We start from the raw sequence: 57,001 nt of genomic DNA, 5'->3' as shown, positions 1-57,001 counted from the left end.
TGCCGACAGTGCGGCCGTCCCAGGGCGAGGTGACATCGAGCGTGCTGTCGCCGGTGGCCTCGCGGCCGGCGAGCCAGAACGCGTGAGGGGAAGTCGCTGTCGTCACTGCGGATCGCCCTTCCGGTTGGCTGGAAACGCTGAGAAAGCGCTGGAGGTACGGGGTCCTACCGGCTCCACCGTAGGGCGTAGCGGCCCTCACACCTCTTGTCCGACGCGGCGCACTCGTCCACGGAGACGCTACGGATTGGCCCTTTGCGCCGGGCGCCGGAAGCGGCTGGGAGCCCTCCGGGATTGACTCATTGCTCCCTTGACCCGCCCATGTCACGACCCGACGATGACGACGCACCAGCTGCACAAGCTCACAAACCCCTACCCGTCGCACTGGACACCCCAGGAGACGCGATGAGTTCACACACCCCCTTACGCTCCCGCCGCCGGCGCAGAACCCTGGCAGCGGCGGCGGCGTGCTGCGCCCTCGCGCTGGCCGTACCGCTGACCGCACAGGCCACGGCGGCGCCCGACCCGACCGCGGACGCGGCGTCCTCCGGGGACGCGGCGTCCGCGCCGTCCGCGGACAAGGCCGCCGAGCGCAGCTACCAGGTCGACGGCGTCGACACCCGGCGCGAGCGCAGCGCCCTCGCGGCCACCGGCGTCTCGCTGGACGCCGTGCGCGCGCACTCCGTCGTCATCACCGCCGACGCCGCGGGCCTGCGCGAGGTCAAGGCGCTCGGCCACGACGTCACCGCCCTGCCCGCGCCCCCGAAGCGCACCGGCGAGGACGGCGCGCCGCGCCCCAAGGACTTCCCGCCGTCCGACTCGAACTACCACAACTACGCCGAGGCGACGAAGGCCGTGAACGACTACGTCGCCAAGTACCCCTCGATCATGAAGAAGCAGGTCATCGGCAAGAGCTACCAGGGCCGCGACATCGTCGCCGTCAAGATCAGCGACAACGCGGGCCAGGACGAGGCCGAGCCCGAGGTCCTCTTCACCCACCACCAGCACGCCCGCGAGCACCTCACCGTCGAGATGGCGCTCTACACGATCGGCGAGCTGGGCGCGAAGTACGGCTCCGACAGCCGCGTCACCAAGATGGTGAACGAGCGCGAGCTGTGGGTCATCCCCGACGTCAACCCGGACGGCGGCGAGTACGACATCGCCACCGGCAGCTACCGGAGCTGGCGCAAGAACCGCCAGCCCAACTCCGGTTCGTCCCAGGTCGGCACCGACCTGAACCGCAACTGGGCGTACAAGTGGGGCTGCTGCGGCGGCTCCAGCGGCAGCCCCGGCAGCGAGACCTACCGCGGCCCCTCCGCCGAGTCCTCGCCCGAGGTCCGCGTGGTGCGCGACTTCACCAACAGCCGCGTGGTCGGCGGCAAGCAGCAGATCACCGCGCACATCGACTTCCACACCTACTCGGAGCTGGTGCTCTGGCCGTACGGCTACACGTACAACGACACCGCCGAGGGCCTGACCAAGGACGACCGCGACGCCTTCGCGGCCGTCGGCACCGGCATGGCCCGCACCAACGGCTACAAGCCCGAGCAGTCCAGCGACCTCTACATCACGGACGGCAGCGTCAACGACTGGATGTGGGGGAAGCACAAGATCTTCTCCTACACCTTCGAGATGTACCCCGGCTCGGCGGGCGGCGGCGGCTTCTACCCGCCCGACGAGGTCATCCCGCGGGAGACGTCCCGCAACAGGGAAGCGGTGCTGATGCTGCTGGAGAACGCCGACTGCATGTACCGCTCGATCGGCAAGGAGGAGCAGTACTGCAAGAAGGCGTGACGACGGTCGGCTCGCTCTCGCTCTGCTCGCGCCGCCTGGTCAGCTCGTGGCCTTGAGCGCGAGCCAGAGCTCCATCCGTACGTCCGGGTCGTCCAGCGACCGCCCGAGGATCTCCTCGACGCGCCGCATGCGGTAGCGGAGCGTGTGCCGGTGGACTCCCAGCTCGGCGGCGGCCGCGTCCCACTGGCCGTGCCGCGAGAGCCAGGCGCGCAGGGAGGCGACCAGATCGCCCCGCCCGTTCGCGTCGTGCTCGCGCAGCGCGCGCAGCAGGCCGTCGGCGAACGCGCGCACCGCGTCGTCGGCGAGCAGGGGCAGCACGGACCCGGCGGCCACGTCCTCGTGCTCGACGAGGGGGACGCCGCGCCGCCGGGCCACGGACAGGGCCTGGTCGGCCTGCTTGAAGGCGACGGAGACGGCCGGGAGCCCGGCGGGCGCCGAGACGCCCACCGCCAGCACCTGGTCGCCTCCGTGCGCTCCCTGCCCGGCGGGGCCGGGCCCGGACCCGGACCGGCCGGACGGGCCGGGGCGCTGCGCGGCCACGGCCGCCTGCGCCGCGGCCTGCGCGGACGCGGCGGCGAACTCGGCGCAGGCCGCCACCGCCGCGCCCCCGTCGGCGGCGAGCACGAGCAGCCGCCCGCCGTCGGGGACGACGAGCACGGCCTCCCCGTTGCGCGCGGCGGCGGTCTCCACCGCGTCGGCCAGCTCTTCCAGGGGCCAGGGGATGGTGCCGGGACCGCCCGCCGCGTCCGCCGGGTCGGGCTGCGGCCCGCTCCCGGAGCCGACGACGATGCCGGAGGCCGCCTCGTCACCGGCCGGGAAGCCGTCGAGCACGGTGCCGGAGGAGGAGGGCGACGGGGAGGAGACCTTCGAGGAGACCTTCGCGGAGGCGGTGACGGTCACGACGGGTGAGTCGGTACGCGCCCCGGCCGCCACCCGGCTCGCTCCCGAGGCCGCCTGGGGCACTGCACCGGCACCGGCACCCGCACCGGGCCGGACCCCGGACCTCGCGCCCGGCCCGGTCCCCGCGCCCGGCCCGGACCGCGCGCCGGTGCTCGCGCCGCTCCTGGCCAGCCTCGCGGCCGTACCGGAGGCGGGCTCGGCGGCGATCACGCGCATCGGGACGTCCAGCAGGCCGCCGTAGAGCCGGCCCGCCACCGCGCGGGCGTGGTCCGCCTCGCCCGCGAGCAGCATCCGCAGCACCGCGGCGCCGAGCCGCTGCTCGGCCTCCTGGAGGGCGCGGGAACGCTCCATCGTCAGGGTCAGCAGCGCGATCGCCGAGTGCACCGCGTACCGCTCGGCGGTGCCCAGGGGTGCGGCGGTGCCGACGGCGAGCACGGCCTTCGCGCGGCGCCCGCTGCCCACCGACTGCAGCTCGACGCGGTCGTCGCCCCCGTCCGACTCGCTCACCACGGCGCTCGCGGGCGCGGGCCGGTCCCGCAGCCGCTCGGCGTCGCCGATGAAACGGGCGGCGCGGCGCACGGCCCAGGCGGGCGCGGTGGCGACGACGGCGCCCGAGACGTCGTAGAGCGCCGCCCAGCCGTCGATCTGGGAGGCGAGGCGGGCCAGCAGGGCCGCGGGGCCCTCGCGGGAGAGCGCGGCGCGCGTCATCTCGCGCTGCGCCTCGAAGCCGGCGGTCACCGCGCGGTACTGCTCCGCGGCGATGTCGGCCGACACCGCCTTGCTGACCGCGATGAAGGGGGTGCGCCGGGGCACCTCCAGCAACGGCATGTCCGCGCCCTCGCACGCTTCGACGAGCGCCTCGGGCACGCCCTCGTAATTGACCCCGGCGGCGAAACCGAGGCCCACCACGCCCTTTTCGGCGAGACGGCTCACGTAGGAGCGCATGGCCTCGGGGTCCTGCGCGTCGAGCTTGAGCCCGGTGAAGAGGATGAGCTCGCCACCGTCCATGTACGGCGTCGGGTCGGCCAGCTCGCTGGCGTGTGCCCAGCGCACAGGCGTGTCCAGCCGGTCATGCCCCGCGAGCACGGCGAGCCGGAGTGCGGAGTGCTGAACGAGCGTGGCAAGAGTCGGTGGCATAACGCACCTCACCGTACAGGCGTGCGCCCAAATTCGGTCATTCGGTCATTCGGCCGTACCTTCTCGATGGTTCCCCCTGGTCACTCCCCCAGCTTGGTCAGGATCGGCGGCGTGCGCTCGCCGCGCACGGTCGTGAAGGAGAGCACGGCGTGCTCCGGCCGCAGCTCGTTCGCCAGGTCGGAGGCGGACCAGCGCTCCCGCTGCTCGCTGCGCACGGTCACGGACTCGGCGGTCACGTACTTGCCGGTGGCCAGCCGCCGCACGGCGTGCAGCACGCGCGTGACGGGCTCGTCGGAGACCAGCTGGCGGTTGGTGACCGTACGCGTCTCGACCCACTCGGTGCCCCACACCTCGGTGAACCGCTCGGCGTCCCACGGGGTGACCCCCGCGCACACCATCCGGCAGCCCACCGCGCCCAGCAGCGGGCCGCGCAGCGGCTCGGGCACGTCGTCCAGCGCGCGGAGGGTGAGCAGGACGCCCGCGTGGGCCGAGCGGAGGCGCTGGAGGCCGCGCAGCGCCTGCGGGGTGACGGTCTGCGTGGCGTCGTCGAGGACGAGGCAGGCGAAGAGCGACTGGTCGGCGCGCGCGGCGGCGCACTCGGTGAACTGCGCCAGCAGCAGCCGCGCCAGCACCCGGGACGCCTCCGCGTGCGCGTGCTCGGGCAGGTCGACGCGGACGCGCAGCGGGTGCTCCATGGCCCGCGGCGAGAACGGCCGCCGCGCCCCTTCCCCCGATCCCTCCGACTTCTCCGGCGCCATCCCCTCGGGCCGGAAGAACCCGGCGAACGCGGGCCGGTCGAGCAGCGCTATCCGGTCCGCGAGCAGCGCGGGCACCTCCCCCGTACGCCCCGACTGCCGCTCGTACGCGTCCAGCTCGCGCAGCTGGGCCGTCTGGCCCGCCTCGTGCAGAGCCCCGCGCAGCGCGTCGAAGGCGGGCGCCCCGTCCAGCAGCTCCCGCAGCTCGGGAACGGCGGGGAACCGGCCGTGCACCGCCGCGAACGGCCCGATGAGCTGCGCCAGACACGTCGCCGCACGCCTGCTGTCGCCGCCCGGCAGGCTGCTCACCAGGTCGCCCACCAGGGCCTCGGCGAGCATTCCGGCGGCCTCGTCGGGGTCGGTGGTCCCGCCGTACAGATCGAGGTCGTACTCCGAGCCGGGGCGGCCGAGCCGGATCACCACGTCGAAGCACTCGTCCGGCGCGAGCTGTCGGCCGCCCGCGCTGACGGCCAGCACGGCCGCCTGCCCGGCGAGCGCCTGGAGGCAGAGGGACTCGACGACGGGCCGGGCGAGCCTGCTGGTCTTGCCGGTGCCGGGCGGCCCCACGGCCAGCGCCGAGGTGCCGAGCACGGACGGGTCGAGGGCGACGCCCACGCCCCGGTACTCGTGCGGATTGCGCTCCTCGTCGGACGCGGTGCCGATACGGACCTGCCGCAGCGACAGATCGTGCCGCGCGGCCCGCGAGGGCAGGTCGCGCTCGCCGGAGGGGTGCAGACAGGCGGCGCCGCCCTTCGCGAGCACGTTGTCCGTGAACGCCGTGAGCCGGTTCGGCCGTGCCCGCACCGACTGCCAGGCCCGCTGGATCCGCGCGTGATCGACGTCCGTCATCCGCCCGCCCCGCAACTCCGCGGACAGCCGCTCGGCGGCCTCCCCCGCACCCCCACCCCGCAGCTCGGGCCACTCGACGGGGTCGGCGTGGGACGGCGGCTCCGGAACGGGCTGCTCCGCCGCCTCGTACAGCGGGGCCTTCTTCGCGGAGGCGCCCTTGCGCAGCACCCGGCCCTTCAGTCTCCGGAACAGCTCGTCCCAGTGGCCGACCCGGGCGAAGATCCCGGCGATGATGCCGAGGACCACCGCGTAGTAGACGTAACTGAGCACGGCGAAGCCCATCGTGCCGCCCCACGAGTCGGGCGTGAACAGATCGAGCGGCCAGAGCCAGTAGCTCCCCAGATAGCCGTTCCACAGCAGGCTCCACACGAGCCAGGCGATCAGGAACGAGACGATCGCACCGCTGATCAGCTGCCGGGCGGGCGTCCGCTCCGGGTCCTGCGGCGGTCGCGGCCGGTACCCGCAGCGCCAGATCCCGGGCCCCGCCTCCGGGCGCGGCATCCGCAGCCAGTCGGCGAGCGGCGGTCGGGACGAGGGGACCGTGCCGGGCATGGGCGGCGCCGACTCCAGCGGCGCCCCGCGGGGTGGTGGCGGGGTGGCCGGACGCGGGGGCACGGGTTGCGGCGCGGCATCGCGAGACCGCTGGTGCTGGTCGCCGGGGGCCGCGGGGCCCTCGTGCCAGGTGCCGCCGGAGTCGTGCGCGCCGCCCGTTCCCTGCTTCCTGTGGGGAAGCCCCATGTCCATGTGCCGCCTCTGCTCCCTGACGCCCCGAAGCGCCGGCCGACCCGTACCGCCAGCGCTCTCCTGTGCCCAATCTAGCTGCTGACCACGACACTTGAACCCTGGTCTCGGCCCGGAACCGGGGCACGGGCGGCCATGGCGGTGCGCACCCCGCTCCCCTGCCTGTATCCGCTGCCTATATCCGCGACGGCCAACACGCGCGTCACACTTCTCCGCCGCGGTGCATGTGTCGCCACCCCGGCTGCCCCTAGCCTGCGAAGAGCGAGACGACCCCCCTTTCTCCCGAGGAGTGCGCTATGACCGCAATGACTGATCTGACCGGAGGTCCCGCTCTTCCCCAGGAGCGCCGCGTCGTCACCGCGATCCCCGGGCCCAAGTCGCAGGAGCTGATGGCCCGCAAGCAGGCCGCCGTGGCGAACGGGATCGGCACCGTGATGCCCGTCTTCGCACGTCGCGCGGGCGGCGGAGTGCTGGAGGACGTGGACGGCAACTCGTTCATCGACTTCGGCTCCGGCATCGCCGTCACCTCCGTCGGGAACAGCGCCGAGGCCGTGGTCCGCCGCGCCACGCAGCAGCTCCAGGACTACACGCACACCTGTGTGATGGTGACGCCGTACGAGCCGTACGTACAGGTCTGTGAGGAGCTGGCCAGGGTCACCCCCGGTGACCACGAGAAGAAGAGCGCGCTCTTCAACTCCGGCGCCGAGGCCGTCGAGAACGCCGTCAAGATCGCCCGCACCCACACCGGCCGCCAGGCCGTCGTGGTCTTCGACCACGGCTACCACGGGCGCACGAACCTGACGATGGCGCTCACCTCCAAGAGCATGCCGTACAAGCACGGCTTCGGCCCGTTCGCCCCCGAGGTCTACCGCGTCCCGGTCGCCTACCCCTACCGCTGGCTCACCGGCCCCGAGAACTGCGCCGAGGAGGCCGCCGCCCAGGCCATCGACCAGATCAGCAAGCAGGTCGGCGCGGAGAACGTCGCGGCGATCGTGATCGAACCGGTCCTCGGCGAGGGCGGGTTCATCGTCCCGGCCCGCGGCTTCCTGCCGCGCATCGCGCAGTTCGCCAAGGACAACGGCATCGTCTTCGTCGCGGACGAGATCCAGTCCGGCTTCTGCCGCACCGGCCAGTGGTTCGCCTGCGAGGACGAGGACATCGTCCCCGACCTCATCACCACCGCCAAGGGCATCGCGGGCGGCATGCCGCTCGCCGCCGTCACGGGCCGCGCCGAGATCATGGACTCCGCCCACAGCGGCGGCCTGGGCGGCACCTACGGCGGCAACCCCGTCGCCTGCGCCGCGGCCCTCGGCTCGATCGAAACGATGCGCGAGCAGGACCTTCCCGCGAAGGCCCGCCACATCGAGGAGGTCATGAAGCCGCGGCTGGAGAAGCTCGCCGGTCAGTTCGACGTCATCGGCGACGTCCGCGGGCGGGGCGCGATGCTCGCGATCGAGCTCGTGCGCCCCGGCGGCAAGGAGCCCAACCCGGAGGCGACCGCGGCTCTCGCCAAGCAGTGCCACCAGAACGGCCTGCTCGTCCTCACCACCGGCACCTACGGGAACGTCATGCGCTTCCTGCCCCCGCTGGTCATCGGCGAGGACCTGCTGAACGAGGGCCTGGACATCCTCGAAGAGGCGCTCGGCCAGCTCTGACGGACCGGACGCGGGCAGGAGCGGGTGGGAGCGGTCCCCGTGAAGAATCTGTGCGGGGCCAATGTCCGGAACGTGATCCGCCTGCCCCGGCCCGCCCTCCTGCCGTACGGTTTCTGCAATTGCCAGGTGATGTGGGGAAACTCCCCCGCATCACCGGCCCGGGCCGGTCTCTCCCCAAGACAGGCCCGGTCGTGCCCTTGCGCACGCTCCTCACCGATCGGATGAACCGCTTGTCCCAAACCCCCCGGGGCCCGCGGGACTCCGATCGCCTCGGCCGCCCCGGAACTCTCCCCCCTGTTCCTGGGCGGCCGACCTCATGGCCGCTCCGCCCGCTCGCCGCCACGCTCCTCCTGCTCGCCGTTCTCTCCGTCCTGACCTGGCAGGTCCTCACGGACGGCCCGCTCCGCGCGGCCGACGAACGCCTCGGCGACACCCTGCGCGGCGACGCCCCGCCCACCTGGGCGGCCGAACTCCTCGCCGACCTCGGCAACATGACCGTGGCCCCTCCCCTCCTCCTCGCCGCGATGGCCTACGCGGTCCTCCGCACCCGACGCTGGTGGCCCTCCCTCTGCTACGCCCTGGCGCTGGCCCTGGTCCCCGCGCTGGTCTCCGCCCTCAAGGCCTGGACGGACCGCCCCGGCCCCCTCGGCGGCACCGGCTACTTCCCCTCCGGTCACGCGGCCACGGCCGCCGTCGCCCTCGGCGCCGCCGCCCTGCTCGTCGCAGGCACCCGCACCCGGGCCCCGGACGGGAAGGGGAAGGGGAATGCCTGGCTGCCGGCCGCGGCCGTACTCACCCTGGCCAACGGGCTGGGCCTGGTGTGGCGCGGCTACCACTGGCCCCTCGACGTGCTGGCGAGCTGGTGCCTCAGCGCACTGCTGCTGATGTGGGCAGCCCGTGCAGCAGCCGCCCGTCCCGGACCTCCGCGATCCGGTCGGCGGAGGCCAGTTGCGCGTGATCGTGAGTGACCAGCAGCGTCGCCGTCCTCCGCTGCCGGGTCAGCTCGGTCAGCAGCGAGACGACGGCGGCCCCCCTCTCGTGGTCCAGCGCGCTGGTGGGCTCGTCCACCAGCAGCACCGTCGGCTCGTTCATCAGCGCCCGCGCGATGTTGACCCGCTGGCGCTGGCCTCCCGAGAGCTGATGCGGCCTCCGCTCCGCCTCGGCTGACAGCCCCACCGCGTCGAGCAGTTCGTCCGCCCGGCCGCGTGCCGCCCGTACGCCGCGCCCGGCGAGGTGTGCCATCGCCTGCAGCTGCTCGCGGGCAGTCAGCGACGGCAGCAGATTCGGCTGCTGGAAGACCATGCCGATCGCGCGACGGCGCAGTGCCGTCAGCTCGCGGCGGCTCGCCCCCGCCGTGTCCGTACCGTCCACGACGACCCGGCCGCTGTCGGGCGTGATCAACGTCGCCGCCACGGCCAGCAGGCTCGACTTCCCCGAGCCCGAGGGCCCCACCAGCGCGGTCACCGTCCCCCGCCCGGCCTCCAGGCTCACCCCGTCGAGCGCCGTCACGCGCCCGTCGCCGTCGGGGTAGGTGAGGGTCACCTCGGAGAGGGACAGCGGACTGGCCGGGTCGGTCGGACGGGTCGGGTAGGTCGGACGGGTCATCGTGCGCTCCCCAGGGCGGTCAGCGGGTCGACGGCGGTGATGCGGCGGATGGCGAGCGCGGCTCCGGCCACGCCCAGGACGATCAGCACGGCGGCGGGTACCAGCACGGTCGCGGCGTCGAGCACGAACGGCACGGTGCCCGAGACGGCGGCTCCGACGCCCGCCGCGATGCCCGTTCCCGCCGCCGTGCCCAGCGCGAGCAGCACCACGGCCTGGCCGAGGGCGTCCCGCAGCAGATACGGCGTGGACGCGCCCAGCGCCTTCAGCACGGCGACGTCGGCGCTCCGCTGGATCGTCCACACGGTGAAGAAGGCGCCGATCACCAGCGCGGAGATGGCGAACAGGAACCCCCGCATGAGCTGCAGCGAGCCGTTCTCCGAGGTGTACGAGCCGATGGCCGACAGCGCGTCGTCGCGGGAGACCGTGTCGGTGCCCAGCCGGGCGTCGGTCGCGGCGATCCGCTCCCCTCCGCCCCCGGTACGCAGCGCCACCACGGTGGCGTGGTCCCCCTTCGGGGCGCCCCGCGCGCCCGCCACGTCGCCGAGGCGCTGCCAGTCCGCGAGGTTCGTCCAGACCACCGGCGTGTGGCTGAACGAGGCGTCCCCTCGCACCGCGGCCACCGTGAGGCGCTGGCCCGCGACGGTGACCCGGGCGCCCGGCCCGTCCGCGCCCAGCTCCTCGGCCGCCGCCTCGGAGAGGACGACACGGCCCCTCGTCAGCGCGCCGCTCTCCGGGCCGATCCCGGAGTCCGCGCGGACTCCGAAGGCGGACACGGCGGTGCTGCGGTCGCCGGACTCGGCGCGCGTGGTCGTGATGCCTATCGGCTCGGCACTCTCCACCCCGGGCGCCTCCGCCCACCCGCGCCACTGCCGCTCCGTGACCGTCGAGTCCGAGAAGGAGCGGTCCTGGCCGTCCGCCGGAGCGGCGAAGGCCATCCGGTCGGCGGAGAGGCCCGTGATCGCCGAGACGTTCTCCCTGCCGAGGCCCGCGGTGAGGCCGGACAGCAGCCCGACGAGCGTCGTGATCAGCACGATCACGACCCCCATCAGGGCGAACCGCCCCTTCGCGAAGCGCAGGTCTCTCCAGGCGACGAACATCGTGTGCCGGTGCCTTTCTTCAGAAGCTCGGATCTTCAGGTGCTCGGTTCTTCGGAACGTGCTCGGATCTTCGGAACGTGCCCGGGCGGCCGCTCGCACACGGCGCTCCGGTCCGGTTCCGTGACTCCACGATCCGCCGCGGCCGGGCGCCCGCGCATCGCGCCGGGGATGGCCTTCCTGGATCCGAAGGGCGGTGCCGCCGGTCAACCTTTTGATTGATGCCGGGCCCCGGCCCCCGCCCTACGCTGGAAGGACCGTGAACCACCTGTCGCTCGCCCCCGTCCTCCGCGTCCTCACGTGGTGCCTGCACCTGCTCGTGGCAGGGCTGCTGGCCCTCGCCGCCGGTCGCGCCGTCGTGGACGGCGGGCCCCGCCCCTCCGCCGTGCTCGCGGCGTCCGTGGTCATGGCCGTCGTCTACGCCGTCGGGCCGACAGTCCGCGCCGTCGGGCGCGCGCTGCCCGCGACCGTCGCCTGGCTGGCCTGTCTCGGCGCCGCGTGGCTGGCGCTGCTCGCGCTGACGCCCGACGGCGTATGGCTGGCGTTCCCGCTCTACTTCCTGGTGCTGCATCTGCTGCCGCGCCGCGCGGGGCTCGTCGCCCTCGTCGTCACGGCGCTGGCCGCGGTGTGCGGGTACGCCTGGCACCAGCACGGGTTCACGCTCGCGGCCCTCATCGGCCCGCTGCTCGGCGCCGCCGTGGCCGTGGCGACCGTACGGGGGTTCCAGGCGCTGCATCAGGAGAGCGAGGAGCGGCGGCAGCTCATCCAGCAACTCACCGCGGCCCGCGCCGATCTGGAGGTGGCGGGGCGGACGGCGGGGATGATGGCCGAGCGCGAGCGGCTGGCCCGGGAGATCCACGACACCCTCGCGCAGGGGTTCTCCAGCATCCAGCTGCTCCTCACGGCGGCCGAACGCGCACTCGATGCCGAGCCCGACGCCACCGCCGCGCGTTACGTGGCCCAGGCCCGCCGTGCCGCGCAGGACAATCTGGCGGAGGCGCGGCGCTTCGTGCACGCGCTCGTGCCGCCCGGCCTCGAAGGCGAGGGCGCCTCCCTGCACGCGGCGGTCGAGCGGCTGTGCGACACCACGACCGTGCGGCACGGGCTGCCGGTCCGCTTCCACCTGTCGGGCACGCCCGGCCCGCTCCCCTCGCCCTACGAGGTGGCGATCCTGCGGATCGCGCAGTCCGCGCTGGCCAACGCCGTGGCGCACTCCGAGGCCGGGGCCGTCGAGGTGACGCTCAGCTACATGGACGAGCAGCTCGCCCTCGACGTCGTCGACGACGGCGTCGGCTTCCTGCCCGACGCGCTCCCCTCCCCCGAGCCGGGCCGGGGCGGTTTCGGCCTCGCCGCCATGCGGGCCCGCGCCCGCGCGCTGGGCGGCACGCTCAGCGTCGAGTCCGCGCCGGGGCACGGCACGGCCGTCGCCGTCCAGCTCCCCGCCTCGTACGTCGCGGGCGGAGAGTTCCCCGCGGCCCGGGCCCCGGGACACCGCCCATGACCGAACCCGTCCGGCTGCTCCTCGCCGACGACCACCCGGTCGTACGGGCGGGGCTGCGCGCCGTGCTGGAGGGCGAGCCCGACTTCCGTATCGCCGCCGAGGCGCCGACCGCCGAGCGCGCGGTCGAGCTCGCGGCGCGGGGCGGGATCGACGTGGTGCTGATGGACCTCCAGTTCGGTTCGGGGATGAACGGCTCGCAGGCCACCGCCGCCATCACCGCGCTGCCGGATCCGCCTCGCGTCCTGGTGGTGACGACGTACGGGTCGGACGCGGACACCCTCCCCGCCATCGAGGCGGGCGCCACGGGCTATCTCCTCAAGGACGCGCCTCCGGAGGAGCTGGCGGCGGCGGTGCGGGCGGCGGCGGCCGGGCGTTCGACGCTGGCCCCGGCCGTCGCCGACCGGCTCATGGACCGCATGCGCGCGCCCTCGGCCTCCCTCAGCCGTCGCGAGACGGAGGTGCTGGGGCTGGTCGCGGACGGGCTGACCAATGGGGAGATCAGCCGCCGCCTGCACCTCAGCCAGGCGACGGTGAAGTCCCACCTGGTGCACATCTACGCCAAGCTGGAGGTCGATTCCCGTACGGCGGCCGTCGCCGTCGCCACCGACCGGGGCCTGATCCGCCGCTGACCTGCCCCTGCCCCTGCCCGGCCCCGTGCCGCTCAGCCTCCTCCCGGTCCCGAGTCCGCGATACGGGCTGCCGCCTCGTGCATCGCGAGTTCCAGGACCACCGGATCGTTGAGCGTGCCCCGGCCGTCCGGAGGAACGATCCAGCGCGTGCCGCCGGTGACCCGTCCCGGGTACGGCACGACGATCCATGTGCCGTGGCCCGCGCACCGGATGCCCGTGCCGAGCCAGCGGCTCGCCGTGCCCGGGGGGACGAAGAACCCGAGCCGCGCGTCCCCGAAGTCCGCGAGCACCGGACCCGGCCTGTCGAGGCAGCAGGTGAGGACGTCCAGTGCCGGATGCCCCAGCTCGGCGCTGACGATCAGGACGTCCCAGAGCCGCCCCGCCGGAAGCAGCGTCACCCCCAGCGGGTTGCGTTCCCACTCCCATCGGCAGGATTCCGGGTCCGGGGCCGCGGAAGCGAGCCACTCGACCGCTCCTTTGGCCTCCGCTGTGCCGCTCATGCGTTCTGCCTTCCTGTCTTCCTGCGTGGCACGTCGTGCGCCACCTGGTGAGACAGGGGTCCGGCAGAATCCTTACAGCACTTCTCGCGACTTTTTTTCGGCCCGTTCCGACCCGGGCCGGAACGGGCCGGCCCGGCCTAGCTGTCGAAGCCCATCCCGGCCCGGTCCATCGCCCGGAGCCAGAGGTTCCGCTCACCGCCCCGCGCGTCCGAACGCGCCAGCGCCCACTGCGTGATCCCGATCCCGGCCCAGCGCACGGGCTCGGGCGGGAACGGCAGCGGCTTCTTGCGCACCATCTCCAGCGCCGTGCGCTCCGTGCGCGCGCCGTCGAGCAGGTCGAGCATCACCTCGGCGCCGAAGCGCGTGGCGCCGACGCCGAGTCCGGTGTAACCGGCCGCGTAGCCGACGCGTCCGCCCATCGCCGTGCCGAAGAACGGCGAGAAGCGCGAGCACGTGTCGATGACGCCGCCCCAGCGGTGGGTGAAGCGGACCCCTTCGAGCTGCGGGAAGCAGCGGAAGAAATGCCGGGCCAGCTTCCCGAACGTCTCCGGGCGCTGCTCGTACTCGCGCGCGATCCGGCTTCCGTAGTGGTACAGCACGTCGTAACCGCCCCACAGGACGCGGTTGTCGGCCGTGATGCGGAAGTAGTGGAAGTGGTTGGCGCTGTCGCTGAGGCCCTGCCGGTTCTTCCAGCCGACCGCAGCGAGCTGCTCCTCGCTGAGGGGTTCGGTCATCAGCGCGTAGTCGTAGACGGGCACGATGTACGGCCGTACGCGCCGTACCAGCGAGGGGAACGCGTTGGTGCCCAGCGCGATGTGACGGGCGCGGACCCTGCCGTACGGGGTACGGACCGCGACCTCGGCGCCCCGCGCGCCCAGCCGGGTGGCGGGGGTGTGCTCGTAGATCCGTACGCCCGCCTCCTCGCAGGCGCGCTTCAGGCCCCAGGCCAGCCGTGCCGGGTTGACCATGGCGACGCCCCGGCGGTCCCAGAGACCGGCGAGGAAGGTCGGGGAGTCGGCCTCGGCGCGTACGGCGTCGCGGTCCAGGAACGTCAGGCCCTCGTCGAGTCCGAGGGCGTGGGCCTCCTCGGCCATCTCCTCCAGCTCGCCGACCTGGTGGGGCTCGGTGGCGACGGCGATCTCACCCGTACGTGCGAAGTCGCAGTCGATCCCGTAGCGTCCGACGGCCTCCTCGATGGCGTCGAGGTTGCGCAGGCCCAGCTCCTCCAGGGCGGTGATCTCCTCCGGCCAGCGGGTGAGCCCGTTGCCGAAGCCGTGGGTGAGGGAGGCGGCGCAGAATCCGCCGTTCCGGCCGGAGGCCGCCCAGCCGACCTCCTCGCCCTCGACGAGCACCACGTCGCGCCCGGGGTCGCGCTCCTTGGCGAGCAGCGCGGTCCACAGGCCGCTGTAGCCGCCGCCGACGACGAGCAGGTCGCACTGTTCGCCGCCGACGAGCGCGGAGTGCGGCCGGGGCCTGCGGTCCGGCTCGTCCAGCCAGAAGACGGCGGGCTCGGCGTCGGCGAGCGCGCGCAGCGCCCCCGCCTCGGACACGGCGGATCCGGAATCGTCCCTGTGCACGGCATCGCCCATGGCTATCGGCTCCTCTTCCGGCGGTTCGCGGTGATCTGGCCACCCAGCACGATCGCGACGGCGATCACGAACATGGCCGTACCGATCACGTTCACCTGTACGGGGACGCCCCGCTGCGCGGCGCCCCAGACGAACATCGGGAAGGTGACCGTCGACGGCCCGGCGTTGAACTGGGTGATGATGAAGTCGTCGAAGGACAGCGCGAAGCTCAGCATCGCACCCGCCGCGATGCCGGGGGCGGCGAGCGGGAGCGTGACGCGCCAGAAGGTCTGCACGGGTCCGGCGTAGAGGTCACGCGCTGCCTCCTCCAACCGGGGGTCCATGCTCATGACCCGCGCCTTGACCGCGACCACGACAAAGCTCAGGCAGAACATGACATGGGCGATCAGAATCGTGGTGAATCCGAAGTCGACGCGCATGTTGAGGAACAGCGTGCCGAGCGACGCGGCCATGACGACCTCGGGCATGGCCATCGGCAGGAAGATCAGCCCGTTGGCCGTGCCGCGCAGCCGGAAGCGGTAGCGGGCGAGCGCGAAGGCGGCGAAGGTGCCGAAGGCCGTGGCGATCAGCGTCGCCAGTACGGCGATGCGCAGGCTCAGCCCGAGCGAGCCGCACATGTCGGCGACGCCGCAGGGGTCGGTCCAGGCGTCCGTGGAGAAAGCGCGCCACTGGTAGTTGAAGCGTCCCGACGGCTGGTTGAACGAGAAGAGCATCACGACGAGGTTCGGCAGCAGCAGATACGCCAGCGCCGCGCAGCCCGCGAGGACGACGGCGTTGCGGCGCAGCCACCGCAGAGGGCTGAGTGTCATCAGACCAGCTCCTCCGTTCCCGCCCGGCGCATGTAGACGCTGACGACGATCAGGATGAGGGCCATCAGGAGGAAGGACATGGCCGCCGCCGTGGGGTAGTCGAGGACGTTCAGGAACTGCTTCTGGATCGCGTTGCCGATCATCTGCTCGTTGGGCGAGCCCAGCAGCTGCGCATTGATGTAGTCGCCGGAGGCGGGGATGAAGGTGAGCAGCGTGCCCGCCACCACGCCCGGGAGGGAGAGCGGGAACGTCACCTTCCGGAACGTCGTCGCGGGCGTGGCGTACAGGTCGCGGGACGCCTCGTGCAGCGAGGTGTCGATGCGCTCCAGCGAGCTGTAGAGCGGAAGGATCATGAACGGCAGGAAGTTGTAGGTCAGTCCGCACACCACCGCGAGCGGCGTGGCCAGCACCCGTTCGCCGCTGGTGAGGCCGAGCAGGCTCGTCACGTCGAGCACGTGCAGCGCGTCGAGGGCGCCGACGACGGGGCCGCCGTCGGACAGGATCGTCTTCCAGGCAAGGGTGCGGATGAGGAAGCTGGTGAAGAAGGGCGCGATGACCATGACCAGCAGCACGTTCCGCCAGCGCCCGGCGCGGAAGGCGATCATGTACGCCAGCGGATAGCCGATCAGCAGGCACAGGACGGTGGCGGTGGCCGCGTAGAGGAACGAGCGGACGAAGTGTTCGCCGTACGTGCCGAGCGCGTCCGTGTAGTTCGAGAACTGCCAGGTGACGCGGAAGCCCTCCTCCAGCGAGCCGCTCTGCACCGAGGTGGAAGCCTGGTAGAAGAGCGGGGCCACGAAGAAGACGGCGAGCCAGAGACCGGCGGGCAGCAGCAGCCAGTACGGGGTCGGCTTGCGGCGCGGACGGCGCGGCTCCCCGGCGGGGGCGTCGGACGTATCCGGCCCGGGGCCCGGCACTCCGGAACCGGGCGCCAAGGGGGCGACCCCGGTCATACGGCCTCCTCCCCCGCCGCCGCGTCCTGCGACGCGTCCAGCGCGAAGCTGTGCGACGGCTGCCAGTGCAGGACGACCTCGGCGCCGGGCGCGAGGCGGGTGTCGCGCTCCACGTTCTGCTCGTAGACGGTGAGTTCGGGGCAGGCCGGGGTGTCGATCACGTACTGGAGGGAGACGCCGAGGTAGCTGGCGTCACGTATGCGGCCCGTGAGGCGGTTGCGGCCCTCGGGGACTCCGGCCGCGTCCTCCTTGTGGGTGAGGGAGATCTTCTCGGGGCGCACGCCCATCAGCACCCGGTCGCCCGTCCCGGCGCCCTCGGCGGCGCAGCGGGCGGCGGGGAGCCGGAGGGTGCCGTCGGCGCCGGGCGTCTTGACCTGCAGCTCGTCGGCGTCGGCGGTGGTGATCTCGGCCTCGATGAGGTTGGAGGTGCCGAGGAAGTTGGCGACGAAGGTGGAGCGCGGGTTCTCGTACAGCTCCGCGGGCGCGCCGAGCTGCTCGACCCGTCCGCCGTACATGACGGCGACCTGGTCGGCCATGGTCATGGCCTCCTCCTGGTCGTGCGTGACGTGCACGAAGGTGATGCCGACCTCGGTCTGGATGCGCTTGAGTTCGAGCTGCATCTGGCGGCGCAGCTTGAGGTCGAGCGCGCCCAGCGGCTCGTCGAGGAGCAGCACGCGCGGCCGGTTGATCAGCGCGCGGGCGAGGGCCACGCGCTGCTGCTGGCCGCCGGAGAGCTGGGCGGGCTTGCGGCGGGCGAGCTCGCCGAGCTGGACGAGGTCCAGCGTCTCCGCGACCTGCTTCTTCACGGACTTGATGCCGCGGCGGCGCAGTCCGAAGGCGACGTTCTCCTGGACGTCCAGGTGCGGGAAGAGCGCGTAGTTCTGGAAGACGGTGTTGACGGGGCGGCGGTGGGGCGGGAGGCGGGTGATGTCCTCCTCGCCGAGCAGGATCCGCCCCGCCGTGGGGTCCTCCAGGCCCGCGACCATGCGCAGGGTGGTGGTCTTGCCGCAGCCGGAGGCGCCGAGGAGCGCGAAGAACGAGCCCTCGGGGATGGTGAGGTCGAGCGGGTGCACGGCGGTGAAGTCGCCGAAGGTCTTGCTGAGGCCGGACAGCGTGAGGGTCATGGCCGTTCCTTCCGGGCGTCCCAGGCCGTGTCAGGCCCCGATGAGCTTGGCGAACTTGTCCTCGTACGCGGCCTCTTCCTTGGCGTTCATCGGCCGGAAGTTCCTGCCCTTCTTGATCATCCGCTCGTCGGGGAAGAGCAGCGGATCGGCGGCCAGGTCGGCGTCGATCTTCTTCATCTCGTCCTGGGCGCCGACGACCGGACAGATGTAGTTGACCCAGGCGGCCAGCTCGGCGGCGACCTTCGGCCGGTAGTAGTAGTCGATGAGCGCCTCGGCGTTGTCCTGGTGGCGGGCCTCGGCGGGGACGAGGAGGTCGTCGGTGCCGAAGAGGTAGCCGCGCTCGGGGACGGCGAACTCCACGTCCTCGTTGTCGAGCTTGAGCTGCACGATGTCTCCGGCCCAGGCCAGACAGGCGGCGATGTCGCCGGAGTTGAGCTCGTCCATGTAGTCGTTGCCGCTGAAGCGGCGGAGCTGCTTGCGCTCGACGGCCTTGCGGATACGGGCGATGGCCGCGTCGAAGTCGTCGTCCTCGAACTTCATCGAGTCGATGCGCATGTCGAGCATCGTCAGCCCGATGGTGTCGGTCATCTCGGTGAGCATCGAGATGCGGCCCTTGAGGGACTCGTCCTCCAGGAGCTGCGTGACGCTGGTGACCTTCTTCCCCTTGGTCGCCTTCTTGTTGTACGCGACGACGCAGGCGGTGCCCGCCCACGGGTAGCTGTACTGGCGGCCCGGATCGTGCGCGGCGGCGCGGAAACGGTCCTCCAGATTGGTGACCGCGTGCGGCAGGTTCGCGGGGTCCAGGCGCTGGGCCCAGCCCTGCCGGATCATGCGGCCCGCCATCCAGTCGGAGAGACAGACCAGGTCACGCCCGGTCTCCTGGCCCGCGGCGAGCTGCGGCTTGATCTTGCCGTAGAACTCGTTGTTGTCGTTGACGTCCTCGACGTACTTGACCTTGATGCCGCTGCGCCGCTGGAAGCCGTCGAGCGTGGGGCGCTTCTTCTTGTCCTTCTCGTCGACGTCGATGTAGAGCGGCCAGTTGGCGAAGTTGAGGGTCCTCTCCTTCCGGGAGTCGTCGGGGGTGTCGTCCTCGGCCTCGCCCCCTTTGCTGCCCTCGGCGGGCGGGATGCCGCAGGCGGCCAGCGCGGCGCCGCCCGCCGCGAGCGAGGCGGTACGCAGCAGCCTGCGCCGGGACATCGCGGCCCGGCCGGTCGTCAGGCTCCGTTCCCACGCCTTGCGGACGGGATCCGGCATGCCTTCGTAGAGATCCATGGGACTGCCTTCCTGGGGAGGGGACAGGGAAGGAGTGGGGGGTGGCAGCGGGACCTGGGACGCCCGGGAAGGGCGCGGCGTGCGCGCGGGGCGCCAGGGGAGGGCGCGCGTACGGACGCACGCGCGCCCCGACGCTTCCGTCAGCCCGTCAGCCGAAGACCGTGCGGTGCCAGGGCTTGCGCGCGGCGCCCGTCGTGTCCGACATGACGTGCTTGATCTGGGTGTACTCCTCGAAGGAGTAGGCCGACATGTCCTTGCCGTGTCCGGACGCCTTGTAGCCGCCGTGCGGCATCTCGCTGATGATCGGGATGTGGTCGTTGATCCATACGCAGCCCGCCTGGATCTCGCGCGCGGCCCGGCCCGTGCGGAAGACGTCCCGGCTCCAGGCGGAGGCGGCCAGTCCGTACGGGGTGTCGTTGGCGAGCGCGATGCCCTCGTCGTCGGAGTCGAACGGCAGCACGGCCAGCACGGGCCCGAAGACCTCGTGCTGGACGATCTCGCTGTCCTGCGGCGCGTCGGCGATCAGCGTCGGCAGGTAGTACGCGCCCTTGGCCAGGTCGCCGCCGGGAGCCGCGCCGCCCGTGACGACGGTGGCGTACGCGCGGGCCCGGTCGACGAAGCCCGCGACCCGGTCGCGCTGGGCGTGCGAGATGAGCGGCCCCAGGTCCGTACCGTCCGCGAACGGGTCGCCGACGCGGACCCCGCCCATCAGGTCGGCGACGGCGGCGACGAACGCCTCGTACAGGGGGCGCTGGACGTACGCGCGAGTCGCCGCGGTGCAGTCCTGGCCCGAGTTGATCAGCGCGCCCGCGACGGCCCCGTGCGCGGCGGCCTCCAGGTCGGCGTCGTCGAAGACGACGAACGGGGCCTTGCCGCCGAGTTCGAGGTGAAGCCGCTTGACCGTGCCCGTGGCGATCTCCGCGACGCGCTTGCCGACGGCGGTCGAGCCGGTGAACGAGGTCATGGCGACGCCGGGGTGGCCGACGAGGGCCTCGCCCGCCTCCCGCCCCGCGCCGGTCACGATGTTGACGACGCCGTCGGGGATCCCGGCCTCGCGCGCCGCCTCGGCGAACATCAGCGACGTGAACGGCGTCAGCTCCGAGGGCTTCAGCACGATGGTGTTGCCTGCGGCGACGGCCGGGAGGATCTTCCACGCGGCCATCTGGAGCGGGTAGTTCCAGGGCGCGACGGAGCCGATGACGCCCAGCGGCTCGCGCCGTACGTACGAGGTGTGCTCGCCGCTGTACTCGGCGGCGGCCACGCCGGGGAGCTGACGCGCGGCGCCCGCGAAGAAGGCCACGTTGTCGAACGAGCCGGGGACGTCGAACTCGGCGGACAGCTTGAGCGGCTTGCCGCACTGCAGCGACTCCGCGTAGACGAACTCGCCGGTCAGCTCGCGCAGCCGCGCGGCCCAGCGGTGCATCGCGTCGGAGCGGTCGGCCGGGGTCGAGCCCGCCCACGCGGGGAACGCCTCGCGCGCGGCCCCCACGGCGCGGTCGACGTCGGCGGCGCCCGCCAGCTCGAACGGGTGGACGCGCTCGCCCGTGGCCGGGTCGACGACCGCGTGGGAACTCCCCGAACTGCCCGGTGCGAGTCTGCCCGCGACGTACTGGGCACCGGCCGCGAACCGGTCGGACACATCGAAGCGCTGAACCATCGAGGACTCCTGCCTGTCACGTGCCCGGGGCGCGGGCATACGTGGCGCGGATCGCTGTTGGCGAACGATCCTGGCAGGAGGTTCCCGTTCCAACAAGGGATTCCGTCGTTGTCTTTTGATTGCGCCACGGAATCAACACTCGACCGGGGGTGCGTTCACCGGTCCAGCACTCGCGTGGCCACCACGCCCGCCGCGCCCGCCGCACCCCGCGCGTCGTAGGAGTCCGGGTCCGATCCGCCGCCCGGCCCGGGACTGTCGGGGTCGTCCGAGGCGCTCACCAGGGCGATGACCAGCAGGGTGCTGACGATCACGGACAGGCACAGGCCGACGATCCCCATCACGAAGCCCGACGACGCCTGGCCCGCCCCGCCCAGCTCGCCGCGGCGCACCCGGCGCCGCGCGCCGACACCGAGACAGAGCGCGACCACCGAGGTGATCACCCCGAGCGGGGCACCCCAGCAGCTGACGGCCAGCACCAGCGAGATGATGCCGAGCACCATCGCCGCCGTGGACATCCCGGTCGGCGGGGGCGGGCCCTGCCATCCGTAGCCGTGACCGGATCCGTACCCGTGACCCGGTCCGTAGCCGCCCGCGCCGGGCCCGTATCCCGCACCGGGAGCCGCGCCGTACCCCGCGCCCGGCCCGTACCCCGCACCCGGTCCCGCGCCGTACGCCCCGTGCCCGTAGGGTCCCTGGGCCGCGCCGTGGCCGTACGCCCCCGCCGCGCCCGCTCCGTCCGGCGCGGGCGGTATGGGCGGCGGTATGTCGTCGGCGGGCTGCCGCGACCCTGCGCCGTCTCGCATCGCGTCCCCTCTCGTCCCCCTCCGCTCACTCCGCCACCATGCTATTCGCCTGCTCAGACAGCGGGCCTACGATGATCCGGTCCCTACCGAGCCGGAGGCACCCTTGTCCGATCTCACGGCCTTTATCGCCGGACTGCCCAAGGCCGAGCTGCATGTGCACCACGTCGGCTCCGCCTCGCCGCGCATCGTCGCCGAACTCGCCGCCAGACACCCGGGGTCCAAGGTCCCCGCCGACCCCGAGGCGCTGGCCGACTACTTCACTTTCACCGACTTCGCCCACTTCGTCCAGGTGTACCTGTCGGTGGTCGACATGATCCGTGACGCGGAGGACGTGCGCCTCCTCACGTACGGCGTCGCGGAGGACATGGCGCGGCAGAACATCCGCTACGCGGAGCTGACCGTCACCCCCTACAGCTCGACCTCGCGCGGCATCCCGGACGGCGCGTTCCTGGAGGCCATCGAGGACGCGCGGACCGCGGCCGAGCGCGACCTGGGCGTCGTGCTGCGCTGGACGTTCGACATCCCCGGCGAGGCGGGGCTGGCGGCGGCCGAGGAGACCGCGCGGATCGCCACCGAGATGGGCCCCGACGGGCTGGTCTCCTTCGGGCTGGGCGGACCCGAGATCGGTGTGCCGCGCCCGCAGTTCAAGCCGTACTTCGACCGCGCCATCGCGGCCGGGCTGCACAGCGTGCCGCACGCGGGCGAGACCACGGGCCCCGGCACGGTCTGGGACGCGCTCACCTCGCTGCGCGCCGAGCGCATCGGCCACGGCACCAGTTCGGCGCAGGATCCGCGGCTGCTGGAGCACCTGGCGGAGCAGGGGATTCCGCTGGAGGTGTGCCCGACGTCCAACATCGCCACGCGCGCCGTCGAGCACCTCGACAGCCACCCGATAGGGGACATGGTGAAGGCGGGCGTGCTCGTCACCGTCAACAGTGACGACCCGCCCATGTTCGGCACCGACCTCAACCGCGAGTACGGCATCGCCGCGCGCCTGCTGGGCCTGGACGCCCCCGGGGTCGCGGCCCTCGCGAAGAACGCCGTACGGGTCTCGTTCCTGGACACGGCGGGCAAGGCGCGGCTGGACGAGGAGATCGACGCCTACCTCGCCGACTGGCAGCGGCGGGAGCCGTGACGGGCGCAGTGACGGGCACCGGAGGGCGGCGGACGGTCACGGCCGTCGCGCACCGCGGCGCGCCGTACGTGGCGCGGGAGAACACCCTCGACTCGTTCCGCGCGGCCGTCGCGGCGGGCGCGGACGCGGTGGAGCTGGACGTGCGGCTGACCCGGGACCGCGTCCCCGTGGTGCTGCACGACCGCACGCTGACGCGGCTGTGGGGGCACGACGTGGCGGTCGCCGACGTGACCGCCGAGCGCCTCGCCACGCTCACCGCCGACGTGCCGGCCCTCGCCGCCGCGCTGGAGGTCCTGGCCCCGGTCCGCACGATGATCGACCTCCCGGACCCGACGGCGGCGGCCCCCACGGTCGCGGCCGTACGGGAGGCGGGCGCGGGCGACCGGGTCTACTACTGCGGCGATCCCGGAGCGCTGCGCCTCGTACGGGACGCCGATCCCGGCGCCGAGCTGGCGCTCACCTGGAACCGGGCGGCGCCCGTACGGCCGACGCTGCTGGACGCGCTGCGCCCGCGCTGGCTCAACTACGGCTTCGGGCTGCTCACCCCGCCCCTGGTCGAACGGGCGCACGCCGACGGCTATCTGGTGTCGGCCTGGACGGCCGACAGCGCGCGCACCATGCGGCGCCTCGCGGCGCTGGGCGCGGACTCGATCACCACGAACCACATCGACCGGATGCTCACCGTCTTCGGCCGCGCCGTTTCGGGGAGCACCCCCTAAGGGCCGCTCCCTGGCGTCTCCCGGGGGCGCGACCGTACGGGAGGACGATCCGTTCTCTCGCTCCCCCGCGAAATGGTGGAGGAAGTTCGCCACGCCAACTTCCTCCACTGGAGCGTCCCTTGAACGACCGCACGAGCAGTGACGGCACAGGTGTCCGCCGTACCCGTCGCACCAGCCGCACCCGTCTGCGCGGCCTGACCGTGGCCACCTCCCTGGTGGCCTCGCTGGCCGTCGCGTCCCCGCTGGCCCTGGCGAGCCCTCAGGCGCCGACGCCGACCGACGTACGGTCCGCGGCCGCTACGGACGCTCCCGACGCGAAGGCGCTGCGCGCGGCCCTCGCCGGACTGCCGGACGACGACACGACCGCGGCGCTCGTACGGGTAGGCGGCACGGACGGCACCTGGCGCGGCTCCGCCGGGGTCGCGGACGTGACGACAGGGCGCGAGGCGCTGCCGCACGGCCGTTTCCGCGCGGGCAGCACGACCAAGGTCTTCACGGCCGCCGTCGTCCTCCAGCTCGCCTCGGAGCGCCGCGTCGCACTCGACGCACCCGTGAACCGCTATCTGCCGGAGCTGCTGCCCACGCGGTACGCGAAGGTCACCGTCGGACAGCTCCTGAACCACACCAGCGGCATCCCGGCGGCGGACATCCCGCGCGGTGACTTCGAGGAGCTGTACGAGCACCGTTTCGAGACGGTCTCCCCGCGCGCCCTGATCGCTTCCGCCACGTCCAAGAAGCCCGAGTTCCGCCCCGGCACCCGGCAGCACTACCTGAACATCAACTACACCGTGCTGGGGCTCCTGATCGAGAGACTCACGCACACCTCTTACGAGGAGGCCGTCAGCGCGCGCGTCCTGCGCCCGCTGGGCCTGCGCCACACCTCGCTCCCGGGCCACGACCCGCGCCTGACGGGGCCGCACAACAGGGGCTACGAGCGCGTCCCCGCAAAGCACGGCGGGACGCGACTCCTGGACGTCACCGAGTGGAACATGTCGGCCAGTTGGGCGGCGGGCGACCTGATCTCGACCACGGCCGACCTGGAGCGCTTCCTGCACGCCCTCTTCAGAGGCGACGTGGTGCCGTCCCCGGCGCTGCGGAACATGTTCACCGTTCCGGACGTCCCGATGTACGACCCGGAGGGCGAGGGCAAGCCGCAACCCGCCGCGTACAGCATGGGGCTCACCCGCATGCCCCTGCCGGACGGGACGTTCGTCTGGGGCAAGTCCGGGGGGCGTTACGGCTACAACACCCTGCTGGCGGCGAGGCGCGACCTGTCACGCACCGTCGTCTACTCGGTCAACGCGACCGACGCGAAGGGGCAGGACCTCAACCCCACGGCCCAGCGGATCATTCAGGCCGCGCTGAGGTGACCGGAACGGACGCAGGCCCGCCCGCCGCGTCCCCCGAGGCCGCCGTGCCGTGCCGGTAGGGGCGCAGGACCACCAGGAGCACCAGTCCGGCCCCGACCACGACGGCACCCGACAGGAGCGTCAGGTAGTCGTCGTACCAGGCGGCCTCCGGCGTGCGCGGCCACACCATGTTGACCATGGCCGCGATCCCGTACACGAGGGCCGCCGCGTTCACCGGGAGCCCCCAGCGCCCCAGGGTGAAGCTCCCGGCGGGCCGCCAGCCCTTGAGGCGGGCGCGCAGGGCGGCGAGGACGACCATCTGGAAGCCCAGATAGATGCCGAGCACCGCGAAGGAGATGATCTTCGTGGTGGCGTCCTCCGAGACCCGCGAGGCGAGCACGACCAGCGCGGGCACGACGGCCGCCGCACCCAGCGCGTACGGCGGGACGCCCCGGCTGCGCGAGATGCGCGAGAGAGGGCCGCTGCCGGGGAGCATGCGGTCCCTGGCGTAGGAGTAGAGCAGCCTGCTGGCGGCGGCCTGGAGGCTGAGCGCGCACGAGAGGAACGAGATCAGCACGATCCCGAGCACGACCCGCGCGCCCCAGGTGCCGAACGCGGCGCCCAGCACGCCGGAGACCGGGTCGGTGTCCGCGCCGGAGACGACGGCGCCGATGTCGGGCACGGAGAGCACCAGGGCGAGGCAGACGAACGTCGCGGCCGCGCCGCCCACATAGATCGTCATCCGCATGGCGCGCGGGATGCGCGCGCCCGCGCGCGGCACCTCCTCCGCGACGTCTCCGCACGCCTCGAAGCCGTAGTACTGGAAGACGCCGATCAGGCTGGCCGCGAGGAACGCGCCGAGGTACGAGCCGCCGTGCGCCGCCGAGGTGCCCGCGCCGTCGAAGAGGACGCCGAGCCCGTGGTGGCGCTCGGTCAGCAGCAGCCAGCCGCCGACGGCGAGCGCGCCCAGGATCTCCGTGGAGAAGCCGATGATGGCGGCCAGCCCGAGCAGCCTGGTGCCGCCGGAGTTGAGGAGCGTGGCCAGCGCGATCATCCCCAGGGCGCACAGGACGGTGGTGCCGGTGGAGGGTTCGAGGTCGAGCAGCGCGGCGAGATAGGGCCCCGAGCCGTAGGTGACGCTCGCGATGGTGACCAGCAGCGCGACGGCGTACACCCACCCGGTCATCCACGCCCATTTGCGCCCCCACAGCCGGCGCGCCCAGGGGTAGAGGCCGCCCGCGACGGGGTACTGGGACACGATCTCGCCGAAGACGAGCGCCACCAGGAGCTGCCCGACGCCGACGACGAGCAGGCTCCAGATCATCGGGGGCCCGCCCGCCGCCAGGGACGTCGCGAACAGCGTGTAGACGCCGACGACGGGCGACAGATAGGTGAAGCCCAGCGAGAAGTTCGCCCAGAGGCTCATCTCGCGCCGGAACTCGGAGGTGTAGCCGAGCGCGGCGAGCTGTGCTTCGTCCTGGCCGAGCGGTGCGCCGCTCACGGCTCGGTGTCGCCGATCTCGTCGAGGATCTCCTGCCCGGAGACGACCGTCCGCGCCCAGTGCCGGTGCATCCAGGCCAGATGGTCGGCACGGCCCGCCGCGATGCGCAGGGTGTCCCAGTTGGGGAAGAGCTGCTGCGCGACATGGACGGTCATCAGCTCGGGATCGACCTCGAAGACGTGCGCGAAGCGCTCGACGGCGACCTCGCTGACCCGGCGGGCCGGGGGCGGGGTGTGCTCGTCGGCGTACCGGTAACCGCCGCCCGGAGTGCCACCGCTGCTGCCGCCGCTGCCTCTGCTGCCGTTGTTCCCGTTGCCGCCGTCCCCTCCGTCGCCGCTCATGGCGTGCCCTCCCCTTCCGCCCCTTCGGCGACCGCCGGATAGGCGCGGTCCAGGCCGTACTTGCCGGGGTTCATGACGTTGTTCGGGTCGAGGGTCCGCTTGATGTCGAGCATCACGTCGTAGCCGCCGCCGAGTTCGAGCGGGACGAGATCGACCTCGCCCTCGCGGCAGGAGCCGTGGCAGGCGCTGATGGAGCCGCCGTGGCGCAGCGCTACGGCCGCGATCTCGCGCTTGGCGTCGACCCAGGCGCCCCAGGTCTCGTCGTCCAGGCGCTGTTCCCAGATGCCGATGTCGATCTCGGTGAGGTAGTCGACGCCCGTGGACGCGCTGGTGTAGCAGAACATGCCCCAGTCGTCGAAGACGTCGTGGCGCTCGCGCAGCCTCTCCACGATGGCGTGCCATTCGCGCCGTACGGCGGGCAGTTCGGTGTGGTTGATCGCGGCGTCCTCGCAGTGCCAGCTCATCGGCGCGACCTGTCCGCCGCGGGTCCGTCCGTGCAGGGGCGTGGCGTAGCGGTCGTGGCGGGCCGCCCAGTCGCCCTGGGATATCTCGTCGCCGAGGTATCTCGCCCCCGAGTCCCTGGCGACGCGCATGAGGCGCTTGGCGCCAGCGCGTACCTCGTCCTCGTTCCCGTACGCGACGGCGCACACGAGGGCCCGTACGTCCCGGGGCTGGGGGATGTACGCCTCGTCGTCGCGGCGCAGGTAGTCGACCTTCCACTCGTCGAACAGGACGGCGCCCGCGAACGTCGCGACCCCGGCCTGGGCCAGCTCGCGCACGCAGCGGTGGGCGTCGTCGTAGTCGGCGAAGGCCCAGAAGGGCGAGAACTCGGCCTCGGGCTTGGGGAAGAGCTTCAGGGTGGCCTCGGTGGCGATGCCGAGGGTGCCCTGGTGGCCCATGAACAGGTGCTTGAGCTGGTAGCCGCTGGAGCTCTTGGAGACCTTGCGGCCGCCGCCGTCCCCCACACGGATGAGGCGTCCCGTGGGCAGCACGAGGTCGAAGCTGAGGACGAGGTCGCGGGTGTGCCCGTAGCGCGAGCCGACCAGGGACCAGCCGCTGGTGCCGATCCGCCCGCCGACGAGCGAGCAGGGGTAGGAGGCGGGGTCGTCGGGATAGATCAGCCCGTACGGGGCGAGCACCTCGTTGAGCTTGAGCATGTTGACGCCCGCGCCGACGGTGCAGGTGCGGTTGGCGGTGTCGATCTCCTTGACGGCGTCGAGCCGCTTGACGTCGACGACGATGCCGCGCCGCACAGGGACGGCCCCGTCGGTGAGCCCGGTGCCGCCGTCGCGGGGCACGAGGGGGACGCGGTAGGCGTTGGCGATCCGTACGACCTCGGCGACCTCGTCGGAGGTGCCGGGGAGCACCACGAGGTCGGGCACGCGCTGGGACCAGCGGTGCACGGGGAACGGCGCGGGGACGCGGGCGCGGCTGAAGCGCGCGGTCCTGGACGTGAGGACGTGGGCTCCGCCCAGGACGTCGGTGAGCTCGGCCAGCACACGGTCCGACAGGTGCGGCGCGAGGCCGCTGAGGCGCGTGGGAGTGCTCATGGCAGGGCCTCCTCGCTGACGGGACCGCCCGGGCCCTCGGGACCGCCCGTATCGACCGGCAGGCCGAGGGATTCTGCGAGCAGTTCGTGGATGTCGACCACGTCGATGGAGCGGGCCTCCCCGGCCTCGGCCAGGGGGCGCTCGGACCAGGGGCAGGCGGAGACGAGCGTGTCGACCTCCAGCGCGGCGGCCTTCTCCATGCGGCTCTCGCTGATCTTCGCGGTGAGCTCGGGCTTCTCGACGGGCAGCCCTCCCCCGCCGCCGGAGCAGTACGACCACTGGGTCACCCGGTCGACGTCGCGGAACGTCAGTCCGGGGATGGCCCGGAGCACCTGGCGGGGCTCCTCCCACACGCCCTTGCGCTTGTTGAGGCGGCAGGGGTCGTGGTAGGTCACGGTCCTCTCGACGGGGACGGTGGGCGTGAGCGTGCCGTCCCCGATGAGCTCGGCCAGCAGTTCGACGACGAGGACGATCTCGATGTCGAAGTCCTCGCCGAAGTAGGCCGGATAGTCCTCCGTGAAGGTGATGTAGTCGTGCGGGTCGAGGACGAGCACCCGGCGCACGCCGCTCGCGCGCCAGTCGGCGAGGTTGTGCTCGGCGAAGCGCCGCGACTGCTCCGCGTACCCCATCTCGGCGGCGGGACCGCCGCAGCACCACTGCTCGCGCATCAGCCCGAACTCGTATCCGGCGTGCCGCAGGATCCGGGCCACGGCGCGCGGCAGGGAGGTGCGGGAGAACGCGGCCTCGCAGTCGACGAACAGGATGGTCTCCCCGCCGACCGGGAGGCCGAGCCCCGCCGCCCAGTCGGCGACGTGCTCCTGGCTGACGGGTGTGCCGTTCAGCACGGGCTCGTGCTTGCGCTCGTCGGTGAGCTGGTTCCAGCGCTGGTACCCGGGCTGGTGGACGCCGTGGTCGACGGCCAGGGCGCGCATCTTCTTGACCAGGTCGACGGTGCGGGTGCGGAAGCGGTAGAAGTCGCCGGTGAACAGAGTGTTGGGGCAGCGCAGTTCGCAGGCGCCGCACTGGGTGCAGTTGACGTAGTCCTCGGCGACGTCCTCGACGGACAGCTCGCCCTGCTCCATCGCGACGACGTTGGCGTGGAAGGCCGTCGGGGTCCACGACTCGTTCCGCGTGGCCTGCATGACGGGACAGACCTCCCGGCAGAACTTGTGCCCGGAGGAGAAGCAGTTGTAGGCCGCGTTGCGCCAGTCGGCGATGAACTCGGCAGTCTGCGGGGACGGATGAGGGTGCTCGGTTTCAGACATGGGGGCTCCTCGTGGCGTCCGAGTGGCCGATAACATATGACTTCATAGTTCAACGGGCAAGGGAGTGTGCGGCGTTGGATGACGGCACCGGCGACGGCAACGGCGAGGCACGACGGGGAGAGGCGGGCGGCGGCCCCGCGCGGCACCTGGTCTTCGCGCCGCTCCGGACGGGCGGCCGAGCCGACGAGGTGGCGCGCCGCATCAGCGAGGCGGTCGGCCTGGGCCTCATAGCGGACGGCGAGCAGCTCCCCAGCGAGCTGGCGCTGTCGGGCGCGCTGAACGTCTCGACGGTCACCCTGCGCGAGGCCCTCTCCGTGCTGCGCCAGAAGGGCCTGGTGGAGACCCGCAGGGGCCGGGGCGGGGGAAGTTTTGTCCGCGCGCCTGTTGACCCGTCGGTGGAGCGTCTGCGGACCCTGTTGCGGGACACCGGCGCGCACGAGCTGCGGGAGATCGGCGACATGCAGCTCGCGGTGAGCGGAACGGCCGCCAGGCTGGCCGCCTCGCGCGCGTCGGAGAACCAGCTCGCACGGCTGCGCGGGCTGGTCGATCAGCTCGCCGCCGCACGCACGGCGGGCGAACGCAGGAGGGCAGACGGACGGTTCCACATCGAGGTCGCGGCCGCCGCCCAGTCGGCACGTCTGACACGGCAGGAGATCGACCTGCAGAGCGAGATCGGGGAGCTGCTGTGGATCCCCTTCGGCGAGGCGGTGGCGCACACGGACGCCGTCGCGCAGCACCGCTCGATCCTCGCGGCCGTCGAGGAGGGCGACGGGGATCTGGCGCGTGCGCGCGGGGAGGCCCATGTGGAGAGCGGCGTCTCCCGGCTGATCGAGTTCCATCTCCAGCTCGCCGCGCGGCCGGGCACCGACCGTAGGGGGACCGACGATGGCTGACCGCACCGCTCACGTACCGCGCGAGCGCCGCGACCGTACGGCCGCGGCCCGGGCCGCCTTCGAGGGGGTGCTGCGCGAGGTCTTCGACGGCGTCGCCGTCCTGGCCGGACTGGCCGGGGCGCTGCACCGCGCCGCCGCGGCGGAGGGCAGGTCACCGGCCTCCGGCGAACTGGCCGCCATCCGGCCCACCGTGCTGGCCCGGCTGACCGCGCCCGGCGGTGTCCTCGCGGGCACGGGCGTGATCGCCGCTCCGGACGTGCTCGCGGACCGGTCCCGCTGGCTGGAGTGGTGGCGCCTGCCGCACGACCGTACGGGCGAACCGTATCCGCTCTCGGTGGATCTCGATCCGTACAGCGTGGGCGGCTACGAGTATCCCGCCGCGGAATGGTTCGAGATTCCGCACCGTACGGGCCGACGCGCCGTGGTCGGTCCGTACGTGGACTACGCGGGCACGGACGAGTACATCCTGACGTTCTCGGCGCCCGTGCTCGGCGAGGCGGGGTTCTTCGGCGTCGCCGCCGCCGACGTCCGGGCCACCGATCTGGAACGGGCGGCCCTGCCGCTGCTCCACGCGACGGGCCCCGGCACGCTCCTCGTCAACCTCTCGGGCCGCGTGCTGGCCTCCAACACGCCCGCCGTGGTGGCCGGTTCGCTGGCGCCCTCCGGGCACCGGGCGGGCGAGGCGCTGCCCTCCGGAGAGGAGTGGCACGAGTGCGCGGGCCTGCCCTGGTCACTGGTCCGTACGGAGTGAACCGGCGGGCGGGCCGGGCGGGGCGTCCGGCTCAGGACTGGTAGGGGTTCTGCGGAGGCTGGTGCTGCTGCGGCTGCTGGCCCTGCGGCTGCTGCTGCGCGAAGGGGTTGCCGGTCGGCGCGCCCTGCTGGGGCTGCGGCATGCCCTGCGGCGCGCCGCCACCCTGGGCGAGCAGCTGCTCGGCGTTCTCTTTGGAGACCTCGCTCGCGGCGCCGCAGAAGGTGCACTGGATCGAGTGCTTCGCGGGTGCGATCGGGAAGAGCGGAATGAAGAAGAGGGAGAACTTGGTGACCCTCTTGCGCAGCGCGTGCGCGGACGGGTTGCCGCAGAATCCGCAGAGCAGGTTCAACATGGCGAGCTGCAGCGTCTTGCTGCTGGTGCCGAAGATGATCACGGCGGCTCCCTTCCCGAGTGCGTACGGTGCGTCCGTGCGTCCGTACCGCGGCCGTGCCGCCAGCCAACCACCCGGCGGGTGCGGGGCGTAAGGCGGAGCGTGTAACAGCCCTGCCCCAACGCCCCGCACCCGTACGGAGGATGGTCGTACTACGGCTGCTACAGCGCGGTCATCACGTGCTTCACGCGCGTGTAGTCCTCCAGCCCGTACATCGACAGGTCCTTGCCGTACCCGGACTTCTTGAAGCCGCCGTGGGGCATCTCGGCGACGAGCGGGATGTGGGTGTTGATCCACACGCAGCCGAAGTCGAGCTCCCTGGAGAGCCGCATGGCCGTGCCGTGGTCCTTGGTCCACACGGAGGACGCGAGGGCGTACTCGACGTCGTTGGCCCACTCGACGGCCTGGGCCTCGTCGGTGAACTTCTGGACGGTGATGACGGGGCCGAAGACCTCGTTCTGGATGATCTCGTCGTCCTGCTTGAGCCCGGAGACGACGGTGGGCGCGTAGAAGTACCCCTTGTCGCCGACGCGCTCGCCGCCCGCCTCGACCTTGGCGTGCGCGGGGAGGCGGTCGATGAAGCCGGCGACCTTCTCCAGGTGGGTGGGGTTGTTCAGCGCGCCGTAGAAGCAGTCCTCGTCGCTCAGGTCGCCGGTCTTGACCTCGGCGGCGGCCTTGGCGAGCGCGGTGACGAACTCCTCGTACACGCCCTCCTGGACGAGCACGCGCGTGGCGGCCGTGCAGTCCTGTCCGGCGTTGAAGAAGCCGCCGTCCCGGATGCCCTCGACGGCGGCGGGGATGTCCGCGTCGTCGAAGACCACGCAGGGGGCCTTGCCGCCCAGCTCCAGGTGGACCCGCTTGAGGTCCTTGGCGCCGCTGCCCGCGACCTCCATGCCCGCGCGCACGGAGCCGGTGATGGAGGCCATGGCGGGGGTCTTGTGCTCGACCAGGAGGCGGCCGGTGTCGCGGTCGCCGCACACGACGTTGAAGACGCCCTTGGGCAGGATCTCGCCCATGACCTCGGCCAGGAAGACCGTGGAGGCCGGGGTGGTGTCGGAGGGCTTGAGGACGACCGTGTTGCCCGCCGCCAGCGCGGGGGCGAACTTCCACACGGCCATCATCGCCGGGTAGTTCCACGGGGCGACCTGCGCGCACACGCCGATCGGCTCGCGGCGCACGAAGGAGGTGAGGCCCTCCATGTACTCGCCCGCGGACTTGCCGTCCAGCATGCGCGCGGCGCCCGCGAAGAAGCGGATCTGGTCGAGCATCATCGGCAGTTCCTCCTGCCGGGTCAGCTCCAGCGGCTTGCCGCAGTTCTCGCACTCGGCGGCCAGCAGCTCGTCCGCGCGGGCCTCGATCGCGTCCGCGATCTTCAGGATGGCCATCTGGCGGGTGGCGGGAGTGGCGTCGCGCCAGGCCGGGAAGGCGGCCTCGGCGGCGGCCATGGCGGCGTCCACGTCCGCGGCGCCGGAGAGCGGCGCCGTGGCGTACACCTCGCCCGTCGCCGGGTTGACCACCTCGGTGGTCCGGCCGTCAGCGGCGTCCCTGAACTCCCCGTCGATGTAGTTGCGCAGCCGACGCAGCTCGGTGGTCACTTCGCACCCCTCCTGCTCCGTTGTCCAATGGGTGAGACCGCCACCCTAACCGGCGGGACAACGCTTTCGATACACCCACACCTCCAGAACAACGGAATCAGTTCCATACGACGCCTATCACTGCGGATTACATCGAATACGGGTTGCAGGACAGTGGATGTCTCATGCACAGTGGCAGACGTGGCTCGCGACTCGAAGAAGACCAATGGCTCCCGGTCCCTGGACGACGTGTCCCTGGCGATCATCGAACAGCTCCAGGAGGACGGCAGGAGGCCGTACGCAGCGATCGGCAAGGCCGTCGGCCTGTCGGAGGCGGCCGTGCGGCAGCGCGTCCAGAAGCTCCAGGAGCAGGGCGTGATGCAGATCGTCGCCGTGACGGATCCGCTGACCGTCGGCTTCATGCGCCAGGCGATGCTCGGCATCACCGTCGACGGTGACGTGGAGCCGGTCGCCGACGCGCTCGCGGAGCTCGAAGAGGTCGACTACGTCGTGGTGGCGGCGGGCTCGTTCGACCTCCTCGTCGAGATCGTGTGCCAGGACGACGAGCACCTGCTCGAACTCATCAACAAGCGCATCCGGACCCTTCCCGGCGTGCGCTCCACCGAGAGCTTCGTCTACCTCAAGCTGCGCAAGCAGACCTACACATGGGGAACGCGATAACAGTGAGTCCAGACAACCATTCCGGCCCGACCTCCCAGGACCTCTCCGACTCCGCACGCGACCACCTGTGGATGCACTTCACCCGCATGTCGTCGTACGACAAGGCGCCGGTCCCGACCATCGCCCGCGGCGAGGGCGCGTACATCTTCGACACGGACGGCAAGCGCTACCTCGACGGTCTCGCCGGCCTCTTCGTCGTCCAGGCCGGACACGGACGCGCCGAGCTGGCCGAGGCCGCCAACAAGCAGGCGCAGGACCTCGCGTTCTTCCCGATCTGGTCCTACGCGCACCCCAAGGCCGTCGAGCTGGCCGAGCGGCTCGCGCAGCACGCCCCGGGCGACCTGAACAAGGTCTTCTTCACCACCGGCGGCGGCGAGGCCGTGGAGACCGCCTGGAAGCTCGCCAAGCAGTACCACAAGCTCACCGGCAACCCGCTCAAGCACAAGGTGATCTCCCGCGCCGTCGCCTACCACGGCACGCCGCAGGGCGCCCTGTCCATCACCGGGCTGCCCGCGCTCAAGGCGCCCTTCGAGCCGCTGGTGCCCGGCGCGCACAAGGTGCCGAACACGAACATCTACCGGGCGCCGATCCACGGCGACGACCCGGAGGCGTTCGGCCGCTGGGCCGCCGACCAGATCGAGCAGCAGATCCTCTTCGAGGGCGCGGAGACCGTCGCCGCGGTCTTCCTGGAGCCCGTGCAGAACGCGGGCGGCTGCTTCCCGCCCCCGCCCGGCTATTTCCAGCGGGTGCGCGAGATCTGCGACCAGTACGACGTGCTGCTCGTCTCGGACGAGGTCATCTGCGCGTTCGGACGGCTCGGCACGATGTTCGCCTGCGACAAGTTCGGTTACGTGCCGGACATCATCACCTGCGCCAAGGGCATGACCTCCGGGTACTCGCCCATAGGAGCCGCGATCATCTCCGACCGGCTCGCCGAGCCGTTCTGGAAGGGCGACAACACCTTCCTGCACGGCTACACCTTCGGCGGCCACCCGGTCTCCTCGGCCGTCGCGCTCGCCAACCTCGACATCTTCGAGCGCGAGGGCCTCAACCAGCACGTGCTGGACAACGAGGCGGCGTTCTTCGGCACTCTTAAGAAGCTGCACGATCTGCCGATCGTCGGCGACGTGCGGGGCAACGGGTTCTTCTACGGCATCGAGCTGGTCAAGGACAAGGCGACCAAGGAGACGTTCACCGAGGAGGAGTCCGAACGGGTGCTCTACGGCTTCCTCTCGAAGGCGCTCTTCGAGGCGGGCCTCTACTGCCGCGCGGACGACAGGGGCGACCCCGTCATCCAGCTCGCGCCCCCGCTCATCGCGGGCCAGGAGGTCTTCGACGAGGCCGAGCAGATCCTCCGTTCCGTCCTCACGGAGGCGTGGACCAAGCTGTAACGGTTCTTCTCAGGGCGTGCCTCCGCTCCGTACCGCACGGGCGGCTCAGTGACCGCTGTGCCCTCCCCTCGTTCACCCAACAGGGGGATGGGCACATCGGCGCACGAACAAGCGGAGGTACCCCCCATGGCCGCCCCACCTGACAACGAGGTGCTCTGGGCACGCGGACTGCACTACGGCTACGGCGACTCACCCGCCCTCCAAGGCGTCTCCCTCGGCGTCCGGGAGGGCGGGATCCTCGCCGTCACCGGAGCGCGCGGCAGCGGCAAGACCACGCTGCTGCGCTGTCTCTCCGGCCAGGCCGTACCCACCTCCGGCGAGGTCTGGTTCAACAGCGTGCCCGTGCACACCCTGGGCCACGCCTCGCGGGAACGGCTGCGGCTGGACCGTTTCGGCTGGATCGACAGCAGCCCCCGCCTCGTCCCCGAACTGACGGTCTGGGAGAACGCGGCGCTGCCCCTGCTGCTGCGCGGAACGGGGCACCGCGCGGCGCGTGCCGCCGCGCGCGAATGGCTCGACCGTCTCGACGTCGGCGGCTGCGCCCGCAAGCGGCCCGGCGCGCTCTCCCAGGCCCAGCGCCAGCGGGTGGCCGTCGCCAGGGCCCTGGTCCACTCCCCCTCGGTGCTCTTCGCGGACGAGCCGACCGCGCCGCTGCACCAGCCGGACAGGGCGCAGGTGCTGCGCACGCTGAGCGCGGCGGCACGCTCGCACGGCATCACCGTGGTCCTGGCCACCCACGACCTGAGGGTGACCGCGCAGGACCTCACCACGGACGAGGCCGGTGCGACGCTGGCCGACCGCGCCGTCACCCTCGCCGACGGCCGCAGGGTGACGACGCGGACCACGCGCGGCCAGGAAGCGGAGGGCCAGTCGGCGTGCTCGCTCTCCGTCTAGCCCGCGGCTCGCGCCCGTTCGCGCTGCTGCGCAGGATCCCTCTGCTCTGTGCCTCGGCGGGCGTCAGCGCGCTGCTGCTGGCCACGCTCGCCCACGCCCACAGCCATCCCGGCCGCACCACCGAGTCCGCCGTACGGCTGCTGTGGTGCCTGGTTCCGCTGGCCGTCACGGCGGCGCTGGCCGGGGTGCTGGCCCGTACGGAAGCGAGCGGCACGACCCGCGGCGCGCTGGACGCCGCGGGGCTGGGTGCCGCGCGGCTGCCGCTGCTGGCCGCCGCCTCCGCGGCGCTCACCTGCGCCCTGGGCAGCGTCCTGGTCCTCCTCACGGTCACCCTCCCGCACCGGGACCCGCGCGGCCCGGTGCTGCCCGGCACGGCCGTGCGGCTTCCGACGCCCGCGGAGCCGCTGCCCCTGCCCGCCGGTCTGACCCTGCTGTGCGTCGTGCCGCTGGCGGCGGCGCTGGCCGCGGCGTGGACGACCCGGCCCGGCCGGGAGCCGCGTCCGGCCGCGCGCTTCGAGGACGGCACGACGGACAGCGCGGAAGGCCGTGCGGAGGGGCGCGCCGAGGGGCATGCGCGGGGCCTCCCCGGCCCCCGTGCGGCGCTGCTGAGCGGGGGTCTGCTGGCGTCCTGCGGCGCCGCGCTCGCGGTCACCGTCTCGCGGCCGGGCGGCTGGGCCCTGGCGGCGCTCGGCCTGGTCGTCGCCGGACCCGGCCTGGTGCACGCCACGGGGCGGCTGCTGGCCGCCGGGCGGCCCGGGGCCGTACGGCTGCTCGCGGGGCGCGGGCTCCAGCGCGAAGCGCCGCGCGTGGGGCGCCCGTTGGGCGTGCTGTGCGCCGTCGCCTCGGCCGCGCTGGCCGCGGCGTGGGCGTACCGCCCGGCGGACGGCAGGCCCGCGCTCCCCGGTCTCCCCGGGCTGCCGGGCCCACCGGGGGCGCTGACGGCGCTGGGCGCCGCCCTGGTGCTGTGCTGCGTGGCGGCAGGCGCCCTCGCGTCCCTGGCCGGGGTACGGGCGTCCCGCGCGCACGGCACGGCCGTTCTGGCGGGGCTGGGCGCGCCGCGCGCCCTGCTGCGGAAGGTGGCGCTGGCCCGCTCGGGGACGCTGGCCGTCTCCCTCGCGCTCCTCGTATGGGTGATGGCGCGGCTGGCCCCGATGCCGTTCGGCTGATGCCCGGCGGTGAATCGGTTCGGTGGACGTCCGTCAACTCCCCCTTACCGTACGTGGCTGAACACGTACCCTGTGGCAGGAGACCGTGGATCGGGCCAGGAGGGCGGTAGACGTGCCATTCAGGTTCAGCGGGCGGCGGAGCGGTCAGCTCCCCGCGGAGGTCACCAGTTTCGTCGGGCGCGCGACGGAGCTGGAGGAGCTGCGGCGCATGCTCGACGCGGCCCGGCTCGTCACGCTCACCGGGCCGGGCGGGGTCGGCAAGACCCGCCTGGCGCTCCAGGCGGCCCGCTCGCGCCACGGCACGTATCCGGACGGGGTGCGGCTGGTCGAGCTGTCCGGCCTGAAGGACCCGGAGCTGCTGCCGCACACGGTCGCCGCGGCGCTGGACCTTCCCGAGCAGGCGTCGCGGCCCCAGATCGACGCGGTGGTGGAGTATCTCGCCGAGCGTGAGCTGCTGCTGATCCTCGACACCTGCGAGCATGTGCTGGACGCCTGCGCGCTCCTGGCCGACCTGCTGCTGCCCGAGGCGCCGGGGCTGACGGTGCTCGCGACGAGCAGGCAGCCCCTGGACGTCCCCGGCGAGCACGTGCTGTCCGTCCCGCCGCTGCCCTGCTCCGAGGCGGACGCGCCCGTCTCCGGCGCGGGACAGCGGCGGGAGCGGCGGGAGCAGCGGGAGCGGCGGCCCGGGGACGCGCTGACGCTGTTCGCCGAGCGCGCCGCGGCGGTCGTCCCGGGCTTCGCGCTGACCGAGTCCAACCGGGCGTCCGCGACGGCGCTCTGCCGCCGCCTGGACGGCATTCCGCTGGCGATCGAGCTGGCGGCCGTACGGCTGCGCGCGCTGCCGCTGGACGAGCTGGCGGAGCGGCTGGGCGACACGTTCGCGCTGCTGGCGGGCGGGCGGCTGACGACGCTGAGCCGCCATCAGACGCTGCGCACCACCATCGGCTGGAGCCACGAGCTGTGCACCCCGCCCGAACGGCTGCTGTGGGCGCGGCTCTCCGTCTTCTCCGGCGCCTTCGACCTGGCCGCCGTCGAGCAGATCTGCACCGACTCCGAGCTGCCCGCGGGCGAGGTCGTGCAGCATCTGATCAGCCTTGTCGACAAGTCGGTCGTCCTCCGTATCGAGCTGGACGGGCAGACCCGCTACAGGCTGCTGGACACCATCCGGGAGTACGGCGCGGAGTGGCTGGATTCCATCGACGAGACCGCCGCCTGCCGCGGCCGGCTGGTCGCGCACTGCCACCGCCGGCTGCGCCACTTCGAGGAACACTTCGCCACGGACGAGCAGTTGCCGCTCCACCTCGCCCTGACCGCGGACCGCGACAACCTGCGGGCCGCGTTGGAGTACGCGGTCGCCGGGGCGGAGGAGGGCAGGGGAACGGGCTTCCGGACGGACCGTCCGGCGGGAGCCGCGCCGCCCGGCCCGCTGGCGCTCACCGCCTCCATGTGGACGTACTGGGCGTGCGGCGGCCTGCTCACCGAGGCGCGCTACTGGATGGACAAGGCGCTCGCCCTCACCCCCCGCTCCCCCCAGACCTCCTCCGACCGGGCCAAGACCCTCACCTGGTACGGCCTGTTCAGCATCATGCAGGGCTCCTGGGAGGAGGCGTTCGCCCCGCTGCGCGAGGCGCACGAGCTGGCCCTGGAGCTGGACGACCCGCTGCTGACCGCGTGGGCCGTCGGCTTCGAGGGCGCAGCCCGCAACTACGGCGGGGAGCACGAGCTGGCCCTGACCATGACCGACGAGGCCGTCGCCTACCTGAGCCGGACCGGCGACCGGCTGACCCGCGTGATGGCCTGCTACGCCAAGGGCTTCGCCTACGCCCTCGCGGCCCGCCCCGACGAGGCCGTCGCCGCCTCCGAGGAGGGCCTGCGGCTGCTGGGCCCCGCCAGCAAGGAGCACTGGAACCAGGGGTATCTCTACCTGGTCAAGGCCTTCGGGCACATCCTGGGCGGCGAGCGCGACGCGTGCGCCGCCGCGGCCCGCCGCGCCCTCGCCCTCAAGGGCGAGCTGGGCGACGTCGTCGGTGTCGCCTACAGCCTCAGCCTCCTGGCGTGGGTCGCGCAGCAGCAGGGCCGCCACCGCCGCGCGGCCTGGCTGTACGGGGCGATGATGACGCAGTGGCAGGCCGCGGGGGACTCCACGTTCGGCGGCATCGTCACGCTCCAACTCCTGTGCGACTCGGTGGCCGAGGCCCTCCGCGACGGCCTCGGCGCCGACGCGTTCACCCGTACGGTCCGGCAGGGCGGCCGCCTCACCCTGGAGCAGGCGGTCCTCTTCGGCACGGACGACGCGGACAGCCTGATGGCCGTGCCCCGCCAGCCGGGCGACGACGTGCCGCGCCGCCAGGGCTCCAGGGCGGGCGCCGGCCGTACGGACGGCCAGGACGGCCAGGACGGCCAGGACAGCCGCACCGGCACGGCGGCCCTCACCCGGCGGGAGCGCGAGGTGGCCGGACTCGTCGCCGAGGGCCTGTCGAACAGGGAGATCGCCGAGCGGCTGGTCGTCTCCAAGCGCACGGCCGACGCGCACATCGAGCACATCCTGTCCAAGCTGGGCTTCTCCTCACGGGCGCAGATCGCCGCCCTCCTCGACGAGCAGCCCGCGCGCAGCGAGACGGGCACGTCCACCCGCCATACCTAGGACCTGTCCTGACGGGTCCGGGGATTTCCGTATACCTACGTCGGCCATGACCGATGCCGGGACACCGCGCGCGGGACGACGCTGGGCACTCGTCGGAACTCGTTGTGCGGAGGCGGCAGTGTTCATGGCAGGCATCTTCGACCGCGAGGACGGGGCACCACAGAGCGACAGCCCTGACCTCATCGGCCGGAGCTGGGAGTCCGCCGAACTGTCCCGGTTGCTGAAACGGTCGCGGCTGGTGACCGTTGTCGGCCTGGGCGGCGTCGGCAAGAGCGCGCTGGTGGCCGGGGCCGCCCACCGGACGGCCCGGAGCGGCGCCACGGTCGTGGCGGTCGACATGGCGGGGCTGAGCGGCACCGAGCAGATGTTCCAAGCCCTCGGCCGGACAGCGGGCGAGCAGGAGATGCTCCTGCTCATCGACAACTGCGAGCACCTCCTGGCCCCTTCGGCCAGCGGGCTGGGCCAGCTGCTGGCCGTCTCCTCGGGGGTGAGAGCCCTGGTGACGTCGCGGCGCAGGCTCGGCACCGAGGGCGAGACGGTGCTGCCGATGGGTCCGCTGCGGCTGGAGGACGCGGTGGAGCTGCTCGCGCTGCGCGCCGGGCAGCTCGGTGTGTCCCTGGGCTCCAGCGAGGAGGACAAGATCACGGCGGGCAGGATCTGCCTGCGGCTGGACTGCCTTCCGCTCGCGATCGGCCTCGCGGCGGGCCAGCTCACCTCGCACACCCCCCGCGAGCTGCTGGTGAGCCTCTCCGAGGGCGGCTCGTCGCTCGGCCTGTCCGGCAACGGCTCCGAGGTCCCGGGCAGGCACCGCACCCTGCGCCACTGCCACGGCTGGAGCCATGAGCTGTGCAGGGCGCAGGAGCGGCTGCTGTGGGCGCGGCTGAGCGCGTTCGGCGGCACGTTCACGCGCGTCGCCGCGGAGAAGGTCTGCGCGGACGAGCAGCTGTCCCCGGAGTCGATCCGGCTGGCTCTGGACGGGCTGACGTCGCAGGGGCTGCTGGCACGGGTGAACGGCCGCACGGAGCTGCTGCGGATGCCGCGCACCGTGCAGGACTACGGCTCGGAGTGGCTGGCCCGCCTCGGCGAGGAGACCCGGCTGCTGGAGCGCGTCCTGCTGTGGTCCCGCGGTCTGCTGTGACGTCGCGCCGTGTGACCACGCGGGTCCGGCACCCGGGGGTCGGCGCCCGGGTGCCGGACCCACGCGGTCACACGGACTGACGAACCGACGTACGAGCGTACGGACGTACGGACGCGAAGGTGCTGCGGCGACGGCACGTGAAGCGCGCCCGTACGTACGACGCGCGTACGTACGACGCCCGTACGTACGGGCGCGTCTCAGGCGGCCGTCAAGCGGCCGTCAGGCGGCCAGTGGCACCACGTCGCGCGCGTCGAAGACCGCGCCGACCTCGGCGCCCTCCTCCGGCGCCTCGCGCAGTGTGCAGGCGGCCTCCAGCCGTGGTCCGTTCCCGTCGGCGGGGCGGAGCAGCACCGTCACGGAGGAGCCGTTGCCGCCGCGGAAGCTGCGGGCCTCCACCGTGCACCGCAGGCCCTCCTCGGGGGCCGTGAGGCGCACGCCGGTGGGCCTGACGAGGACCCGGTCGGCACCCTCGGGGGCGTCAGGGGCGACGGGCAGCTTCCCCCAGGGCGTGTCGGCGAGTTCGCCGTGCACGGTGGCGGGCACCACGTTGTCGAAGCCGAGGAAGCGGGCGACGAACTCCGAGGCGGGCCGCTGCCACACCTCCAGGGGCGGCCCGGACTGCGCGACGCGGCCCTCGTTCATGACGACGACACGGTCGGCGAGCGCGAACGCCTCGCCCTGGTCGTGGGTGACGGCCAGGACGGTGGTGCCCAGGCGGTGGAAGAGGCCGCGCAGTTCGACGACGAGCCGTTCGCGCAGGCTGCGGTCGAGCTGCCCCAGCGGCTCGTCCAGCATGAGCAGCCGCGGCTGCGGGGCGAGCGCCCGTGCGAGCGCCACCCGCTGCTGCTCGCCCCCGGACAGCGCGCCGACGGCCCTGCGCTGCGCCCCGGGCAGGCCGACCAGGGAGAGCAGTTCGGCGACCCTGCCCTCGGCGTCCTTCTTGTCCGTACGGCGCATCCGCAGCCCGAAGGCGACGTTGCCGCCGACGTCCCGCTGGGGGAAGAGCTGGTGGTCCTGGAACATCAGGCCGACGCCCCGCTTGTGGGGCGGCACGCCGCTCTGGTCGTTCCCGGACAGGAGCACCCGTCCGGCGTCGGCGGGCTGGAGCCCGGCGACGACGCGCAGCAGGGTGGACTTCCCGCTGCCGCTCGGGCCCAGCACGCAGACGGTGTGGTGCTCCTCGACGTCCAGGCTGACCGCGTCCAGCGCCACGCGGGCGCCGAAGCGGACGGTGACGCCGTCCAGTCGCAGCATCTAGAACTCCCCTGGGCTGTCGGTGCGGACGCGTTCGAGCGCGAGCAGCGTGCCCGCGCACACGAGCATCAGGACGGTGCTCAGCGCCATCGCCTGCCCGTAGTTCATCTCCCCCGCGCGCCCCAGCAGCCGGGCGACGGCGACGGGCAGGGTCGGCGCGTCGGGGCGGGCGATGAAGACGGTGGCGCCGAACTCGCCCAGCGACACGGCGAACGCGAAGCCCGCCGCGACCAGCAGGGCCCTGCGCACCAGTGGCAGGTCCACCTCCCGCCAGGCCCGCAGCGGGGAGGCGCCCAGGACGGCGGCCGCCTCCCGCAGCCGTACGTCCACGGCGCGCAGCACGGGCAGCATGGTCCGTACGACGAACGGCACGCCCACGAGCGCCTGTGCGAGGGGGACGAGGATCCAGGAGTCGCGCAGGTCCAGCGGCGGCTCGTCCAGGGCGATGAGGAAGCCGAACCCGACGGTGACCGCGGAGGTCCCCAGCGGCAGCATCAGCAGCGCGTCGAACCCGCGCACGAGCTTGCCCGCCCGCCGGGTGAGGGCTGCGGCGGCCAGGCCGCCGATGACGAGCGCGATGAGCGTGGCGACGGCCGCGTACGCGAGGGAGTTGCCGATGGCGGCGGCGGGCGCGACGACGAACGTGGCGCTGTCCGACTCCTCGCCCAGGGCGCGGAAGAACGCCAGCCCGTAGCCGTCCGGCCCGTTGAACGCCCGTTCGACGAGGACGGCGAGGGGCACCAGTACGAGCAGCAGCGTCAGCCCCAGCACGGCCCACAGCGCGGCCCACTGGAACGGCCCCCGGGGACGGCGCGCGGTGGTCTGCGCCGGTACGAGGCTGAGTGCCGTCTCCCGCTTCCGCAGCGACCAGGCGTGCACGGCGAGCAGCGCGGCGACGGCGGCGAACTGGAGGAGCGTGAGGACGGCGGCCGTCGGCAGGTCGAGGAGGGTGGCGGTCTGCCGGTAGATCTCCACCTCCAGCGTGGCGTAGCGGGGGCCGCCGAGGACCTGGATGACGCCGAAGCTGGTGAAGGTGAACAGGAAGACGATCAGCGCGGCGGCGGCCAGCGACGGCGCCAGCGCGGGCAGCGTGACCCGCCGCCACGCGGCGAACCGCCCGGCCCCCAGCACCCGCGCCGCCTCCTCCTGGCGGGGGTCGAGCTGCGCCCACAGGCCGCCGACGGTGCGCAGCACGACGGCGTAGTTGAGGAACACGTGCGCGAGCAGGATCGCCCACACCCCGGTGTCCAGCCGCACCCCGAACCACTCGTCCAGGACGCCCCCGCGCCCGGCGAGCGCGAGGAACGCCGAGCCGACCACGACGGTCGGCAGGACGAACGGGACGGTCACCACGGCCCGCAGCAGCCCCTTGCCGGGGAAGTCGAGCCGCGCGAACACGTACGCGCCGGGCAGCGCCAGCGCCAGGGTGAGACCGGTGGAGGCCAGGGCCTGCCACAGCGTGAACCACAGCACGTGCAGCACGTCGGGGTCGGTGAGGACCTGCCCCACGCGCCCGGTGTGCCAGTGCCCTCCCTCGCGCAGCCCCCGCCCGACGATCGCGGCCACGGGCCATGCGAAGAACACCGCGAAGAACACGGCGGGCACGGCCATCAGTCCCAGCCGCGTCCAGGTGCCGCGGACGTCCCGCCGGGGCCGGGGCCGGGACGGAGCGGCTACTTCACGACGAGCGAGGTCCATGTCTTGATCCACTGCTCACGGTTCTTGGCGATCCGGTCCGGGGCCATGGTGGCCGGGTCGTCGATCTTCTCGCCGTACTCGGTGAACAGCTCCGGCAGCGCCGCGTCCTTCCGGACGGGGTTGACGAACATCTGGAGCGGCATGTCCTCCTGGAACTCCTTGCTGACCAGGAAGTCCAGCAGTGCCTTGCCGCCCTTGGTGTTCTTCGCGCCGTTCAGCAGCCCGGCGAACTCGGTCTGCCGGAAGCAGGTGTCCTTGGCGATGCCGGTCGGCGCCTGCTTCGGCTGCGGCTTCTTGCCGAGGACCTCGACGGGCGGGCTGGAGGCGTAGGAGACGACGAGGGGGCGGTCGCCCTTGCCCTTGCCGCCGCGGGAGCCGCTGAAGCGGTCGTTGTACGCCTGTTCCCAGCTGTCGACGACCTCGACACCGTTGGCGCGGAGCTTCTTCCAGTAGCCCTGCCAGTCCTTGTCGCCGTACTTGGCGGCGGTGGCGAGGAGGAAGCCGAGGCCCGGCGAGGAACTGGCGACGTTCTCGGTGACCAGGAGGTTCTTGTACTTGGGCTTGACCAGGTCGTCGAGGGTGCGCGGCGGCGCGAGCTTCTTGCGCTCGAACCAGGCGCGGTCGTAGTTGACGCAGATGTCGCCCGTGTCGACGGGGGTGACCCGGTGCTTGCCCGCGTCGAGCTGGTGCTCCTCGGGCACCTTGCCGAGTCCCTTGGCCTCGTACGGCGCGAAGACGCCCTTGTCGAGGGGGCGGGAGAGCAGGGTGTTGTCGACGCCGAACAGGACGTCGCCCTGCGGATGGTCCTTGTTGAGGACGGCCTGGCTGACGGCCGACCCGGCGTCGCCGCCGCGCAGGACCTTCACCTTGTAGCCGGTCTTCTCCGTGAAGTCCTTGAGGACCTTCTTGGAGGCGGCGAAGGAGTCGTGGGTGACGAGCGTGACGGTCTTGGAGTCGTCTCCGCTGCCCGAGCCGCCGCAGCCGGTGGCGACGAGGGCGAGAGCGAGGACGGCGGTGGTGGCGGCAGCGGCGCGCCGCGCGTGCTTCTTCATCGTGTGCATCGACTTCCTACCCGGCATGACCCGGGCGAGGTTCGAGGGTCTGCGGCGCCGCACGCGATGCTCTGTCCCGCGCACGGACGGCCGCACTCTCAGCGCTGTGAGCGCTCCCCTGTCGGCTGTGAGGTTGTCAGGCCACCATGACGTGACCCTGTTCGAACGATATCAGTCAGGCATCAGCCGGGATCAGCCAGGATCAGCGCTCGGTCGCCGCGAGCTGGCCGCACGCGCCGTCGATCTCCTGCCCCCGGGTGTCCCGCACGGTCACGGGCACACCGTGCGATTCCAGCGTCCGTACGAACTCCGCCTCGTCCTCCGGGCGGGACGCGGTCCACTTCGAACCGGGCGTCGGGTTGAGCGGGATCAGGTTCACATGGACCCGCTTGCCCTTCAACAGCCGGCCCAGCAGGTCGGCCCGCCACGCCTGGTCGTTGATGTCGCGGATCAGCGCGTACTCGATGGAGACGCGGCGGCCCGACTTGGCCGCGTACTCCCACGCGGCGTCCAGGACCTCGCTCACCTTCCACCGGGTGTTGACCGGTACGAGGGTGTCGCGCAGCTCGTCGTCGGGGGCGTGCAGGGAGACCGCGAGGCGGCACTTGAAGCCTTCGTCGGCGAAGCGCAGCATCGCCGGGACGAGACCCACCGTCGAGACGGTGATGCCCCGCTGGGAGATGCCCAGCCCGTCGGGCTCGGGGTCGGTCAGCCGCCGGATGGCGCCGACGACCCGCTTGTAGTTGGCGAGGGGCTCGCCCATGCCCATGAAGACGATGTTCGAGATCCGCGCGGAGCCGCCGGGGACCTCCCCGTCGCGCAGGGCGCGCATGCCGTCGACGATCTGGTGCACGATCTCGGCCGTCGACAGGTTCCTGTCGAGGCCCGCCTGCCCGGTGGCGCAGAACGGGCAGTTCATCCCGCAGCCCGCCTGCGAGCTGATGCACATCGTCGCCCGGTCCGGATACCGCATCAGCACGGACTCGACGAGCGTCCCGTCGTGCAGCTTCCACAGCGTCTTACGGGTCGTGTCGTTGTCGCACGTGATGTGCCGCACCACGGTCATCAGCTCGGGCAGCAGCTCCGCCGCGAGCTTCTCCCGGGCCGCCGCGGGGATGTCCGTCCACTGCTCCGGGGCGTGCGCCAGGCGCGCGAAATAGTGCTGCGAGAGCTGCTTGGCGCGGAAGGGCTTCTCGCCCGCCGCTGCGACGGCCTCGCGGCGCTCCTCGGGCGTGAGATCGGCAAGGTGCCGCGGCGGCTTCTTGACCCCGCGGGGGGCGACGAAAGTCAGTTCTCCGGGTGCAGGCATAACCTCACCAGTGTCGCAGACGATCGACGGCATTCGTTCCGCTCAGCCGTTCGACCGCCTGGGACTCGGCCCGGGACTCAGCCCGCGCCGACGAACACCACGAACAGCAGCCACACCACCGGCGCCGTCGGCAGCAGCGAGTCCAGGCGGTCCATGATGCCGCCGTGCCCCGGCAGCAGGGTGCCCATGTCCTTGATGCCCAGGTCCCGCTTCATCATCGATTCGCCCAGGTCACCCAGGGTCGCGGTGACCGCGACGGCGAGCCCCATCAGGAGCCCCTGCCACCAGCTCCCGTCGTCGATCATGAACTGGGTGCACAGCGCCCCCGCCGCCATGGCGAACGCCACAGCCCCGACCAGGCCCTCCCGGGTCTTCCCGGGGCTGATACGGGGGGCGAGCTTGTGCGTACCGAACCGCCAGCCCACCGCGTACGCGCCGGTGTCGCTGACGACCGTGAGGATCAGGAAGGTCAGCACGCGCCACGGCCCGTCGTCCGCCGCGAGCATCAGCGCGACGAACGTCGCCAGGAACGGCACGTAGAACGCGGCGAACACACCCGCCGTCACGTCCCGCAGATAGTCCGCGGGCGGCTCCGTCATCCGCCACACCAGGACCGCGAGCGCCGTGAGCGCCACGGCCACCCAGGCGCCCTCCGCGCCCCGCACATAGCCCGCGACGACCATGGCGGCGCCGCCGACCGCCAGGGGCACCAGGGGGGCCCGGATGCCCTTGCGCTCGTTCAGCCGCGACGTCAGCTCCCACAGGCCCACCACGACGGCGACGACGATCACGCCGACGAAGACCGGCTTGTAGAGGAAGAGCGAGGCCAGGATCACCACACCCAGGCCGAGGCCCACCCCTATGGCCGCACGCAGGTCACGGCCCGCCCTCTTCTTCCCCCTGTCCTCTTCGGGAGCGGGCGCGGGGGCGGTGGCGGGGGCGGGCTCCTGGGCGCCGCGGCCCTCCGGCTCGTCACGGAAGCGCTCGTCATGGAAGCGCGGGCGCTCCTCCGGACCGCCGGAGTCACCTGGGTCGGACACAATGGGCATAGGCCGAGTCTGCGACACATCGCCGCCTACGTCGTGCCCGGCAGGCGCCCCGGCGTCACGCGGAGGAGCCGCTCCGGACACGGCGGGCCCCTGGTCGGGAGGGCCCCAGTACCCCGCGCTCGGTGGCGGCGCTCCCCAGGTTGAGTCGTTCACAGATTGCAGCCTTCGGCCTTGGACCTCGGATCGTGGACGGCGGACGCTCGGGCTTCGGCGCCCGTCAGACTTCGAGCAGCTCGGATTCCTTGTGCTTGAGCAGCTCGTCCACCTGCGCGACGTACTTCGTGGTGGTGTCGTCCAGCTCCTTCTCGCCCCGCCGGCCCTCGTCCTCGCCGACCTCGCCGTCCTTGATGGCCTTGTCCAGGGTCTCCTTGGCCTTGCGGCGGACGCTGCGGATCGAGATCTTCGCGTCCTCGCCCTTGGTCTTGGCGACCTTGATGAACTCCCTGCGGCGCTCCTCGGTCAGCTCCGGGAAGACCACCCGGATGATGTGGCCGTCGTTGGACGGGTTCACCCCCAGGTCCGAGTCACGGATGGCCTGCTCGATGTTGCGCAGCGCGCTCTTGTCGAACGGGGTCACCACGGCCATCCGGGGCTCCGGCACCGAGAACGACGCCAGCTGGTTGATCGGCGTGAGCGCGCCGTAGTAGTCCGCCACGATCTTGTTGAACATCGCCGGGTGCGCACGGCCGGTGCGAATAGCGGCGAAGTCCTCCTTGGCGACGACGACCGCCTTCTCCATCTTTTCCTCGGCTTCGAGGAGGGTCTCTTCGATCACCACGTGCTCCTGGTTCGATGAATGAGCCTGACTGCTTCATCCGGGGCGATGACGCGGGGAACCGCGCCGCGGTACGGCTCCGGCCCCCGCAGTGCCCTGATTCCTGCACGGTGTCCGACCGGCAGGCTGTTGTCCATCCCCGTACCGGGTCAGTCCCGGGTCCCCTGGTTGCTGACCAAGGTGCCGATCTTCTCACCCTTGACCGCCCGCGCGATATTGCCTTCGGCCAGCAGCTCGAAGACGAGAATCGGCAGCTTGTTGTCGCGGCACAGGGTGATCGCGGTCATGTCCGCGACCTTGAGGTCGCGGGTGATGACCTCGTCGTACCCCAGCGCGTCGAACTTCACGGCCGACGCGTTGTGCGCGGGGTCGGAGTCGTAGACACCGTCGACGCCGTTCTTGCCCATCAGCATCACCTCGGCGTTGATCTCCAGCGCCCGCTGGGCCGCCGTGGTGTCGGTGGAGAAGTACGGCATGCCCATGCCCGCACCGAAGATCACCACGCGGCTCTTCTCCAGGTGCCGCACGGCGCGCAGCGGGATGTACGGCTCGGCGACCTGGCCCATGGTGATGGCGGTCTGCACGCGGGAGTCGATGCCTTCCTTCTCCAGGAAGTCCTGGAGCGCGAGGCAGTTCATCACCGTGCCGAGCATGCCCATGTAGTCGGAGCGCGCCCGGTCCATGCCGCGCTGCTGGAGCTCGGCGCCGCGGAAGAAGTTGCCGCCGCCGATGACCACGGCGACCTCGTACCCCTCCCGGACGACCGAGGCGATCTCCCGGGCCACTTTGTGCACGACGTCTGGGTCGACACCGAGCCCGCCTCCACCGGCGAACGCCTCGCCGGAAAGCTTCAGCAGAAAGCGCCGCCGACGGTCGCCGTCTTTGTCGGTGTCATTGCTCATGGAGATCTCCTCGTGCACATACGAAGGAGGCCATTGCCGTCGGATCCTCGCGGGTTCCCATCACGGCAATGGCCTCCTCGTCACAACTGCCCTGTGCCCGACCCTATCGGGCCCGTGCCGGTTCCGGTGTACGGAACCGGCCTGCGGGATACGTCAGGGGGCCGTCAGGCGCCGACGCGGAAGCGGGCGAAGCGCTTCAGCGTGACACCGGCCTCGTCCAGAACCTTCTGGACGGACTTCTTGTTGTCCTTGGCGAACGGCTGGTCGAGGAGGGTGTTCTCCTTGAAGAAGCCCTTCACCCGGCCCTCGACGATCTTCGGAAGGGCGGCCTCCGGCTTGCCCTCCTCCTTCGCCGTCTCCTCGGCGATGCGACGCTCGTTGGCGACGACATCGGCCGGAACCTCGTCCTCGGACAGGTACTTCGGCGCGAACGCGGCGATGTGCTGCGCGACGTCCTTCGCGATGCCCGCGTCGGCCTTGTCCAGCTCGACCAGCACGCCGACCTGCGGGGGCAGGTCCGGGCTGGTGCGGTGCAGGTACGAACCGACGAACGCGCCGGAGAACTGCGCGAAGCGGTCCAGCACGATCTTCTCGCCGAGGCTCGCGTTGGCCTCGTCGACGTACGCCTGGACGGTCTTGCCGGACTCGATCTCCGAGGCCAGCAGCGCGTCGATGTCGGCCGGGGAGGTCGCCTCGACGTGCGCGGCGATGGCCTCGGCGACGGCGACGAACTTCTCGCCCTTGGCGACGAAGTCGGTCTCGCACTTCAGCTCGACGAGCACACCGGCGGTGCTGTCGTCGGCGATACGGACGACGACCGCGCCGTTCTCGGCCGTACGGCTCTCGCGCTTGGCGACGCCCTTCTGGCCCTTGACGCGCAGGATCTCGACGGCCTTGTCGACGTTGCCCTCGGCCTCGTCCAGCGCCTTCTTGCAGTCCATCATGCCGGCGCCGGTGAGCTCCCGGAGCTTCTTGACGTCGGCGGCGGAGTAGTTCGCCATGGTCTGTGAATCTCTTCTCGAAAAGTCGATGAGGTGGGATCGGTCTGCGACAGACCGGGGCGCTTCACGGGTGTACGGCGGGGGCACCCGGCCCCCGCCGTATCACCGTGAAACCTCTGCCCGGAACGGGCTGACGGTCAGGCCTGCTCGGCGGGCTTCTCGTCGGCCTGCTCGGCGACGGCCTGCTCGGCGTCCGCGGCCTTCTCGGTCTCGGCGGAGGTCTGCACCTCGGCCTCGGCGGCGGCCTCGTCCTTGACCTCGGAGGCCTCGGCGGGACGCTCGGCGGTCTCGGCGGCGGCCTCGGCCTTCTCCGCCTTCTCGCCCTCCAGGAGCTCACGCTCCCACTCGGCCAGCGGCTCGCCGGCGGCCTTCTCGCCCTTGCCCTCGCCGGAGCCACCGGACGAACGGGCGATGAGGCCCTCCGCGACGGCGTCGGCGATCACGCGGGTGAGCAGGGTGACGGAGCGGATCGCGTCGTCGTTGCCCGGGATCTTGTAGTCGACCTCGTCCGGGTCGCAGTTGGTGTCGAGGATCGCGACGACCGGGATGTTGAGCTTGCGCGCCTCACCGACGGCGATGTGCTCCTTCTTGGTGTCCACGATCCAGACGGCGCTGGGCACCTTCTGCATCTCGCGGATACCGCCGAGGGTCTTCTCCAGCTTGGCCTTCTCGCGGGAGAGGACGAGCAGCTCCTTCTTGGTGAGGCCGGAGGCGGCCACGTCCTCGAAGTCGATCTGCTCCAGCTCCTTGAGGCGCTGCAGACGCTTGTAGACCGTCGAGAAGTTGGTCAGCATGCCGCCGAGCCAGCGCTGGTTCACGTAGGGCATGCCCACGCGGGTGGCCTGCTCGGCGATGGCCTCCTGGGCCTGCTTCTTGGTGCCGACGAACATGATCGAGCCGCCGTGCGCGACGGTCTCCTTGACGAACTCGTAGGCGCGGTCGATGTACGACAGCGACTGGAGCAGGTCGATGATGTAGATGCCATTGCGCTCGGTGAAGATGAAGCGCTTCATCTTCGGGTTCCAGCGACGGGTCTGGTGCCCGAAGTGGACGCCGCTCTCCAGCAGCTCCCGCATCGTGACGACGGCCATGGCCGTTCTCCTTGGTACTCGGTTGTCATCAGCGGCGGCCGGACCGGCCACCGCTTGCCTGACGCCCCTGACGCGCTGCCCGGGAGGGTGGCCAGAACCTTCTGACCGGCCGCTCCGAGGACCGAGATACGCGGCCACCGGGTGAGGGTGGCGGGGCGTGCGAAGTCAGCCCGGTCACCCGGGCCGCACCAAGAGTGTACGGGACCCGGACGGCGGACCGTGTCCCACGGGGTGACCACGGACGGCCCGGACCTGCCCCGCGGCGGACCCCACCCCCCTCCCACGAGTGACGCCGTTGTCCACAACCCATGAGTTACCCACAGAAATCCCCCATGATCCCCCTCCCCCGACAATCCCCACCACCGTATTCCCATGCACCGCCACACCCCCCACCCCAGGCCCCGCCTCCTGACGGCCCTCACGATCACCCTCGTCGCCCTCGCGCTGACAGTGATCACGGGCGCCTCAGCCCCAGGCGCGCGCCCCCAAGACGCTCCCGCACCCGGAACCCGGCTCCCCAACACACCGGGTGCGGGAGCTCCCCGGGACCGGGCGGGTGGAGAGGACGGAGGAGGCGGAGGGGGCGGGGAGGGGGGAGGGGGTGGGGGACGCGCGTGGCCTGTTGCCGGGGGCTCCGGTGCTCGCCGCCCCCTCGTCGTACGGGCCTGGGAGCCGCCGCCCGAGCCGTGGCAGGCCGGGCACCGGGGGGTCGATCTGGCGGCCCGGATCGGTCAGCGGGTGCGGGCGGCCGCGCCGGGGCGGGTGTCCTTCGCGGGGAAGGTCGCGGGCCGTGGGGTGGTCGCGGTCACGCTGCGGGGCACGGGAAGGCCGCCGCTGCGCCTCACGTACGAGCCGGTGCGCGCCTCTGTCCGCAAGGGCGAGCGGGTGGCCGCCGGGGAGGTCGTCGGCACGCTGACGGCCGCGCGGCCCGCCGGTGGCGCCGGGCACTGTCCGGGCCGCATGCGGTGCCTGCACTGGGGGCTGCTGCGGGGCACGCGCTATCTCGACCCGCTGTCGCTGCTCCCCGCGGCGCTGCTGGGCGGCGGGCCGTCACGGCTGCTGCCGGTGTTCGGGGTGCCGTTCCCGGAGGGTGACGACCGGGGCAGGGCCGGGGCGGTGCGGAGGGACGCCCCCGCGGGGGTGCCGACGGGCGGCGGTACGGCCGGGGGTGCGCTGCTTCTGGCGCTCACGGCTGCCTGGGCCCACCGGCGCCTGCTCCGGCGCAATCCCACGGGGCGGCGCCGTTCCCGACGGGCCCCGTGGACCACGTGGGCCACGGGGGTCCCTGGCGTTCCTGGGGTCAGCCCTGGACACCGCGGAGGGCCATGGCCGCGGCGGCGTCCGCGATCTCCTGGGGGTCCTCGGCGGCGCCGAGCTCGATCCGGCGGACCGCGGAGTCGACCACGCCCTGAAGCAGCATCGCCGCGAGCCTCGGCTGTTCATGGCCGAGGTCGGCGAGGGCTTCGACGACCATCGCGATCAGGCCGCCATGGGCGGCGCGGATCCGCTCACGGGCGCCGGCGTCCAGCTCGCCCGCGGAGATCGCGACGACGGCCCGGTGGCGCCGGTCGCCGACGAGGGCGAGCTGCTGTCGGACGTACGCCTCGACCTTGGCCTCCGGCGTCCCGGCCTCGGCCATGGCGGCCTCGACCTCGGCCGCCCAGACGGGGAAGTCGACGGCGCACAGTTCCTCGACGACGGCGGCGCGCGAGCGGAAGTACTCGTAGACGGAGGAGCGCGCGAGGCCCGTGCTCTGCGCGAGGGCGGGGAAGGTCAGGGCCTCCGTTCCGCCTTCGGACAGGAGTGACCTGGCGGCGTCCAGCAGGGCCGCGCGCTGCATGGTCCGGTGCTCGGCCACGGAGGCCGCTCGAATCCTGGGCACGCTTCTAGCTTACGGAGGTGAGGCCGTACGTCATACGGGCAGGCCCGATCGGCAGGACCGATTCAGCGATACGGCCGCCGCGTCAGCGCCCGACGTCGGCGAGCTTGGCCCGGAGCTGGAGGACGGACTTGGTGTGGATCTGGCTGACGCGGCTCTCGGTGACGCCCAGTACCTGGCCGATCTCGGCGAGGGTGAGGCCCTCGTAGTAGTAGAGGGTGACGACCGTCTTCTCCCTGTCCGGGAGGGTGTTGATGGCGCGGGCGAGGAGACGGCGCAGCTCACGGTCCTCGGCGACCTCGACGGGGTTGTCGGCGGCGGTGTCCTCGAGGGTGTCCATCAGGCTGAGCCTGTCGCCGCCTTCACCGCCCACGTGGAGCAGCTCTTCGAGGGCGACGACGTTGGCGAGGGACAACTGGCTGAAGACGCCGTGGAGTTCTTCGACGGGGATGTCCATCTCCGCGGCGACCTCGGCCTCGGAGGGGCTGCGGCGGAACTTGGCTTCCAGGGTGGCGTAGGCCCGCTCGACGGCGCGGGCCTTCTGGCGGACGGAGCGGGGGATCCAGTCCAGGGCGCGGAGTTCGTCGATCATGGCGCCGCGGATTCGGGTGATGGCGTAGGTCTCGAACTTGATGGAGCGCTCGGGGTCGAACTTCTCGATGGCGTCGATCAGCCCGAAGATCCCGGAGGAGACGAAGTCGGCCTGCTCCACGTTGGAGGGGAGGCCGACGCTGACGCGGCCCGCGACGTACTTGACCAGCGGCGAATAGTGCAGGATGAGTTGCTCGCGCAGCCTGCCGTCGCCCGTTCCCTTGTACGACCGCCAGAGCTCATCCAGCGTGCTGGGCGCGGTCCTGGGCGCAGCGTCATCGACGGCGGTCGGTGCTGCGGCGGTGGCCGTGCGGTCAGGCCCTGGGATGTGCTGAGGCATGCGTCGCCTTGAGCCGTTCTGCTGGATGGTGGTCTGTAGGTGTGCCTGTAGGAATGGGGGCCGTGCGTCTCATTGAGAGATGGTGTGAGCGTAACGTGACTGTGGCGTCGCATTGTGCGACGTAGTGATCGTTCCGCCACGCGGTGAGGTGTGCTCCTCCCGGGGCGCGGGTGCGGTGCGGGTGACCACGTGCACGGCGGCACCGGAGGGCGCCGAGCGGCGGGTGGGTGCACATGGTTCAGCCTTTCACTCGATAGCCCCAGGTCAAGGACCGCCTCATCACCCGATGGAGTGTCGGTCAGGTGAGCGGATCAACTGCCAGCCATCGCCTTCGCGTTCGACGAATCCGAGGGCCCGCAGCTCATGGAGCCGTGCGAGGGCGAGGGCGGGCGGGGTGCTCGCGGCGCGGGCCAACTGCTCGACGGTGACGGGGTGACGGGCGGGCAGTGCCTCCAGGACGCGGGCGGTGTCGCCGCTCAACAGGTCGCGTGCGACGGCCGGTCCGCGCCGCGCGGGGGCCAGGTCACCGATGGTCCCGACGAGTTCGATGATCTCGGCGGCGTCGGTGACCAGGGAGGCTTCTGCGCGCAGCAGTTCGTGCACGCCCGCGGAGAGGCCGGAGGTCACGGGGCCGGGGACGCCCATGGTGTGGCGCCCGAGGCGCTGGGCGTGACGCGCGGTCACGAGGGAACCGCTGCGCAGTGCCGCCTCGACGACCACGGTGCCCCGGGTGAGTGCGGCGATCACCCGGTTCCTGAGGACGAATCTGCTGCGGGTGGGGTGGTCCCCGGGCGGGAGCTCGGCGACCAGCAGGGCGCGCTCCGCGAGGCGTTCGATGAGTTCTCGGTGGCCGGGCGGGTAGGCGACGTCGACGCCGCAGGCGAGCACTCCGACGGTGGGTCCGTGCAGGGCCATGGCGCCTCGGTGCGCCGCGCCGTCGATGCCGTGGGCCGCGCCGGAGACCACAGTCCAGCCCCGTTCGGCGAGGTCGGCGCCGAGGTGTGCCGCCGTGTGCGCGCCGTAGTCGGTGCAGGCGCGGGCGCCGACGACGGCCACGGAGCGCAGGGACCAGTAGCGGAGGGAGGGGGTGCCGCGCACCCAGAGGCCGAAGGGTCTGGCGGTGCCCAGGTCGTCGAGCTGGCGGGGCCATTCCGGGTCGCCGGGGCAGAGGAAGCGGCCTCCTCTTTCCTGGGCGCGGGCGAGGTCCTCCTCGGGGTGGGCCGCCTCGGCCCTGAGCCGGAGGCCCGTCCATCGCTGTGCGCTGGCGCCGGGGAGCGCCGGGCCGTCGGAGTCGAGCGCGGCCAGGATCTCGTGGGGTCCGTACTTCTCCAGCCACTCGCCCATCCGCTGGTCGCCGGGGTCGGCGATTCTGGTGAGCGCGGCCCTGGCGAGGCGCTCCGTGTCCGGGCCGCACTCCCCCGGGGCCATGGGCGCCCGGAGCACTGCACGGGCCTCCGGGCCATGTGACCGGCGCGGCACCTCCACGTCCGCCGTCGCGCGCCTCGCCTCACCCGACCCCTCCCCGGGCTCCGGCCCCGGCCCCGGCAGTGGCAGTGGCAGTGGTGAGGGCTGGCGGCCGGCGCCCGGCTCGGCGGCCCCGCTCATGCGAAGTCTCCCTGGAGGGCGGCGCCGCGCCGGACTCCGGTGCGGAGCTCCAGTGCGAGGTTCACGTCCTCGTGGGTGGGGCGGTCGTGGCCCGCGAGGTCGGCGACGGTCCAGGCGACGCGGAGGACGCGGTCGAGGCCCCGGGCGGTGAGCCTGCCGCACTCCAGGTCCTCCTCGGCCTCGCCGAGGGCTCCGGGCAGGGCCGGGTAACGGGTACGGAGCTCGTGGCCGGGGACCTCGCTGTTGGCGGTCCAGGATGTGCCGAAGAAGCGCGCCGCGGCCCGCTCCCGTGCTTCGCGGACGCGGACGGCCACCTGGGCGCTCGTCTCGGACGGGGCCCCGTGGGCGAGCAGCTGATGGCGGGCCAGGGGTTCGACGCCGACGCGCAGATCCACCCGGTCCAGGAGCGGGCCGGAGAGCCGGGCGCGGTAGCGCCGGACGGTGGCGGGCCTGCATTCGCATTCGCCTCCCGGGCCCCCGTACAGCCCGCAGGGGCAGGGGTTGGCGGCGAGGACGAGGAGGAAGCGGGCGGGCATGCGCATCATTCCGGCGGCGCGGGCGACGACGATGCTGCCCGATTCGAGGGGCTGCCGCAGCGCGTCGAGGACTCTCGTCGCACATTCGGCGGCTTCATCGAGAAAAAGCACGCCATGGTGTGCGAGGGAGACGGCGCCGGGGCGGGGCAGCCCGCTGCCACCTCCGACGAGGGCCGCCATGGTGGCTGAGTGGTGCGGGGCACAGTAGGGCGGCCTGCTGACGAGGGGCTGGCCGGGCGGCAGGGCTCCGGCGACGGAGTGGACGGCGGTGACCTCCAGCGATTCCTGTGGGGTGAGGGCGGGGAGCAGCCCGGGGAGGCGCTCGGCGAGCATGGTCTTGCCCGCTCCGGGCGGGCCTTCGAAGAAGACGTGGTGCCGGCCGGCGGCGGCGATCTCCAGGGCGTGGCGGGCGCGGGTCTGTCCGGCGACGTCGGCGAGGTCGACCACGTGCTCGGTGCCCGGCATGCCGATGAGTCCGGGGGCGGTGTCGGGGAGGGCGGGGAGACCGGCGAGGAAGGGGGCCGGGGGCTCGCCGTCCTGCGGGGTCTCCTCCTCGGGGACGGGTTCGTCGGTGAGCAGGGCGATGAGCTGCCGGAGGCTGCGGACGCCGAGGACGGTGACGTCGGGGACGAGGGAGGCTTCGGGGGCTGCCTGCTCGGGGACGACGACGCGCTTGTATCCGGCGTCGGCCGCGGCGAGGACGGCGGGCAGGACGCCGCGCACGGGGCGGACGCTGCCGTCGAGGCCGAGCTCGCCGATCATGGTCAGTCCGGCGATCTCCCTCGGGTCGACGCGCTCGGCGGCGGCGAGGATGGCGCAGGCCACTGCGATGTCGAAGCCGCTGCCGCCCTTGGGGACGGAGGCGGGGCTGAGGCCGACGGTGAGCTTCTTCTGCGGCCAGGCGACGCCGGAGTTCACGATGGCGGCGCGGACTCTGTCGCGGCTCTCGGTCAGGCTCTTGTCGGGGAGGCCGACGAGGGTGAAGGCGGTGACGCCCGGTTCCAGATCGGCCTGGACCTCGACGAGGACGCCGTCGACCCCGACGAGTGCCACGGCGCAGGTGCGTGCGAATCCCATCAGCCCACTCCCCGTACGTGCTGGATCATGGGTGCCCCGCGCTCGGGGAGCAGGACACCGACGAGGTCGATGCGGACTCCTCCGGGTGGGAGGCG

The 57,001-nt window shown here is 72.5% G+C and carries 49 protein-coding genes, 1 pseudogene and 1 riboswitch (2 of these 51 only partly in view); of the genes and pseudogenes, 17 read left to right on the top strand and 33 right to left on the bottom strand.

All coding sequences use genetic code 11. From position 1 onward, the window contains the following. On the bottom strand, positions 1-106 hold the 5' end (the start) of the coding sequence (locus tag ACGF3A_RS08215; protein ID WP_393726948.1) for an aldehyde dehydrogenase family protein. 1,349 nt of this gene lie to the left of the window's left edge; only the first 106 of its 1,455 coding nucleotides appear in the window; it begins with the start codon at positions 104-106; the stop codon falls past the left edge of the window. Between the two features lie 296 nt (positions 107-402). On the opposite strand from ACGF3A_RS08215, the gene ACGF3A_RS08210 reads away from it, so the two are divergent. Further along, the gene (locus tag ACGF3A_RS08210) at positions 403-1,791 is read left to right on the top strand and encodes a M14 family metallopeptidase (protein WP_393726946.1); all 1,389 of its coding nucleotides are present in this window, start codon (positions 403-405) and stop codon (positions 1,789-1,791) included. A 39-nt stretch (positions 1,792-1,830) separates the two neighbouring features. Here the strand turns inward: ACGF3A_RS08210 and ACGF3A_RS08205 are convergent, their stop codons facing one another. After that, positions 1,831-3,828 (bottom strand): PucR family transcriptional regulator, encoded by a 1,998-nt coding sequence (locus ACGF3A_RS08205; protein WP_393726944.1) that lies wholly within the window; start codon positions 3,826-3,828, stop codon positions 1,831-1,833. 80 nt (positions 3,829-3,908) lie between these two features. Next, positions 3,909-6,176: an ATP-binding protein gene (locus tag ACGF3A_RS08200; RefSeq protein ID WP_393726942.1), complete on the bottom strand. Its 2,268-nt coding sequence runs from the start codon at positions 6,174-6,176 to the stop codon at positions 3,909-3,911. A gap of 302 nt (positions 6,177-6,478) precedes the next feature. Here ACGF3A_RS08200 and gabT point away from each other — a divergent pair, with 302 nt between their 5' ends. Further along, a complete protein-coding gene (gene gabT / locus ACGF3A_RS08195; RefSeq protein ID WP_393727226.1) occupies positions 6,479-7,828 on the top strand; it encodes a 4-aminobutyrate--2-oxoglutarate transaminase in 1,350 nt (449 codons plus the stop codon). A 230-nt stretch (positions 7,829-8,058) separates the two neighbouring features. Continuing rightward, a complete protein-coding gene (locus ACGF3A_RS08190; protein ID WP_393726940.1) occupies positions 8,059-8,796 on the top strand; it encodes a phosphatase PAP2 family protein in 738 nt (245 codons plus the stop codon). Here the strand turns inward: ACGF3A_RS08190 and ACGF3A_RS08185 are convergent. Further along, positions 8,696-9,433 (bottom strand): ABC transporter ATP-binding protein, encoded by a 738-nt coding sequence (locus tag ACGF3A_RS08185; RefSeq protein ID WP_393726938.1) that lies wholly within the window; start codon positions 9,431-9,433, stop codon positions 8,696-8,698. The genes ACGF3A_RS08190 and ACGF3A_RS08185 overlap by 101 nt on opposite strands. After that, entirely contained in the window at positions 9,430-10,530 is a 1,101-nt protein-coding gene (locus ACGF3A_RS08180; protein WP_393726937.1) for an ABC transporter permease, read from the bottom strand. Before ACGF3A_RS08180 ends, ACGF3A_RS08185 begins: the two co-directional genes overlap by 4 nt. Before the next feature lie 256 nt (positions 10,531-10,786). On the opposite strand from ACGF3A_RS08180, the gene ACGF3A_RS08175 reads away from it, so the two are divergent. Continuing rightward, complete coding sequence (locus ACGF3A_RS08175; protein ID WP_393726935.1) at positions 10,787-12,028, top strand: sensor histidine kinase; 1,242 nt, start codon at positions 10,787-10,789, stop codon at positions 12,026-12,028. Further along, complete coding sequence (locus ACGF3A_RS08170) at positions 12,025-12,657, top strand: response regulator (RefSeq protein ID WP_393726933.1); 633 nt, start codon at positions 12,025-12,027, stop codon at positions 12,655-12,657. Before ACGF3A_RS08175 ends, ACGF3A_RS08170 begins: the two co-directional genes overlap by 4 nt. 32 nt (positions 12,658-12,689) lie before the next feature. Here the strand turns inward: ACGF3A_RS08170 and ACGF3A_RS08165 are convergent, their stop codons facing one another. The 8 genes from ACGF3A_RS08165 to ACGF3A_RS08130 all read right to left on the bottom strand — a co-directional run bounded on the left by ACGF3A_RS08165 (position 12,690) and on the right by ACGF3A_RS08130 (position 21,364). Continuing rightward, positions 12,690-13,157, bottom strand: a complete 468-nt coding sequence (locus ACGF3A_RS08165; RefSeq protein ID WP_393726931.1) for a hypothetical protein — start codon at positions 13,155-13,157, stop codon at positions 12,690-12,692. Between the two features lie 137 nt (positions 13,158-13,294). Then, positions 13,295-14,746, bottom strand: coding sequence for an NAD(P)/FAD-dependent oxidoreductase (locus ACGF3A_RS08160; protein WP_393726929.1), 1,452 nt, complete (start codon positions 14,744-14,746; stop codon positions 13,295-13,297). 2 nt (positions 14,747-14,748) lie between these two features. Then, entirely contained in the window at positions 14,749-15,555 is an 807-nt protein-coding gene (locus ACGF3A_RS08155) for an ABC transporter permease (protein ID WP_393726927.1), read from the bottom strand. After that, positions 15,555-16,508: an ABC transporter permease gene (locus ACGF3A_RS08150; protein WP_393726925.1), complete on the bottom strand. Its 954-nt coding sequence runs from the start codon at positions 16,506-16,508 to the stop codon at positions 15,555-15,557. Before ACGF3A_RS08150 ends, ACGF3A_RS08155 begins: the two co-directional genes overlap by 1 nt. After that, positions 16,505-17,632 (bottom strand): ABC transporter ATP-binding protein, encoded by a 1,128-nt coding sequence (locus ACGF3A_RS08145; RefSeq protein WP_393726923.1) that lies wholly within the window; start codon positions 17,630-17,632, stop codon positions 16,505-16,507. Before ACGF3A_RS08145 ends, ACGF3A_RS08150 begins: the two co-directional genes overlap by 4 nt. Positions 17,633-17,662: 30 nt before the next feature. Continuing rightward, positions 17,663-18,904, bottom strand: a complete 1,242-nt coding sequence (locus ACGF3A_RS08140) for a spermidine/putrescine ABC transporter substrate-binding protein (RefSeq protein ID WP_393726922.1) — start codon at positions 18,902-18,904, stop codon at positions 17,663-17,665. 148 nt (positions 18,905-19,052) lie between these two features. Beyond that, complete coding sequence (locus ACGF3A_RS08135; protein ID WP_393726920.1) at positions 19,053-20,561, bottom strand: gamma-aminobutyraldehyde dehydrogenase; 1,509 nt, start codon at positions 20,559-20,561, stop codon at positions 19,053-19,055. Positions 20,562-20,716: 155 nt separating this feature from the next. Then, positions 20,717-21,364 carry a DUF4190 domain-containing protein gene (locus ACGF3A_RS08130; protein WP_393726918.1) on the bottom strand — a complete coding sequence of 216 codons (648 nt, stop codon included), beginning with the start codon at positions 21,362-21,364 and terminating at the stop codon, positions 20,717-20,719. A gap of 103 nt (positions 21,365-21,467) precedes the next feature. On the opposite strand from ACGF3A_RS08130, the gene ACGF3A_RS08125 reads away from it, so the two are divergent. The 3 genes from ACGF3A_RS08125 (at position 21,468) to ACGF3A_RS08115 (ending at position 24,588) form a co-directional block, all read left to right on the top strand. Then, positions 21,468-22,499, top strand: a complete 1,032-nt coding sequence (locus ACGF3A_RS08125; RefSeq protein ID WP_393726916.1) for an adenosine deaminase — start codon at positions 21,468-21,470, stop codon at positions 22,497-22,499. Next, positions 22,496-23,218: a glycerophosphodiester phosphodiesterase gene (locus ACGF3A_RS08120; protein ID WP_393726914.1), complete on the top strand. Its 723-nt coding sequence runs from the start codon at positions 22,496-22,498 to the stop codon at positions 23,216-23,218. Before ACGF3A_RS08125 ends, ACGF3A_RS08120 begins: the two co-directional genes overlap by 4 nt. Before the next feature lie 119 nt (positions 23,219-23,337). After that, positions 23,338-24,588, top strand: a complete 1,251-nt coding sequence (locus ACGF3A_RS08115) for a serine hydrolase domain-containing protein (RefSeq protein WP_393726912.1) — start codon at positions 23,338-23,340, stop codon at positions 24,586-24,588. Here ACGF3A_RS08115 and ACGF3A_RS08110 read toward each other — a convergent pair. From ACGF3A_RS08110 to ACGF3A_RS08095, 4 genes are read right to left on the bottom strand one after another with little or no spacing between them, the layout of a single operon-like run. Beyond that, entirely contained in the window at positions 24,566-26,068 is a 1,503-nt protein-coding gene (locus tag ACGF3A_RS08110; RefSeq protein ID WP_393726910.1) for an APC family permease, read from the bottom strand. The two genes, ACGF3A_RS08115 and ACGF3A_RS08110, sit on opposite strands and share 23 nt — an antisense overlap. Then, a complete protein-coding gene (locus tag ACGF3A_RS08105) occupies positions 26,065-26,409 on the bottom strand; it encodes a hypothetical protein (protein WP_393726909.1) in 345 nt (114 codons plus the stop codon). Before ACGF3A_RS08105 ends, ACGF3A_RS08110 begins: the two co-directional genes overlap by 4 nt. Continuing rightward, positions 26,406-27,959: an FAD-binding oxidoreductase gene (locus ACGF3A_RS08100; protein ID WP_393726908.1), complete on the bottom strand. Its 1,554-nt coding sequence runs from the start codon at positions 27,957-27,959 to the stop codon at positions 26,406-26,408. Before ACGF3A_RS08100 ends, ACGF3A_RS08105 begins: the two co-directional genes overlap by 4 nt. Beyond that, entirely contained in the window at positions 27,956-29,224 is a 1,269-nt protein-coding gene (locus tag ACGF3A_RS08095) for a (Fe-S)-binding protein (protein ID WP_393726906.1), read from the bottom strand. The genes ACGF3A_RS08100 and ACGF3A_RS08095 overlap by 4 nt, the downstream gene beginning before the upstream one ends. 74 nt (positions 29,225-29,298) lie before the next feature. Between ACGF3A_RS08095 and ACGF3A_RS08090 the strand changes: the two genes are divergently transcribed. Continuing rightward, complete coding sequence (locus tag ACGF3A_RS08090) at positions 29,299-30,117, top strand: FadR/GntR family transcriptional regulator (RefSeq protein WP_393726904.1); 819 nt, start codon at positions 29,299-29,301, stop codon at positions 30,115-30,117. Next, a complete protein-coding gene (locus ACGF3A_RS08085; RefSeq protein ID WP_393726902.1) occupies positions 30,110-30,868 on the top strand; it encodes a cache domain-containing protein in 759 nt (252 codons plus the stop codon). The genes ACGF3A_RS08090 and ACGF3A_RS08085 overlap by 8 nt, the downstream gene beginning before the upstream one ends. Positions 30,869-30,899: 31 nt before the next feature. Here ACGF3A_RS08085 and ACGF3A_RS08080 read toward each other — a convergent pair whose 3' ends face one another. Both ACGF3A_RS08080 and ACGF3A_RS08075 read right to left on the bottom strand, forming a co-directional pair. After that, on the bottom strand, positions 30,900-31,262 hold the full coding sequence (locus tag ACGF3A_RS08080) for a zinc-ribbon domain-containing protein (RefSeq protein ID WP_393726900.1): 363 nt from the start codon (positions 31,260-31,262) through the stop codon (positions 30,900-30,902). A gap of 158 nt (positions 31,263-31,420) precedes the next feature. Further along, positions 31,421-32,854: a gamma-aminobutyraldehyde dehydrogenase gene (locus ACGF3A_RS08075; protein WP_393726899.1), complete on the bottom strand. Its 1,434-nt coding sequence runs from the start codon at positions 32,852-32,854 to the stop codon at positions 31,421-31,423. Positions 32,855-33,025: 171 nt separating this feature from the next. Between ACGF3A_RS08075 and ACGF3A_RS08070 the strand changes: the two genes are divergently transcribed. The 6 genes from ACGF3A_RS08070 to ACGF3A_RS08045 all read left to right on the top strand — a co-directional run bounded on the left by ACGF3A_RS08070 (position 33,026) and on the right by ACGF3A_RS08045 (position 40,747). Then, on the top strand, positions 33,026-33,514 hold the full coding sequence (locus tag ACGF3A_RS08070; protein WP_393726897.1) for an Lrp/AsnC family transcriptional regulator: 489 nt from the start codon (positions 33,026-33,028) through the stop codon (positions 33,512-33,514). Further along, positions 33,499-34,905, top strand: coding sequence for an aspartate aminotransferase family protein (locus ACGF3A_RS08065; RefSeq protein WP_393726895.1), 1,407 nt, complete (start codon positions 33,499-33,501; stop codon positions 34,903-34,905). The genes ACGF3A_RS08070 and ACGF3A_RS08065 overlap by 16 nt, the downstream gene beginning before the upstream one ends. A gap of 126 nt (positions 34,906-35,031) precedes the next feature. Next, positions 35,032-35,799 (top strand): ABC transporter ATP-binding protein, encoded by a 768-nt coding sequence (locus ACGF3A_RS08060; RefSeq protein ID WP_393726894.1) that lies wholly within the window; start codon positions 35,032-35,034, stop codon positions 35,797-35,799. Continuing rightward, positions 35,781-36,965, top strand: a complete 1,185-nt coding sequence (locus ACGF3A_RS08055; RefSeq protein WP_393726892.1) for a hypothetical protein — start codon at positions 35,781-35,783, stop codon at positions 36,963-36,965. Before ACGF3A_RS08060 ends, ACGF3A_RS08055 begins: the two co-directional genes overlap by 19 nt. A 112-nt stretch (positions 36,966-37,077) precedes the next feature. Then, a complete protein-coding gene (locus ACGF3A_RS08050) occupies positions 37,078-39,609 on the top strand; it encodes an ATP-binding protein (protein WP_393726890.1) in 2,532 nt (843 codons plus the stop codon). A gap of 124 nt (positions 39,610-39,733) precedes the next feature. Further along, complete coding sequence (locus ACGF3A_RS08045) at positions 39,734-40,747, top strand: hypothetical protein (protein WP_393726888.1); 1,014 nt, start codon at positions 39,734-39,736, stop codon at positions 40,745-40,747. 219 nt (positions 40,748-40,966) lie between these two features. On the opposite strand, the gene ACGF3A_RS08040 is transcribed toward ACGF3A_RS08045, so the two are convergent. From ACGF3A_RS08040 to rpsB, 9 genes are all read right to left on the bottom strand, one after another. Further along, entirely contained in the window at positions 40,967-42,001 is a 1,035-nt protein-coding gene (locus tag ACGF3A_RS08040; protein WP_393726886.1) for an ABC transporter ATP-binding protein, read from the bottom strand. Beyond that, the gene (locus tag ACGF3A_RS08035) at positions 42,002-43,699 is read right to left on the bottom strand and encodes an ABC transporter permease (protein WP_393726884.1); all 1,698 of its coding nucleotides are present in this window, start codon (positions 43,697-43,699) and stop codon (positions 42,002-42,004) included. It abuts the gene before it with no gap. Further along, positions 43,675-44,751: a thiamine ABC transporter substrate binding subunit gene (locus ACGF3A_RS08030; protein WP_393727224.1), complete on the bottom strand. Its 1,077-nt coding sequence runs from the start codon at positions 44,749-44,751 to the stop codon at positions 43,675-43,677. The genes ACGF3A_RS08035 and ACGF3A_RS08030 overlap by 25 nt, the downstream gene beginning before the upstream one ends. Beyond that, positions 44,748-44,881: riboswitch (TPP riboswitch) on the bottom strand. Its footprint overlaps the gene before it by 4 nt. A gap of 72 nt (positions 44,882-44,953) precedes the next feature. After that, positions 44,954-46,060 (bottom strand): 23S rRNA (adenine(2503)-C(2))-methyltransferase RlmN, encoded by a 1,107-nt coding sequence (gene rlmN / locus ACGF3A_RS08025; protein WP_393726882.1) that lies wholly within the window; start codon positions 46,058-46,060, stop codon positions 44,954-44,956. Positions 46,061-46,137: 77 nt separating this feature from the next. Beyond that, positions 46,138-47,262, bottom strand: coding sequence for a phosphatidate cytidylyltransferase (locus ACGF3A_RS08020; RefSeq protein ID WP_393726880.1), 1,125 nt, complete (start codon positions 47,260-47,262; stop codon positions 46,138-46,140). Positions 47,263-47,326: 64 nt separating this feature from the next. Next, the gene (gene frr / locus ACGF3A_RS08015) at positions 47,327-47,884 is read right to left on the bottom strand and encodes a ribosome recycling factor (RefSeq protein WP_393726878.1); all 558 of its coding nucleotides are present in this window, start codon (positions 47,882-47,884) and stop codon (positions 47,327-47,329) included. 149 nt (positions 47,885-48,033) lie between these two features. Continuing rightward, positions 48,034-48,786: a UMP kinase gene (gene pyrH, locus ACGF3A_RS08010; protein WP_393726876.1), complete on the bottom strand. Its 753-nt coding sequence runs from the start codon at positions 48,784-48,786 to the stop codon at positions 48,034-48,036. Positions 48,787-48,950: 164 nt separating this feature from the next. Continuing rightward, positions 48,951-49,787, bottom strand: coding sequence for a translation elongation factor Ts (tsf, locus tag ACGF3A_RS08005; protein ID WP_393726874.1), 837 nt, complete (start codon positions 49,785-49,787; stop codon positions 48,951-48,953). 137 nt (positions 49,788-49,924) lie between these two features. Further along, positions 49,925-50,878 carry a 30S ribosomal protein S2 gene (gene rpsB / locus ACGF3A_RS08000; RefSeq protein WP_393726872.1) on the bottom strand — a complete coding sequence of 318 codons (954 nt, stop codon included), beginning with the start codon at positions 50,876-50,878 and terminating at the stop codon, positions 49,925-49,927. 372 nt (positions 50,879-51,250) lie between these two features. Here rpsB and ACGF3A_RS07995 point away from each other — a divergent pair. Then, positions 51,251-51,829, top strand: a pseudogene (locus ACGF3A_RS07995) (peptidoglycan DD-metalloendopeptidase family protein); the annotation flags it as partial. Between the two features lie 349 nt (positions 51,830-52,178). Here ACGF3A_RS07995 and ACGF3A_RS07990 read toward each other — a convergent pair. The 5 genes from ACGF3A_RS07990 to ACGF3A_RS07970 form a co-directional block, all read right to left on the bottom strand. Then, the gene (locus tag ACGF3A_RS07990; RefSeq protein WP_393727222.1) at positions 52,179-52,736 is read right to left on the bottom strand and encodes a TetR/AcrR family transcriptional regulator; all 558 of its coding nucleotides are present in this window, start codon (positions 52,734-52,736) and stop codon (positions 52,179-52,181) included. Between the two features lie 106 nt (positions 52,737-52,842). After that, positions 52,843-53,688 (bottom strand): RNA polymerase sigma factor WhiG, encoded by an 846-nt coding sequence (whiG, locus tag ACGF3A_RS07985; protein ID WP_393726870.1) that lies wholly within the window; start codon positions 53,686-53,688, stop codon positions 52,843-52,845. 279 nt (positions 53,689-53,967) lie between these two features. Continuing rightward, positions 53,968-55,116 (bottom strand): DNA-processing protein DprA, encoded by a 1,149-nt coding sequence (gene dprA, locus ACGF3A_RS07980; protein ID WP_393726868.1) that lies wholly within the window; start codon positions 55,114-55,116, stop codon positions 53,968-53,970. Positions 55,117-55,289: 173 nt separating this feature from the next. Next, positions 55,290-56,906, bottom strand: a complete 1,617-nt coding sequence (locus ACGF3A_RS07975) for a YifB family Mg chelatase-like AAA ATPase (RefSeq protein WP_393726866.1) — start codon at positions 56,904-56,906, stop codon at positions 55,290-55,292. Next, positions 56,906-57,001, bottom strand: partial view of a YraN family protein gene (locus ACGF3A_RS07970; protein ID WP_393726864.1) — the final stretch only. The gene runs 288 nt beyond the window's last position; only the last 96 of its 384 coding nucleotides appear in the window; its start codon lies beyond the right edge, outside the window — the gene reads right to left on this strand; it ends in the stop codon at positions 56,906-56,908. The genes ACGF3A_RS07975 and ACGF3A_RS07970 overlap by 1 nt, the downstream gene beginning before the upstream one ends.

It is taken from the genome of Streptomyces sp. NPDC048172 (genome assembly GCF_043202595.1).
Lineage (GTDB): Bacteria > Actinomycetota > Actinomycetes > Streptomycetales > Streptomycetaceae > Streptomyces.
The sequence above is the reverse complement of the archived record's forward strand: the minus strand, read 5'-3'. Positions and strand labels throughout refer to the sequence as shown.

Coding starts and splice junctions, on each gene's coding strand:
- ACGF3A_RS08210 (WP_393726946.1), top strand. CDS start 403: ATGAGTTCACACACCCCCTTACGCTCCCGCCGCCGGCGCAGAACCCTG.
- ACGF3A_RS08205 (WP_393726944.1), bottom strand. CDS start 3,828: ATGCCACCGACTCTTGCCACGCTCGTTCAGCACTCCGCACTCCGGCTC.
- ACGF3A_RS08200 (WP_393726942.1), bottom strand. CDS start 6,176: ATGGACATGGGGCTTCCCCACAGGAAGCAGGGAACGGGCGGCGCGCAC.
- gabT (WP_393727226.1), top strand. CDS start 6,479: ATGACTGATCTGACCGGAGGTCCCGCTCTTCCCCAGGAGCGCCGCGTC.
- ACGF3A_RS08185 (WP_393726938.1), bottom strand. CDS start 9,433: ATGACCCGTCCGACCTACCCGACCCGTCCGACCGACCCGGCCAGTCCG.
- ACGF3A_RS08180 (WP_393726937.1), bottom strand. CDS start 10,530: ATGTTCGTCGCCTGGAGAGACCTGCGCTTCGCGAAGGGGCGGTTCGCC.
- ACGF3A_RS08170 (WP_393726933.1), top strand. CDS start 12,025: ATGACCGAACCCGTCCGGCTGCTCCTCGCCGACGACCACCCGGTCGTA.
- ACGF3A_RS08165 (WP_393726931.1), bottom strand. CDS start 13,157: ATGAGCGGCACAGCGGAGGCCAAAGGAGCGGTCGAGTGGCTCGCTTCC.
- ACGF3A_RS08160 (WP_393726929.1), bottom strand. CDS start 14,746: ATGGGCGATGCCGTGCACAGGGACGATTCCGGATCCGCCGTGTCCGAG.
- ACGF3A_RS08155 (WP_393726927.1), bottom strand. CDS start 15,555: ATGACACTCAGCCCTCTGCGGTGGCTGCGCCGCAACGCCGTCGTCCTC.
- ACGF3A_RS08150 (WP_393726925.1), bottom strand. CDS start 16,508: ATGACCGGGGTCGCCCCCTTGGCGCCCGGTTCCGGAGTGCCGGGCCCC.
- ACGF3A_RS08145 (WP_393726923.1), bottom strand. CDS start 17,632: ATGACCCTCACGCTGTCCGGCCTCAGCAAGACCTTCGGCGACTTCACC.
- ACGF3A_RS08140 (WP_393726922.1), bottom strand. CDS start 18,904: ATGGATCTCTACGAAGGCATGCCGGATCCCGTCCGCAAGGCGTGGGAA.
- ACGF3A_RS08135 (WP_393726920.1), bottom strand. CDS start 20,561: ATGGTTCAGCGCTTCGATGTGTCCGACCGGTTCGCGGCCGGTGCCCAG.
- ACGF3A_RS08130 (WP_393726918.1), bottom strand. CDS start 21,364: ATGCGAGACGGCGCAGGGTCGCGGCAGCCCGCCGACGACATACCGCCG.
- ACGF3A_RS08105 (WP_393726909.1), bottom strand. CDS start 26,409: ATGAGCGGCGACGGAGGGGACGGCGGCAACGGGAACAACGGCAGCAGA.
- ACGF3A_RS08100 (WP_393726908.1), bottom strand. CDS start 27,959: ATGAGCACTCCCACGCGCCTCAGCGGCCTCGCGCCGCACCTGTCGGAC.
- ACGF3A_RS08095 (WP_393726906.1), bottom strand. CDS start 29,224: ATGTCTGAAACCGAGCACCCTCATCCGTCCCCGCAGACTGCCGAGTTC.
- ACGF3A_RS08085 (WP_393726902.1), top strand. CDS start 30,110: ATGGCTGACCGCACCGCTCACGTACCGCGCGAGCGCCGCGACCGTACG.
- ACGF3A_RS08065 (WP_393726895.1), top strand. CDS start 33,499: ATGGGGAACGCGATAACAGTGAGTCCAGACAACCATTCCGGCCCGACC.
- ACGF3A_RS08060 (WP_393726894.1), top strand. CDS start 35,032: ATGGCCGCCCCACCTGACAACGAGGTGCTCTGGGCACGCGGACTGCAC.
- ACGF3A_RS08045 (WP_393726888.1), top strand. CDS start 39,734: ATGGCAGGCATCTTCGACCGCGAGGACGGGGCACCACAGAGCGACAGC.
- ACGF3A_RS08040 (WP_393726886.1), bottom strand. CDS start 42,001: ATGCTGCGACTGGACGGCGTCACCGTCCGCTTCGGCGCCCGCGTGGCG.
- ACGF3A_RS08035 (WP_393726884.1), bottom strand. CDS start 43,699: ATGGACCTCGCTCGTCGTGAAGTAGCCGCTCCGTCCCGGCCCCGGCCC.
- ACGF3A_RS08030 (WP_393727224.1), bottom strand. CDS start 44,751: ATGAAGAAGCACGCGCGGCGCGCCGCTGCCGCCACCACCGCCGTCCTC.
- rlmN (WP_393726882.1), bottom strand. CDS start 46,060: ATGCCTGCACCCGGAGAACTGACTTTCGTCGCCCCCCGCGGGGTCAAG.
- pyrH (WP_393726876.1), bottom strand. CDS start 48,786: ATGAGCAATGACACCGACAAAGACGGCGACCGTCGGCGGCGCTTTCTG.
- tsf (WP_393726874.1), bottom strand. CDS start 49,787: ATGGCGAACTACTCCGCCGCCGACGTCAAGAAGCTCCGGGAGCTCACC.
- rpsB (WP_393726872.1), bottom strand. CDS start 50,878: ATGGCCGTCGTCACGATGCGGGAGCTGCTGGAGAGCGGCGTCCACTTC.
- whiG (WP_393726870.1), bottom strand. CDS start 53,688: ATGCCTCAGCACATCCCAGGGCCTGACCGCACGGCCACCGCCGCAGCA.
- dprA (WP_393726868.1), bottom strand. CDS start 55,116: ATGGCCCCGGGGGAGTGCGGCCCGGACACGGAGCGCCTCGCCAGGGCC.
- ACGF3A_RS07975 (WP_393726866.1), bottom strand. CDS start 56,906: ATGGGATTCGCACGCACCTGCGCCGTGGCACTCGTCGGGGTCGACGGC.